The 51,688-nt window shown below is 40.5% G+C and carries 43 protein-coding genes and 2 pseudogenes; 18 read left to right on the top strand and 27 right to left on the bottom strand.

Annotated elements, in window-relative coordinates; translation table 11 throughout:
• Window positions 1-91, top strand: a pseudogene (locus FTU77_RS14155) (IS5/IS1182 family transposase); the annotation flags it as partial.
• Between the two features lie 80 nt (window positions 92-171).
• Here the strand turns inward: FTU77_RS14155 and FTU77_RS14150 are convergent.
• The 4 genes from FTU77_RS14150 to cxpE form a co-directional block, all read right to left on the bottom strand.
• Window positions 172-2,586: a CSLREA domain-containing protein gene (locus FTU77_RS14150; RefSeq protein WP_180056070.1), complete on the bottom strand. Its 2,415-nt coding sequence runs from the start codon at window positions 2,584-2,586 to the stop codon at window positions 172-174.
• A gap of 24 nt (window positions 2,587-2,610) precedes the next feature.
• Entirely contained in the window at window positions 2,611-4,422 is a 1,812-nt protein-coding gene (gene rbtA, locus FTU77_RS14145; protein WP_180048728.1) for a rhombotarget A, read from the bottom strand.
• Window positions 4,423-4,540: 118 nt separating this feature from the next.
• On the bottom strand, window positions 4,541-5,245 hold the full coding sequence (hda, locus tag FTU77_RS14140) for a DnaA regulatory inactivator Hda (RefSeq protein ID WP_078190380.1): 705 nt from the start codon (window positions 5,243-5,245) through the stop codon (window positions 4,541-4,543).
• A gap of 18 nt (window positions 5,246-5,263) precedes the next feature.
• The gene (gene cxpE / locus FTU77_RS14135; protein ID WP_180056067.1) at window positions 5,264-6,481 is read right to left on the bottom strand and encodes a chloramphenicol efflux transporter CxpE; all 1,218 of its coding nucleotides are present in this window, start codon (window positions 6,479-6,481) and stop codon (window positions 5,264-5,266) included.
• 134 nt (window positions 6,482-6,615) lie between these two features.
• Here cxpE and purM point away from each other — a divergent pair, with 134 nt between their 5' ends.
• Window positions 6,616-7,686 (top strand): phosphoribosylformylglycinamidine cyclo-ligase, encoded by a 1,071-nt coding sequence (gene purM / locus FTU77_RS14130; RefSeq protein ID WP_078190382.1) that lies wholly within the window; start codon window positions 6,616-6,618, stop codon window positions 7,684-7,686.
• Between the two features lie 9 nt (window positions 7,687-7,695).
• Window positions 7,696-8,325 carry a phosphoribosylglycinamide formyltransferase gene (gene purN, locus FTU77_RS14125; protein ID WP_180056066.1) on the top strand — a complete coding sequence of 210 codons (630 nt, stop codon included), beginning with the start codon at window positions 7,696-7,698 and terminating at the stop codon, window positions 8,323-8,325.
• Between the two features lie 73 nt (window positions 8,326-8,398).
• On the opposite strand, the gene FTU77_RS14120 is transcribed toward purN, so the two are convergent.
• Together FTU77_RS14120 and sppA are read right to left on the bottom strand one after the other, a co-directional pair.
• The gene (locus FTU77_RS14120; RefSeq protein ID WP_180056065.1) at window positions 8,399-9,208 is read right to left on the bottom strand and encodes an alpha/beta fold hydrolase; all 810 of its coding nucleotides are present in this window, start codon (window positions 9,206-9,208) and stop codon (window positions 8,399-8,401) included.
• A complete protein-coding gene (gene sppA, locus FTU77_RS14115) occupies window positions 9,205-10,230 on the bottom strand; it encodes a signal peptide peptidase SppA (RefSeq protein ID WP_180056064.1) in 1,026 nt (341 codons plus the stop codon). Before sppA ends, FTU77_RS14120 begins: the two co-directional genes overlap by 4 nt.
• A gap of 128 nt (window positions 10,231-10,358) precedes the next feature.
• Here sppA and FTU77_RS14110 point away from each other — a divergent pair, with 128 nt between their 5' ends.
• Window positions 10,359-11,327, top strand: coding sequence for a lysophospholipid acyltransferase family protein (locus FTU77_RS14110; protein ID WP_180056063.1), 969 nt, complete (start codon window positions 10,359-10,361; stop codon window positions 11,325-11,327).
• 32 nt (window positions 11,328-11,359) lie between these two features.
• On the opposite strand, the gene FTU77_RS14105 is transcribed toward FTU77_RS14110, so the two are convergent.
• From FTU77_RS14105 to FTU77_RS14095, 3 genes are all read right to left on the bottom strand, one after another.
• On the bottom strand, window positions 11,360-13,819 hold the full coding sequence (locus FTU77_RS14105) for a DNA internalization-related competence protein ComEC/Rec2 (RefSeq protein ID WP_180056062.1): 2,460 nt from the start codon (window positions 13,817-13,819) through the stop codon (window positions 11,360-11,362).
• Window positions 13,820-13,924: 105 nt separating this feature from the next.
• Window positions 13,925-14,608, bottom strand: a complete 684-nt coding sequence (gene lolD / locus FTU77_RS14100) for a lipoprotein-releasing ABC transporter ATP-binding protein LolD (protein ID WP_078192053.1) — start codon at window positions 14,606-14,608, stop codon at window positions 13,925-13,927.
• On the bottom strand, window positions 14,601-15,836 hold the full coding sequence (locus tag FTU77_RS14095) for a lipoprotein-releasing ABC transporter permease subunit (RefSeq protein ID WP_078190389.1): 1,236 nt from the start codon (window positions 15,834-15,836) through the stop codon (window positions 14,601-14,603). Before FTU77_RS14095 ends, lolD begins: the two co-directional genes overlap by 8 nt.
• Window positions 15,837-15,862: 26 nt before the next feature.
• Here FTU77_RS14095 and FTU77_RS14090 point away from each other — a divergent pair, with 26 nt between their 5' ends.
• The gene (locus tag FTU77_RS14090) at window positions 15,863-16,432 is read left to right on the top strand and encodes a PilZ domain-containing protein (RefSeq protein ID WP_078190390.1); all 570 of its coding nucleotides are present in this window, start codon (window positions 15,863-15,865) and stop codon (window positions 16,430-16,432) included.
• On the opposite strand, the gene FTU77_RS14085 is transcribed toward FTU77_RS14090, so the two are convergent.
• Window positions 16,429-17,340, bottom strand: coding sequence for a DMT family transporter (locus FTU77_RS14085; protein WP_180056061.1), 912 nt, complete (start codon window positions 17,338-17,340; stop codon window positions 16,429-16,431). The two genes, FTU77_RS14090 and FTU77_RS14085, sit on opposite strands and share 4 nt — an antisense overlap.
• Before the next feature lie 5 nt (window positions 17,341-17,345).
• Window positions 17,346-17,834 (bottom strand): YaiI/YqxD family protein, encoded by a 489-nt coding sequence (locus tag FTU77_RS14080; RefSeq protein WP_373685827.1) that lies wholly within the window; start codon window positions 17,832-17,834, stop codon window positions 17,346-17,348.
• 266 nt (window positions 17,835-18,100) lie between these two features.
• Here FTU77_RS14080 and FTU77_RS14075 point away from each other — a divergent pair, with 266 nt between their 5' ends.
• Window positions 18,101-19,033 carry a hypothetical protein gene (locus tag FTU77_RS14075; protein ID WP_180009976.1) on the top strand — a complete coding sequence of 311 codons (933 nt, stop codon included), beginning with the start codon at window positions 18,101-18,103 and terminating at the stop codon, window positions 19,031-19,033.
• Between the two features lie 607 nt (window positions 19,034-19,640).
• Here the strand turns inward: FTU77_RS14075 and serC are convergent.
• A complete protein-coding gene (gene serC, locus FTU77_RS14070; RefSeq protein ID WP_078192058.1) occupies window positions 19,641-20,720 on the bottom strand; it encodes a 3-phosphoserine/phosphohydroxythreonine transaminase in 1,080 nt (359 codons plus the stop codon).
• 347 nt (window positions 20,721-21,067) lie between these two features.
• Between serC and FTU77_RS14065 the strand changes: the two genes are divergently transcribed.
• From FTU77_RS14065 to FTU77_RS14050, 4 genes are read left to right on the top strand one after another with little or no spacing between them, the layout of a single operon-like run.
• On the top strand, window positions 21,068-22,555 hold the full coding sequence (locus FTU77_RS14065; protein WP_180003318.1) for a TolC family protein: 1,488 nt from the start codon (window positions 21,068-21,070) through the stop codon (window positions 22,553-22,555).
• A gap of 21 nt (window positions 22,556-22,576) precedes the next feature.
• Window positions 22,577-23,740, top strand: coding sequence for an HlyD family secretion protein (locus FTU77_RS14060; protein ID WP_180056060.1), 1,164 nt, complete (start codon window positions 22,577-22,579; stop codon window positions 23,738-23,740).
• Window positions 23,740-24,870, top strand: coding sequence for an ABC transporter permease (locus FTU77_RS14055; protein WP_180056059.1), 1,131 nt, complete (start codon window positions 23,740-23,742; stop codon window positions 24,868-24,870). The genes FTU77_RS14060 and FTU77_RS14055 overlap by 1 nt, the downstream gene beginning before the upstream one ends.
• Window positions 24,871-24,887: 17 nt before the next feature.
• Complete coding sequence (locus FTU77_RS14050) at window positions 24,888-25,985, top strand: ABC transporter permease (RefSeq protein ID WP_180056068.1); 1,098 nt, start codon at window positions 24,888-24,890, stop codon at window positions 25,983-25,985.
• A gap of 119 nt (window positions 25,986-26,104) precedes the next feature.
• Here the strand turns inward: FTU77_RS14050 and FTU77_RS14045 are convergent, their stop codons facing one another.
• Window positions 26,105-26,653 carry a hypothetical protein gene (locus FTU77_RS14045; RefSeq protein ID WP_180039639.1) on the bottom strand — a complete coding sequence of 183 codons (549 nt, stop codon included), beginning with the start codon at window positions 26,651-26,653 and terminating at the stop codon, window positions 26,105-26,107.
• A 459-nt stretch (window positions 26,654-27,112) separates the two neighbouring features.
• On the opposite strand from FTU77_RS14045, the gene gltP reads away from it, so the two are divergent.
• Window positions 27,113-28,408 (top strand): glutamate/aspartate:proton symporter GltP, encoded by a 1,296-nt coding sequence (gene gltP / locus FTU77_RS14040; RefSeq protein ID WP_180056058.1) that lies wholly within the window; start codon window positions 27,113-27,115, stop codon window positions 28,406-28,408.
• 65 nt (window positions 28,409-28,473) lie between these two features.
• Here the strand turns inward: gltP and FTU77_RS14035 are convergent, their stop codons facing one another.
• The 6 genes from FTU77_RS14035 to FTU77_RS14010 form a co-directional block, all read right to left on the bottom strand.
• Window positions 28,474-28,917: a DUF3887 domain-containing protein gene (locus tag FTU77_RS14035; protein WP_180056057.1), complete on the bottom strand. Its 444-nt coding sequence runs from the start codon at window positions 28,915-28,917 to the stop codon at window positions 28,474-28,476.
• A gap of 73 nt (window positions 28,918-28,990) precedes the next feature.
• Window positions 28,991-31,975 carry a DNA gyrase subunit A gene (gene gyrA, locus FTU77_RS14030; RefSeq protein WP_180049048.1) on the bottom strand — a complete coding sequence of 995 codons (2,985 nt, stop codon included), beginning with the start codon at window positions 31,973-31,975 and terminating at the stop codon, window positions 28,991-28,993.
• 290 nt (window positions 31,976-32,265) lie between these two features.
• Window positions 32,266-32,898, bottom strand: a complete 633-nt coding sequence (locus FTU77_RS14025; RefSeq protein WP_180056056.1) for a hypothetical protein — start codon at window positions 32,896-32,898, stop codon at window positions 32,266-32,268.
• A 450-nt stretch (window positions 32,899-33,348) separates the two neighbouring features.
• Window positions 33,349-34,281, bottom strand: coding sequence for an FAD-binding protein (locus FTU77_RS14020; RefSeq protein ID WP_111883923.1), 933 nt, complete (start codon window positions 34,279-34,281; stop codon window positions 33,349-33,351).
• Window positions 34,282-34,299: 18 nt separating this feature from the next.
• Window positions 34,300-35,052: an electron transfer flavoprotein subunit beta/FixA family protein gene (locus FTU77_RS14015; RefSeq protein WP_180003340.1), complete on the bottom strand. Its 753-nt coding sequence runs from the start codon at window positions 35,050-35,052 to the stop codon at window positions 34,300-34,302.
• A gap of 527 nt (window positions 35,053-35,579) precedes the next feature.
• Window positions 35,580-36,185: a LysE family translocator gene (locus FTU77_RS14010; RefSeq protein WP_180056055.1), complete on the bottom strand. Its 606-nt coding sequence runs from the start codon at window positions 36,183-36,185 to the stop codon at window positions 35,580-35,582.
• A gap of 113 nt (window positions 36,186-36,298) precedes the next feature.
• Here FTU77_RS14010 and FTU77_RS14005 point away from each other — a divergent pair, with 113 nt between their 5' ends.
• On the top strand, window positions 36,299-36,793 hold the full coding sequence (locus FTU77_RS14005) for an Lrp/AsnC family transcriptional regulator (RefSeq protein ID WP_180056054.1): 495 nt from the start codon (window positions 36,299-36,301) through the stop codon (window positions 36,791-36,793).
• Window positions 36,794-37,293: 500 nt separating this feature from the next.
• Here FTU77_RS14005 and FTU77_RS14000 read toward each other — a convergent pair whose 3' ends face one another.
• From FTU77_RS14000 to FTU77_RS13970, 7 genes are all read right to left on the bottom strand, one after another.
• Entirely contained in the window at window positions 37,294-37,665 is a 372-nt protein-coding gene (locus FTU77_RS14000) for a hypothetical protein (RefSeq protein WP_078190406.1), read from the bottom strand.
• Window positions 37,666-37,946: 281 nt separating this feature from the next.
• Complete coding sequence (locus tag FTU77_RS13995) at window positions 37,947-38,870, bottom strand: tyrosine recombinase XerC (protein WP_180056053.1); 924 nt, start codon at window positions 38,868-38,870, stop codon at window positions 37,947-37,949.
• Between the two features lie 71 nt (window positions 38,871-38,941).
• Window positions 38,942-39,775, bottom strand: a complete 834-nt coding sequence (locus FTU77_RS13990) for an enhanced serine sensitivity protein SseB C-terminal domain-containing protein (protein WP_180056052.1) — start codon at window positions 39,773-39,775, stop codon at window positions 38,942-38,944.
• Window positions 39,776-39,860: 85 nt separating this feature from the next.
• On the bottom strand, window positions 39,861-40,706 hold the full coding sequence (dapF, locus tag FTU77_RS13985) for a diaminopimelate epimerase (protein ID WP_180026692.1): 846 nt from the start codon (window positions 40,704-40,706) through the stop codon (window positions 39,861-39,863).
• A 13-nt stretch (window positions 40,707-40,719) separates the two neighbouring features.
• Window positions 40,720-41,964: a diaminopimelate decarboxylase gene (gene lysA / locus FTU77_RS13980; RefSeq protein WP_180056051.1), complete on the bottom strand. Its 1,245-nt coding sequence runs from the start codon at window positions 41,962-41,964 to the stop codon at window positions 40,720-40,722.
• 24 nt (window positions 41,965-41,988) lie between these two features.
• The gene (locus FTU77_RS13975; protein ID WP_373685428.1) at window positions 41,989-42,198 is read right to left on the bottom strand and encodes a lipoprotein; all 210 of its coding nucleotides are present in this window, start codon (window positions 42,196-42,198) and stop codon (window positions 41,989-41,991) included.
• Window positions 42,199-42,542: 344 nt separating this feature from the next.
• Entirely contained in the window at window positions 42,543-43,946 is a 1,404-nt protein-coding gene (locus FTU77_RS13970) for an amino acid permease (RefSeq protein WP_180056050.1), read from the bottom strand.
• 332 nt (window positions 43,947-44,278) lie between these two features.
• On the opposite strand from FTU77_RS13970, the gene FTU77_RS13965 reads away from it, so the two are divergent.
• A complete protein-coding gene (locus FTU77_RS13965; RefSeq protein ID WP_180003348.1) occupies window positions 44,279-45,634 on the top strand; it encodes a sodium:alanine symporter family protein in 1,356 nt (451 codons plus the stop codon).
• Window positions 45,635-45,880: 246 nt separating this feature from the next.
• On the opposite strand, the pseudogene FTU77_RS13960 reads toward FTU77_RS13965, so the two are convergent.
• Window positions 45,881-46,237, bottom strand: a pseudogene (locus tag FTU77_RS13960) (hypothetical protein); the annotation flags it as partial.
• Between the two features lie 185 nt (window positions 46,238-46,422).
• Here FTU77_RS13960 and radA point away from each other — a divergent pair.
• From radA to FTU77_RS13935, 5 genes are all read left to right on the top strand, one after another.
• Window positions 46,423-47,811, top strand: a complete 1,389-nt coding sequence (gene radA, locus FTU77_RS13955) for a DNA repair protein RadA (protein WP_180026689.1) — start codon at window positions 46,423-46,425, stop codon at window positions 47,809-47,811.
• A 125-nt stretch (window positions 47,812-47,936) separates the two neighbouring features.
• Window positions 47,937-48,938, top strand: coding sequence for a Tim44 domain-containing protein (locus FTU77_RS13950; RefSeq protein WP_180056049.1), 1,002 nt, complete (start codon window positions 47,937-47,939; stop codon window positions 48,936-48,938).
• A 201-nt stretch (window positions 48,939-49,139) separates the two neighbouring features.
• Window positions 49,140-49,487 (top strand): hypothetical protein, encoded by a 348-nt coding sequence (locus FTU77_RS13945; protein WP_168378275.1) that lies wholly within the window; start codon window positions 49,140-49,142, stop codon window positions 49,485-49,487.
• A 1-nt stretch (window position 49,488) separates the two neighbouring features.
• Window positions 49,489-51,240 (top strand): PepSY domain-containing protein, encoded by a 1,752-nt coding sequence (locus tag FTU77_RS13940; RefSeq protein ID WP_180056048.1) that lies wholly within the window; start codon window positions 49,489-49,491, stop codon window positions 51,238-51,240.
• On the top strand, window positions 51,237-51,578 hold the full coding sequence (locus tag FTU77_RS13935) for a DUF3325 domain-containing protein (RefSeq protein WP_180056047.1): 342 nt from the start codon (window positions 51,237-51,239) through the stop codon (window positions 51,576-51,578). Before FTU77_RS13940 ends, FTU77_RS13935 begins: the two co-directional genes overlap by 4 nt.
• The last annotated feature ends 110 nt before the right edge of the window (window positions 51,579-51,688 follow it).

Raw genomic sequence — 51,688 nt, 5'->3', positions numbered from 1 at the left:
TAGAGGAATTGCCACAAGATACGATAAGCTAAAACGTAACTATCAAAGCGCTGTTGCTTTAGCTTGTATATTTATATGGTTGCCTCTTTAGCTCAATTTATCGGCTGTAAATGTCAACACACCCTAGTTAAGCCATAAAAAAAAGCCTCTTATCGAGGCTTTTTTATTGTATTACTTGCTCAACCGACGTTGACGATACACACCTAAACCAATTAATGCCAACAGTCCAAATACTCCCATTGAGCCACCGCCGCTAGAAGAAGAGTTGGTGTTTTTCGCGGTATTCTTAAGGGTCAAAATTGCATTGCTTGATGCAATGCCATCACTATCGACAACACTATATTCAACAGGATAGTCAAACTGACTAAAGCCATTTTTTACAGAGAAGGTAATCTTGCCACCGTAGCAGGTTTCCTTTAAATAACTTGCTGGGCAACTGCCACTATACTCAGCTTCAAAGTTTAAACCTGCTGGGATTTTCGTAAAGCGAATGGGAATAATTTGGCCTTCTTCATTTTTATGCCATACCGATTTACCTGCTGGCATAGATGCAACTGGACCATCACCATCATCATTAGCATTTTCTAATAAATTATTGACGGTAACAGACAAATTATTTGACGGACTAATCGTATATTGCGCAGCTTTGGCCACTGGGGTCATATTTTTAAATGCCACACGGACCACACCAGAGGATTCCGCCTGACTCCCTGTCTTTTGTTTTAGCGTATATTTACAAAAACCGTATTCGGTAGGCGCTGTTGTTGCCCCACTGGTGCGATATATAACGATTTGTTTTATTCCAGCATCCCAATCACAGTGCAGGTCATGTGGTGGATTACCCACAATACTTGCTTCGCCTGTACTAGACACCGTAATTTCACTACCAATGCCGATTGGTGAAGTCGTCACGGTGTAGTTGTCTGCATTTAAGGCAATTTGTCGTGTTTCAGCACTTCCATTCACTGACTCTTCTTGAGGTAATGATGCCGGGAACGGATCAAAATAAACCGCACGATATTTAAGGTTATTTTTTAATGCACTGAATACCGCTTCGTACTTTGTTAAATCATCCTGATTGGCAACTTTGTATTCTGCATAATCTGGATCTTCGATATCCTTTTTCAAATCATCAATTGTTTTTTGATATTTCTCTTGAATAGCTGCTAAGGACTCGTTGGTAATCTCTGCCATATCTGCTGCAGTTAAATTCATTAATTCAACCGAACCAATCTCACAAGTATTTCGTTGTGCAGGTGATAGCTGCAAGGTACCATTCGTAATCCGCAAAATACCCCGTTGATCGGCTTTACTACATCCCTCTAAGCCAAGATTGATCAAGTCAAAACCACTGCCGATCGCTTTCGGGTAATACAAAGGTAAATACAAGTTATAAGCAGATTTTGTTTGTAGGGCGCTTAATAAAGTGCCCATAGCATAACTACTTACATCATGGTTTTGCAGAAAGCTTTCTGTATTATTCAGCACACTTTCGGGTAAATCACACTGCCCAGCTGCCAGTTCAAAAGCATTATTACTCGCAACAAACTTTTGACCATTATCAGGTACAGCATTATTCAGATAACGACAAGACTTACCACCAGTATTATAGGACAACACATTGAAATACCAAGCTTTTCCACCATTATTGTCATAATAATAAGTACTAGCCGCATTATTTTCGACTATTGTATTACTGGTTAAAACGAAGCTAGAAAAAGCACTTAAACGATCCGTTCCCTGAGAAATGGCACGGATAATACTACCCGCACTTGGATTTGCTTGGTTTTTTGCAATCGTATTTGCTGTCAATTCAACTTTGGCCTTTCCACAGAAGTCCATCACACTATTACTCGTCGATGAACCATTTTGAATAATACTGCTTTGCTGGAACACAATTTCAGGCTGGGTATCCCCCAAGTTCCCGATACAGTCCATAGCAACAACACTACCTTTAGGTGCAACGTTGCCCTGAACTAAACTGCTCACCAATAATGTTTTTTTCGATATATTATGCGCAACGGAGTAGATTGCACCGCCAGCAACTTTGGCTTGAGAGTTTTCAATTGCACCATTATTTAAGGTAAATGCTCCCCCTAAATACAAGGCACCACCTCGATCTTCTGCCATCCCGCCAGTAAGGCGAACATTATTGACGATAAAGTTGGCTTCTGAACGTGAAGTATTAAAAATACGCGATTTGCCTTGGGCATTAATCGTCGTTCTAATATCTTCATAGGCAGGAAATTTCTGCGTCAGTAAATTTTTTGAATCATAGTTAAAGCGACTTTTCCCCTCAATCACGATCTGATTGAGCGGAACTAACTCACCTTTAGTCAGAAGATATTCACCTGCTTCAAGTTGAATATAATCGGTCTGCCCATTATTTGGATTACCGACATTACATCCACCAAAAGATTTGTTTTTACGTGCAGTTTCAATCGCTTCACGTAAAGAACATTGATTGAGATTTTCACCATTTTCATCATCAAAGGTCGTAACTTTGATGATGTTACTTGTCGCTGCCATAGATGACATAGCCGCAAGGACCATGACCGCCAGCAATCCTTTTTTATAATTTTTCATGTGCTGTCCTTAATTCTATCCAGACTATTTTTTAAAGCGACGAAATCCAACTAAGCCAAGCAGCGCAAAAATACTCGCCCAGCCTAGAGCACCACCCGAAGTTTTAACGGTTTTACTTTCCATTTCATTGTTTGGTTCTTGGAAAATACGCACTTCTGCAGCTAAATAATTTTTTGCCGAAGTATTAAAACGGGTTGAAGACGTCACCACACGCAATTCAAAAATATCTGCGCCATGCCAATTTCCATTTGGCGTGTATTCAAAATCACCATTCAAATTCAGTGTAAATTTACCTTTTGATTCGGTGCTTTGTACAACTATTGGACAACCATCTTGCCATGGCTCACCTGTTGGATTTGCCATACCCATCACTTTTGTACATTCTTCTTTTGGAATTAAATCACTGTCACCTAAAGCATCTAAGATATTAAACTTCGCCACTTCACCTGTACGTATGTCTTTACCTAAGCGAGGCATGCTCACAGGAACCACAATTTCGATAGCCCCACGATCACACCAAACATCATCCAAATTACGATTTTTTCCACGCTGATCAGAAGACTCACAATACACATGATGCTCATTGCCATCTGCTGTGGTCTTCCCCTTATTTAATATCGGGCTTGAGAAAATCGTTTCGTAATCTAATAAAATACGAGGACGTAAATAACCAATAAATGCGTTATTTGCTGTGGTAAATGGACAGAAAAGTGCATTACGATCTTCTGTTAAGGTTTTACAGCTACCTTCATCTTCACCCGCAATTAAACTCGTCCCAGACCATACATCATTTAAATTTGCAGCAGGCCCAACAGGACAACTCGCAGCCACTAAGTTGTTATAAAAAACAGATTGGTCTGTTCCTGAGTTCACGACTTTACAATCTTGAGCGGTACCACTGAGCGCATTACCAATCACCACACTATTGGCTAAATAAGCATGCTCAGAGGTACTATTTAGTTCGATACCGCCACTGTTCTTCAGTACTGTAATATTATTGAGTGCTAAACCATCACGTAAGTTGACAGCAAAACCTTTGTTTTTGAAAAAAGTACTATTGGCAATGATATTTTGAGGGTTACTGAACACCAACTTGCTGATGTCTGCGAGCCCATTTTGATTGTAAACAATCGCTCGACCAGAAGTGCTTTCATTATTTTTGAACAAAGATGTATAGATTTCATAAGCCGGTGCTTCTGAGTAAATTGCACCACCATCTACCGCTTTGTTGTTTTGAAAAATCGTGGTTCGTATATATAGACGGCTTGCTACAGCTGCGCCATCTTCTGAAAATCCAACATTGTAGATTGCACCACCAAGTCGTGCATAGCCATCTTCAAACTTTACATTTTCAAGTGTAAGTTTTTCATTATTAAAAATGATGCCGCCTTTATCAGCACATTGATCTTGCTTACATCCTTTAAATGAAATTTCTTTAAAATTGATCGCAAGTAGTTCTTTTTCGCCATCATTAATATTAAAAATTTGATCCTTACCCGTCATTTCAATGACGGCATTATTAAGACCGAGTACGACATCTTCATTGACGTTACTGCCATACGCCGTTTTCAGATTCAGTTCTGCTTTAATATCAATTTTTTTAGTGAGTTTATAAACTTCATTTTTTTTCAGCGAAATTGAGGCATAGGCGTCTTTACCCCCGCAACCATTATATCCGGCTTCTGGCATACCATTATTGATATATTCTATGGCTTCACGAAGTGAACATTCCTTGTCATCCTTTACAACATCTTCAGTGGTTGTAACGATAATTTCTGCGCTAAATGCATGACCTGCCATGAGAAGCATGCCAATGCCTATGCTCTGTTTGAGCATATCCATCTCCTTAAATATTTTTTATCTTTTTATTCTTAAGTTGCACAATCCTTGCAACATTAAAATATTTTTATGTACTTTGTCACAGCTTGAGTAATTACTCAAGAATTTTTATTGCTTACCGATATTCATCAATTAGGGCAAAAATCTGTCTTAAATTGGCATGACTCAATTTGACTTTTTCACCTTTTAACATCTGAATAAGTTGTTCTAAAGAGCGAAGTAAAATAGACGCCTGATGCGGCCCATGTGCCAACAAATAATCCACAATTTGTTGATCCATATGGATGCCACGTCGCGCTAAAACAGAGTTAACGAGCGCTTGACGGTCTGCGTATAAACTACCATTCGGCACTTTCACACTAACAGCCTGAGTTAATCGAGACTGTAGGTCTGGCAGTTCAAGTTTGAGTTCAATGGGCGCCAGTCGAGATGAAAAGACCAATTGACCACCTTCTTCGTTATTATAGTTAATCAGGTGAAAAACGGCTTTTTGCCAATGTGGAACTCCACTGATGGCTTCAATATCATCTAAAGCCACCAAGTCATAGCGATCGAGCGAAGTAATCGCTTCAGTGGGCGCATCGAGCAGTTCAAGCAATGAAACTTGAATTGCTGATTTGCCAATTTCTAAATAAGAATCACATATTGCAGACAGTAAATGGCTTTTTCCTGTACCAGCTCCACCATAGATATAGAAACGATTCATTAATCCTGCATGTAATTGACGTACACCATCGATTACATGTCCCCAACTCGGCCCAGAAAAATCACTAATTCGGGCATCGAGCTGGGGTTCTATATCTAACTGCAATTGACGCATATCTATATTTTGGCCTTATCAATCTTTATGTTCTGATCGTTCAATGTTACTCGAAATTTCAGGATCTTGCAGCGAATTTGCAGACTGATTTTTGAGCTCTATATCGACAGCAATTTGATTGGTTTCTACGCTTAATGTGCCAATTTCAGCATCATTCACCACAAGTACATCATTTCGGTATAAATTACTTTTCTCATAATTTTCACGCGCATGACGTAATAACACCACAATAATCGCTGCAACGGGTAGTGCAATGAGCATTCCGAGGAGTCCTGCCAATTGCGCGCCTGCAAGCACCGCAAAAACTACGGCTACTGGAGACAAACCAATTTTGTCGCCTAATAAGAAAGGCTGTAAAATATAACCTTCTATTGCCTGCCCTACCATGAATACCACCAGTACTAAGGCCAAATGCACCCAATCCAAACCGAATTGGAACAGGCAAGCCACAATTGCCGAAATAATACCAACCGCAAAACCCAAATACGGAATAATACTGGCTAGACCCGCAATCATCCCGATGATGATGCCGACCTCAATACCCACCAATTGAAGTCCAACCGCATATACAACGCCCAATAAGAACATTACCAAGAATTGGCCTTTTACAAATGCACCTAAAACTTCATGACATTCGCCCACGATTGTGAGCGTGCTTTTTTCATATTTACGTGGAATAAGGCGACGCATGTTTTCTAACATTCGTTCCCAATCTAATAAGAAATAGAAAGCTATGATTGGAATTAAGACAATCGTGCCACCAATTTGTATGAAGTTCAGACCTGATTGAGCCACTTTTAACAACATGGCTTGAATACTGTCTGCACTATAATTGGTTTGAATATATTCCATGATCGCTGCTGACATTTGCTCTGTATCAATTTCCATCGGTACAAGATTAAATGTTTCAGATAACCATGGCAGGAAGGTGTAATTCACCCAGTGAATATTGCCTGGAATATTGTTTTTCGCATACATCAACTGTTCCCAGACCAGTGGTACGAGGAACCACATGGCAAGGAATATAGCAACACCAATTCCAACAAAGACCAAACTGATCGACAACCAGCGCGGCAAACCAATTTTATGTAATTTATCGACTAAAGGGCTAAATAAATATGCAATTAGAAATGCGCCGATAAAAGGAACAACTACAGGCTTTAATAAGTATAAAACCCATAGGATCAATGCTATCCCAGCAAGAATAAAAATTCGGCGCAAGGTGCGATCACCCATATAAAGTCACCTTTTTTCAATGTAATCGTTATAGAAAAGAAAATATTTTAATAAAGATAACATTTTAGTGCGAAATAGCATAAGAGTTTTGCATATTCAGGTTATAATCCCCGCGCGAATGCGGAGACTTCATTATGAGCAACTCAACTTCTACCCCAAACACTGGTTTAAGCTACAAAGATGCAGGTGTCGACATTGAAGCGGGCGACGCGTTAGTCGATCGTATCAAATCAGTCGCGAAACGTACTGCACGTCCTGAAGTAATGGGCGGTCTAGGCGGCTTCGGCGCTCTTTGTAAAATTCCTAAAGGTTATGAAGAACCTGTTCTCGTATCTGGCACAGATGGTGTTGGTACAAAATTACGTTTAGCATTGAATTTGAACCGTCATGACACAATTGGTCAAGACTTGGTTGCAATGTGCGTAAACGATCTTCTCGTATGTGGTGCTGAACCACTGTTCTTCCTTGACTACTATGCAACTGGCCACCTCAACGTTGACGTTGCAGCAAATGTTGTGACTGGTATCGGTGCGGGTTGTGAACTTGCAGGCTGTGCATTGGTTGGCGGTGAAACTGCTGAAATGCCAGGTATGTATGAAGGCGAAGACTACGACCTTGCAGGTTTCTGCGTGGGTGTAGTTGAGCAAAGCAAAATTATTGATGGCTCTAAAGTTAAAGCGGGTGACGTTTTAGTTGGTGTTGCATCTTCTGGCGCACACTCAAACGGTTACTCACTTCTTCGTAAAATTTTAGATGTGAAAAACGTTGACCTTACTCAAATCGTTGATGGTCGTCCACTTGCAGATACAGCAATGGAACCAACTCGTATTTATGTAAAACCAATTCTTCAGTTATTGAAAGAAGTTGATGTACACGCAATGGCACACATCACTGGTGGTGGTTTACCGGGTAACTTACCTCGCGTACTGCCAAATGGTGCTCAAGCGGTAGTCAATGAAGCATCTTGGGAATGGCCAGAATTGTTCAAACTACTTCAAAAAGAAGGTGGTGTTGAACAATTTGAAATGTACCGCACATTTAACTGTGGCGTAGGTATGGTTCTCGTGGTTGATGCAGCAGATGCTGACAAAACTGTTGAATTACTCAACAGCCTTGGCGAAAAAGCATTCACAATGGGTCACATTGCAGACAATGCTGAATCTGTTGAAGGTGCTGACGAAAAAATCCGTGTAGTTTTCGCATAAGCAACGTTCATGATTAAAATTGCTGTACTTGTTTCAGGCAGCGGATCTAACCTTCAAGCCCTGATCGATGCCAATCTATCAGGTCAAATCGTTGGGGTAATTTCCAATAAACCTGACGCTTTTGCACTGCAACGTGCAGAAAAAGCAAAGATTGCAACGGCAGTCATTGAACACAAACAATATCCAAGTCGTGAAGCTTTTGATGATGTAATGCATCAACAACTGCTCGACTGGGATGTTGATTTGGTCATTTTAGCAGGCTTTATGCGCATTTTAAGCGCTAAATTTGTCAAAGCATGGGAAGGGAAAATGATTAACATCCACCCTTCTCTGCTGCCAAATTATAAAGGAATGCATACTCATCAACGTGTGTTAAACACTGGTGATGTCTTCCATGGCTGTACAGTTCACTACGTGACTGCAGAGCTAGATGCTGGCCAAGCGCTTGCTCAAGGTGTGCTTAAAGTCAATGTGCATGATCATGCTGAAAGTCTAGCAGATCGCATTCACGTGCTTGAGCATGTGATTTACCCTCAAGTCGCAGAATGGATCTGTAATGGTACGATCCAACATACTGCTGATGGGGTGTTATATCGCAATCAACCGATGCAAGAACCTGTTCAATTCTGCAAGTTTTAAAATCAGTTTTATCTATTTTAAATAGAAATAAAAAACGCATCCTCGGATGCGTTTTTTATTTGAATACATTTAATCATTCATGTTTGGCATGAACAGCTAACATTTGTTTGATTAACTCAACCGTTTCTACTGGTTTTTCTAATGGAAACATATGACTGCCGCTAACCACTTTAAATGGAATCCCAAATTTTTTCTCAACCTTTTGTGGAAAGTGCCGAGCTAAAAATGGTCCCTGCTCTGCAATTAACTGCTGTACAGGTACTTGCGGTTGAGCATGAGGTAACCACCACAGTGAAGGATTGGTTCGAAAAATATGAACCTCATCATCACGTGAAATCGTCAATTCCACCCCACCACGCAGTTTATCGTCCATCAAGGCATGATCAATATAAGCTTGATAACAGTCTGGATCGAAATCTTTATAAAAACCTTTCGGCCTTAAAAGCTCTGCTGCTTGTTCACGGCTGTCCCAATGATCACGACGACGCTTCGATAAACCTGCTGGGGACATTTTATCCACGACCTTGAGTTTGAGGAGTTTTGCAATGTGCAAAGCAAAAGAATCTTTCCCCATGATCATAGGCGGATCAATCATTAACACTTGTTCAAACAATTCTGGGCGTTGTAAAGCAGCCTGAAATGTTAAAACCGAACCTAATGAGTGACCTAATCCAATCACCTTACGACCATTGGCCTGACGTACAATACTGTCAATGACTTGCTGTGTTAAGCTCTTCCAATGGTTATCGATTGGGTAACGCTTATCTGGCCCAAGTAACGGCACATAGATCACATCATATTCATCACTCAGTAAATCAAACAATTTTTGATAAACCCGTGATGGCACGCCATTGGCGTGCGCAAAGTGAATTAATGGCTTCATTGTAACTTCGTGGTATTTTCAGATTGGACTTGCTGAGAAATTGACGTTGCAAAACCTTGACCAAATGAACTTCCCATACGACCTAGTACAGAATCAAACGGACTATTTTCAATGGTGTAGTTCACGGCTTTTTCAGTTTTCAATTCACGTTTCAGGCTATTTAAACTACCTGTACGGTCAGCAATACCTAGCTTCACAGCCTGATCACCCGTCCAAAATAAACCTGAGAAAATAGCTGGATCATTTGATTTTAATTTCTTACCGCGACCTTCCTTCACTGCATTAATGAAATGCGCATGAACATTATCAAGTACACCTTGAACATGTGCTTTTTGTGCTGCATCTACAGGTTGAGTCATGGATAAAATCGCTTTGTTCTCACCCGAAGTCATGGTGCGATCTTCTACACCAAACTTTTGCATCAAACCACTAACGCCATAGTTCGGCATGATCACGCCAATCGAACCCACTAAACTTGAAGGGTTGACAATAATTTCATCTGCCGCAGACGCAATATAGTACGCACCTGAAGCGCCTGTATCACCAATAATGGCATACAGTTTTTTATCGGTATGGGCTTTTTTCAAGTACTGAATTTCTTGCCAAATTTCATCAGACTGAACAGGTGAACCACCCGGTGAATTAATATTTAAAACAACCGCTTTGCTTTGTTTATTTTCATAAGCTTTTTTCAAAGCTTTGATGGTATTTGCGCTGTTTACACTTTGCTTGTCCGCTGCAATGGTCCCAATGATATCAACCACGGCAATATGTGAACCCGCTGTTGCTGCAGGATCTGATGATGACATGCTGCAACTTTTTGCCATCGCAATGATAATAAATAGCAAATAAGCAAAGGTTAAAAATTTAAAAAATATACCCCATCTACGCGCTCTACGTTGTTCCTCAACGGAAGAAAGCACGGCTTTTTCTAATATTTTCCATTCATTTCCAGTTGGCTGCTGGATATTGTTTGAAGAACTTTGCTGTTTTTCTTCAGGTTTTGGTGGCCATTCGGACATAAAAAAAACCTAGTTAATCGTTAATTTGTAGTCATTATATACACGCTAATCGCTATAACTGTCTAATCAATTCATTTTCCCCTATAATTATTTTAAATTTTCTTTCATTTGTATCAGACTTAAATAAGATGACCGACCAAAATTCACAGGACACCACATATCACCTGTTAAAATTTATCAGCCGTCAACCTATTCAAATTTCAAGATTAATTGCAAAAGGTTTGGCTGGGTTAGTCAATGTTTTAAAAATCTCTAAAACCTACTCTACGATTCAACGCAATCTCAAAATTGCATTGCCTGAATTATCAGAGTCAGCTCGCATTCAACTCACCAAACAAGCGATTCGAAACGAACTTTGTTCTTATTTTGAATTTTTCAACATTTGGGGTGCAAGTACTGAAAAAAATATTCAACGAATTCATCACGTACATGGCGCTGAATATTTACATGATGCGCTAGACTTACAAAAAGGCGTTGTCCTCGTGGTACCGCATTTTGGCACATGGGAAATCATGAATGCGTGGATTGCACAGTACACCCAAATGACCATCATGTACAAGCCAGTGAAAAGCGAATCTGCCAACAACTTTGTCCGTGCTGCACGAAGCCGCGAGCAAGCAACACTGGTTCCGACCGATGAATCTGGTGTTCGTCAAATTTTCAAAGCATTAAAACAAGGTGGGACGACAGTGATTTTGCCAGACCATACGCCCAATGCAGGCGGTGAAATGATTCCTTATTTTGGCATCCCATTAAAAACCAGTAATTTAAGTGCCAAACTAATTCAAAAAACCAAAGCACGTGCGCTCTTACTGTACGCCATTCGTAATGATAATCATGGTTTTGATATGCATATCGAACCCATCGATGAGAGCATTTATGAAGGCAATGCAGATGATGGCTCGATGGTTATCTTTAAAGCAGTGGAAGATTTAATCCATCGTTACCCAGAGCATTATCACTGGAGCTATAAACGCTTTAAAGCCAATCCAAAATTGAGAAATCTATACAATATTAGTGATGAAGAGGCTGCTCAACGCATCCACGATATTCGTGAGGAATATCAACAACAGCAAACAATGACAGTGGCTGAATAACATCTTCACGCCTTGCCCTTGAGCGAGTTTCTCTATTCGGATTCTTTTGATAGGCTGCGATATAGATCAAGCCATTTATACTTTGTTCGCTCTTCGATCAACTCGATTTGCTGTTTATTTTGCTTGAAATGAATACTTCCACTTTGTGCGGTCTGTAAGAGTGGAATATCTAATTGTTTGAGTCGTGTTTGGGTCATCTTTGCAGGATGTCCATAACGATTAAATCGCCCCGCAGAAGCAATCGCCAACTTGGGCTTAAAATGGTTTAAAAACGCATAGGATGAACTATGCTGACTACCATGATGTCCAAGTACCAAAATATCGACTTTTAGGTCTGGATAATCACGTAATATTTGATATTCAGTCTCCCAACCCGCATCCCCCATCAATAGAAAATGTCTTGGTCCATTGACGCCTTTGACCGTCACATACAGTACACAAGAGCTTTCATTGGCATTCCATTGGGCATTTGTCAGATCTTCAGGCTTTGGCGAGAGTATTTCAAAATAGACTTGCTGATCCCAATTCCACTGCTGACCACGCTGACATAAACGCTGTGGAACTTGGTTCGTGGTTTGTACTCGCTCATTACTTGAAAGCTGCCCGATATCAAGCTGTTGCTCCAATGAGAAAAAACCACCGCTATGGTCTTGATCTAAATGAGTCAATAACACCCGATCTAGTCGATGGACACCATTCACACTCAAAAATGGCCGGATGATATTCTGCCCGACACTAAATTGACTTTCATCATAGTTTCCACCGAAGTCCACCATCATATGATGATCTACAGAACGGATATAGATCGCCTGCCCTTGTCCCACATCTAAAATTGAAAGTTGAAAATTTGCTGAATTTTTCCATGGGATAAACAGAGCAAAAAAGGCAATGACCGCCCAATATTTTGGCAAGATTCCTTCAGGTAAAAATAAGATCACAATGGCCAATATCAACAGTACGATCTGAGTGGACGTCAATGCGACATCTTGCATTTGTGGTGCAAAGAGTCGATCTAAGCCATAGAGAAATACATGTAACACTTCTAGACAAAGATCATTGAATAAAAAGACCAAATGCGCCAAAGGTGTAGAAATATATGAAAGTGCCCCTCCGATGATATCTAAAGGAACCACCACTGCCCCTAACCACGGGATGGCGAATAAATTACTTAAGGGACTAATCCATGTGACTTGCTTGAAAAAAATCACCATCAATGGAAATAAGGCGACAAAGATTTTCCATTGTGATTCCACCATCAACCACATTGAATGCTTTAACTTTTGCCAAAAACTGACTTCTGTTTGAGCCAGTATATGCTTCCTTAAGGTTTGATATATCCGCAGTAAAATAAAGCATGCGCCATAAGACAACCAAAATGCCGCGGATAAAATACTAAAGGGATCCACGAGCAATAAAATGGCGGCACTAAAAACCAGCAGTTGAAAAGGCTGAATGGTTTGCCGTAACAAAAGCATGCTACTGGCGACAAGGCAGATCGTCAGCGTTCGTAGCGCCGGTATTTCAAAACCGGTAAATGCACAATATACAAGGACACAGAAGATAAAGGGCACGACCAAAACATACTGTTTGGGCCATTTGAGATAGATTTTGGGACAATATTTTCGAATAGCTAACTGTATCGCCCAACAGAGCATACTGGCAAATACCAACACATGCGGACCAGAGATTGCCAATAAATGACTCATGCCAAAACGTTGAAATAATTCACTAGTGCCTTCAGTGAGTAAACTTTTATCGCCTGTAAGCAGTGCTAACAACAAGCCATGATTCCGCAGCGGTTGTTGATATATAAACGCTCTTAAATATAAACGTTGTTGTTCGACTTTTATTTTGAACTGATGTAACACACCTTGATGCCGTTGATACTGTTGACCATAGCCCATCGCAGTCATATGTTGAGGTGGTATAAGTTCGACCGACTTCACCTTTAAACTGGCATGTATATTTTGCTGTATGCTCCACCGTTCTTGGTCAAAGACACCTTCGGTCACATAACTCTGGGTAGGTCGTAACTCACCATACATACGATAGTACTGTCCAGGGACCAACTGGATCGTCTGCTCATGACTTTGCAAAATTGAATTGGGTAAATACGCCATAAAATATTGAATCTGCTGATTCAGATTGAGCACTTCAATTTTTTGCTGAATTGCTTGGTCTTTGAGTTGGCTGATCTGTGGAATATACGCAATAAACTCGCCTTGTCTGCTCTGATGTTCAACCAATGCCAAACGCTGATCGAGTTGAGTATTGGCGAAACTAAAGCCGAGAATTGCACCCATGCATAGATTTGTACTGAGCTGTAAGATTTTCGAAAAAATACTTTTTAGTTTTGGTGAAATACCAAGCTGTAAACCTAGCCAAATCAGGACAATAAAAAGCAACTGAACTGTCGAGAGTTGTGGATTCCAAAACCTGAAACCCATAAAAGAAATGCCTAAAATCCAGCCAATACAAAAGCTTTGCAACATGAGTCATCATTATTTTTATTATGTGCTGGCAATAATAAAGCCCACCGAGGTGAGCTTCAATCAAACAATCTTAATCCACTAATTTTTGCGAAATCAATTTAGCGCTTAGTCATCAACCCATAAACCATCTTGCATATGCAAAATCGCATCAGCAGATTGAGCTAAATATTCATCATGGGTCACGATTAACATGGCCATGTTAAATTCTTTACGCAACTCAGATAGCAACTCAAAAATCTTCACTGCGGTTTTTCGGTCTAAGTTCCCTGTTGGCTCATCAGCCATCATCAACTTAGGTCTTGCTACCAATGCACGGGCCAAAGCCACACGTTGACGTTCACCGCCTGAAAGTTCGCCGGGTTTGTGCGTCATGCGGTGGGAAAGTCCAACACGTTCCAACAGGTATTCAGCTTGCTGCTTGACTTCTTTGAAGTTACTCGACTTCCGTAACATTAATGGCATCGCCACATTTTCAAAGGCGGTAAATTCAGGTAGCAAGTGATGGAATTGATACACAAAACCTAAATGCTCATTACGAATATAACCACGCTCTGCTTCACCTAAAGTGTCAAAGCGTTGACCATTAATCAACACTTGACCCGATGTTGGACGATCCAAGCCACCCAATACATGCAACAACGTACTTTTACCAGAGCCACTTGACCCCACAATCGAAACAAACTCACCCGCTTTAACTTGTAATGAAAGTCCACGAATCACATCGACTGTAGACTTCCCATCGGTAAAAGATTTGGTAATGTTTTGGGCATCTAAAACTAAATTACTCATAGCGTAGTGCCTCTGCAGGTTGAACTTTAGCTGCACGTAAAGCTGGATAAATAGTCGCGATAAAGCTAAGACCCAATGATAAGGACACAATCACCACAACATCTTGCCATCTTAAATAAGACGGTAAATAGTTGATGAAGTAAGCATCAAACATATTTAAGCCCAGTGTAGTATTTAACCAACCAACTAAATTACTAATACTGGATGCAGCGATAATTCCTAAGATCGCCCCAGACACCGTACCAATCACCCCAATCACTGTACCTTGCACCATGAAGATCCGCGTAATTGTAGCTGGTGAAGCGCCTAGAGTACGCAAAATTGCAATATCAGATTTTTTATCAGTGACCACCATCACCAATGAAGACACGATATTAAATGCTGCAACCAATACGATCAGGAACAGCAATAAACTTACCATTGCCTTTTCCATTTGAATCGCACTAAATAGGTTGCCGTGTGTATAAGTCCAATCTGAAGCATAGAAGTTTGCTGGTAGATCACGCACAATTTCTTGAGAGACTTGTGGTGCTGCAAAAATATCATCCAACTTCATACGGATGCCTTGTGCACCATCTGGCAGTCTTAATAAAGTCGACGCATCGTTCAGGGCCACATAGCCCATCATCGAATCAACTTCCGCACCAATACTGAAAATACCCACAATTTTAAATCGTTTAAAACGCGGAACAACGCCAGCCGGCGAAGGAGTTGCTTCAGGAAGCACTAAGGTCACACTGTCATTCAAGCCTAAACCTAAGGCATCTGTCATTTGCTTGCCAAGGACAATACCAAACTCACCTTTTTTCAGGTTATCGATACTGCCTTCCACCATATGGTCTTGGATAATTGATACCTTTTTTTCATACTGCGGTTCAATCCCACTGACCATAATGCCAGACACTTGACCTTGTGCCGTCAACATTCCCTGTAATTGGGTGAATGGTGCGACCCCTTGAACATGCTCATGCTGCTCAATTTTTTTTGCAAGTTCAGGCCAATTTGTTAAAATTTGTGTTGAAGAAACAGTGGCTTGAGGTATCATTCCTAAGACACGAGTTTTCAGCTCACGATCGAAACCATTCATCACAGATAAAACTGTAATAAGGACTGCCACACCAAGCGTGAGGCCGATCATGGATACCAGAGCAATAAAAGAAATAAAGTGGTTACTGCGCCGAGCGCGAGTGTATCTCAACCCTATATACAGCGAGATTGGTTTAAACATAACCATCTAGTCCGAGGTAATATATTATGGAAAATTTACAGCATCAAAGCGTTCAAACTGAACGCCGTGTAATGTCGCGTATCGATGCTGCTTTGCGCATCAACTATCAGATTATCTCTGATGATGTTGCACTGAATGATCCTTACGATCCTAATTTTGTATTGCCGCGCTATTTTCTACTACTTGCTGAATTAGATCAATTTGATCATGCACTCAACTACGAATTAGAACAATTAGCTGAGAAAGATCAACAAATTGCTCGAATCTTATCCTTATTTAACCAAAAGTTAAACCTTATTACGGGTTCTTTATACGACGCAATTGTACAAAGCATGTTACCAGTGCCTGAGCATGTGAATTTCTCAGAGACTGGTTTGAGCTTTTTTAGCGAACGCGCGATTAAAGAAGGTACTTATATCCATGTGACCTTAAGCCACCCTGAAAATTTCTTCCATATTGCGGCAACAGCACAAGTGGTTTATAGCCGTGAAGAAGAAAGCAACTTATATCGTACGGGTGCCTATTTTATCACGCTGCTGCCTCAAGACCGGGTTAAATTGGCTGAATGCATCGCCCTGACTCAGCAGAAGCTTTAATTCGAAGCTTGTGTTTTTCGGGCAAGCTCACGACTTGCCTGTAAGTCCTTATAGAAATACACAAATAAACCTGTCAACAGTACAATCGCCCCTAAGAACACCATCAAAGTCAATTTTTCATCATTTAACAGTGCCCCAAACAACATCGCGAGCATCGGTGTGAGAACTGTTGTTAAAGATAAAGTTGTCGCCTTAATGTTTTGTACCAGTTTGAAATAACAAAACATTGCAATCAATGAAGCCATAATCACTGCATAAAATAAGCCAATGAGCGCTTTAGTCGAAGGCATCTGTGTCGGTGCATACTGCCAAATAAACGGTAGCATCGCGGCAGAAAATAGTGCTGAGATAAGAATCGAACCTGTGGCTTGAGACATGGGCTGTAATGGCGCATTGACTTTTTTCACCCAATAAATCGACATACAGTAGACGAATACGCTCATTAACATTAAGACGATACCAACAGGCTGTACGTGCTGATCACTGCCGCCTAAGCAAATAATGGCTAAACCACAGACGGCAATCAACATCCCAATCCATTGCAAGCGATGCAGATAGGTATGAAAGAAGAAACGACCGATCAGACCCGTCATAATTGGTGCCAAACCAAACATCAGGGCAATAATGCCTGAGCTGAGATAGGCTGTTGCCATATAGGTAAAAATTTGCGAACCAATAAAACTAAATGCCCCGGCCAAATAACTGTGCAGCGAGGTTTTATCCATCGGCAGTTTATGTTTAAAAATAAACAATAATGCAACAGCCAAGGGTAATGCGATAAAAAAGCGTAATGTCAGTGCCCAAAACGCATTGATATCACTGACACTCCAAACGATGGCAAGTGGCGTGGTTGACCAAATAAAGACCAACAACGCATAGGTCGTCGCTAGGTTTGTTTTAGATGCCATGGTTTTTACTTCTGTGCCGTTTTGCGTTTTTGCTTTTGAATAGTTTGATCTAAGCTGCTGGAAAATTCACGCTTATCTCGTTCAGAAATCGGTGCTGGACCACCGGTTTGCACACCTGCGCCCCGTAAAGTATCCATAAAGTCGCGTAAGTGTAGGCGAGCTTTGACATTTGCTGTGGTATAAATCTCACCGCGTGGATGTATCGCTATACCGCCCCGCTCAATCACTTCAGCAGCAAGTGGAATATCCTGTGTCATCACGATGTCGTGCTCTTTCATGCGCTGAATAATTTCTTTATCCGCTGCATCTGCCCCACTCATGACTTGAATCGAGTTAATTCGCACCGAAGGCGTTATCCCAACATTTTGATTGGCGACAAAAGTGACTTCTAACTGGTAACGATCAGAAGCCCGAATAATCACATCACGTAAAATGCGTGGTAACGCATCTGCATCCACCCATAATTTAAATGGCAGCACTGAATTTCCATTCACTTTTAAACATGACTCATAGTAACAAATCTACATGACATTTTGGGGATCTGCATCCGCTGAATGGATCTACATTTCTCTAATCATGAGAATCGAAAAGCTGCAAAATGACTCCAACTTGGGCTTATTTTCCAATGCTTTTACATTTAAATCCTACTGAAAACATTTTTTATGCATGATTTCATGATAAATATGACGTCGGTGACTTGAAAATTTCAAATAACCCTCGATTTATGAATTATGAAACCAACCCAATATCAATTGTGCATATGAAAAAACAAAATAGCCCTGAAATTATCACTATTGAAGATCAAACTTTTGGTAGTCATGTTGAACATTGGAATTTGCTCACCGGCAACCCGACAACGGATGTACCAGTTTGGCTGGGTCAGGCATTGGATGCACCCATTATGCCGATGGGCTTATGCGCACAAGAATCTGATATGGATCAAAGTACCTGGCTGATTCAAGGTCCATCTCAAGCATCCATTCAACTGTGCCAAGTGATTGCGGTAGAAAATAATAAACCTAAAGCCGTTAAAACTGCATTTCCAAGTTTTGATAGCCCATATAAAACCAAAGCCACCATTGAACGTATTATTACCTGTAAATCCAATACACAAGCTGTGCTTTGCCTCGACTTAGGCGCAAATACCAGTGTGTATGCTTTTGATAGTTTATATAGCGTCAATCACGACCAATATGAAAAAGATGCAAGCTACAGTGTGCAACTCAATGCTTGGGCCTATGAACTCGAAGCTGTCGCAGAACATGAACAGCTTGTCGTTGATGATCCTGCATCGATTAAACATCATCGTGCTTTAAACGATATCTTGGCAGCAAATAATGGTGTTGCCCCTGCAGATTTACACGAACAAATTAAAGCATGGCAACCAAAGTCTGAAGATGACAAAGCGCCAGTGACCGTCGATTTTTCTAAAATGGTTGCATACCTATATGGTGAAAATCTTGGCCAAGAAGACGAAGCATGGTTCCAAGGGCATATTGTTGGCAAAACCGCCATGCAATTTAAAGAGCAAGACTACACGCTGTATGATGTGACCTTAATCCACGAAGAAAACCAAGAAGCGGTGATTGTTCGTGTTGCAACACGAAATCCGGCGCATAAAGATTTCAATGTTGGGCAATATATTCGTGGCAACCTGTGGATACAAGCCAATATTTACGCGAAATCTGCCTAATTTGAATTCAAAAAACCTATTTCAAATAAAAAAAACCGCCTCAGTGCGGTTTTTTTTATTTCTCGCTAATCATGTGTATTCGCTGAATATTTAAATGATTGAATATTTCTTATCCACAAGCCAGTCAATATATTCTATTTTTAAATTCAAATTAAAATAACTTATCCACAATATTAAATTCAAAATAATGCTGCTAAATAAATCCATCTGCAAAGGATAAAATATAAAAATCTGATATAAATAAATAAGATAGGAAATTTATGAAACTAAATTTAGCAATTCAGTTGCTTATTTTTAAATAAACTAAATAGTTTAGTAAGTTTATGGCAGATAGTACTTTATTTAATCAAATAATTATGTTAAAAATGCGTTTAAGAAATAGTAATTAACGATAAATAGATCGGAAAGAATATCTATGAAAGTCGTGCAAGAAGAAAACTTATCGCAAGTTGACCATCACATGGAATCTCGATATCAAATCGAGCCAATGTCCTGCTTATTTTTTATGTTAGGTATGCTGATTTGTGCATACGTGTTACATACTTTTATTTTTTAATCTATTCAATAAAAAAAACCGGCATTTGCCGGTTTTTTTATGCCTTTAGGATTATGCGTTGCGTTTTGCAAAGTCATCCATAAAGTTAACCAGTGCTTGAACGCCTTCTAGCGGAACAGCATTATAAATACTTGCACGCATACCACCCACTGAACGGTGACCAGCTAAATTCAGCAAGTGGTTTTCTTCAGCTTCTTTCAAGAATTGTTTTTCCAATTCTGGATTCGCCAAAGTAAATGGTACGTTCATGATTGAACGGAATTCTTTTGCAATTGGATTTGCATAGAAATCGCTTGAATCAATATAACCATAAAGTAATTCAGCTTTTGCCATATTCGCTTTATAAATTGCGTCTACACCGCCCTGCTCAAGTAACCATTCAAAAACGAGGCCAGATAAGTACCATGCATAAGTTGAAGGTGTATTCACCATTGAACCATTTTTCGCTTGAGCTGAATATTTCAAGATACTTGGAATATCTGCTTTCGCTTGATCCAATAAATCATCACGAATAATCACCAAAGTTAAACCAGCAGGACCAATATTTTTCTGAGCACCTGCATAGATTAAACCGAACTTAGATACGTCTAATGGTGCAGATAAAATGCTCGATGAAAAATCGGCAACCAATGGTTTGTCCGTTTCAGGAATGTTGGCAAACTGAAGACCACCAATAGTTTCATTATCTGCATAATGCACATAAGCCGCATCATCAGATAAGTTCCAGGTGCTTTGATCAGTAATCGCAAGTTTACCGTCAATGGTGGTACCCGCTTCAACAACATTAATGTCGCCATAACGCTGTGCTTCTTTCAACGCTTTTTCAGACCAAATACCAGTGTGGATATAGTCTGCTTTGCTGTTTTTACCCAATAGGTTTAATGGGATCGCAGAGAATTGAAGTGATGCGCCACCTTGAAGGAATAACACTTTATAGTTGTCTGGAATATTCATCAGCTTACGAAGATCAGCTTCTGCTTTCTCTGCCACAGCGACATAGTCTTTACTACGGTGGCTCATTTCCATGATCGAAAGGCCTTTGCCTTGCCAGTCAAGCATTTCAGCTTGAGCTTTTTCTAAAACGGCAGTGGGTAATGCAGCAGGACCAGCACAGAAGTTGTACGCGCGCATGAGTTTTCCTTTCAAAGTGAAACACAATAAAATGATGGCATTTAACCATATCTGACGCGTGCTTGCAGTAGTTAAAGCTGAAAATATTCCAATGCTGTCTGACATTTAAAGTCAAAATTTCAATAAAGATCAAAATTAATTCTTCTTAATTCAAATTATTAGATTTACTGATATTTTTTATCCCTTGAATTGATGCTAATTTAAGGTCTTGATGTGCGAAAATGACGTGCGCTGCGAAGATAAAATTTATTTACACATGTATATGAAACAATACAACAACTTAGTGAATTTACCCAACTTCATCACAATGACTATAATGAACCCATCCTAGCTGTGAGTGTGTTTTTATGCCTCTACCTCGAACAGATTATTCTATAAAAATTAAACATACATTTCGTTCAGGTTTACTGCTTGGCCTTGGTTGTTTCAGTGGCTTTTTTAGCCCTACGGTACTTGCGCAAAGTATCAGTTATAGCCAAGCAGAACAAAGTCTACTCACTAGTTCTTTTAGCACTCAGGCCAACCAAGCGCTACAACAATCTGCCGAACTTCAAGCTCAGGCCATTAAAGGCCTTGGTTTACCTCGTGTGGATTTAAACGTCCGTGCCTATGCCTTTCATAATGAACTCGATATTCCTCTCGGCGCCTTAAAAAACAACTTAGAACAAACGCTGAGTAATGGCATTAATAATAAAATTGATGAAAGCTTACCGAGTGATTTGGCAGACCCATTAAAAGACAGTCTGCAACAGCCAATCCGTGATGGTGTCGGATTAATTCCAGATTCTTCCCAAGTGGTCTTAGATGATCAAGTGATCCGCCCTACCGTTTCCGTAATGATGCCGCTGTATACCGGTGGGTTAACGTCTAGCGCCAAGGAAATTGCCAATATTCAAGCCAAACGCAGCGCGATAAGCAGTGAACAACAACAAGATGTGCAACGTTTTGAATTAATCCAAGCCTACTTCAATGCTCAATTACAAAAAAAATTAGTCGAAAGCAGCCGCTTCAATTTAAATGCGATGCAACAACACTATGCCAATGCGCTCAAAATGGAACAACAGGGTTTTATTAGCAAAGGCCAGCGTATGCAATTTGAAGTGGCGAAGAATAATGCACTCAGAACTTTTCAAAATACTGAAGCGAATCTCCGCTCTAGCTTATTTAAGTTAAACAACTTAATGCAAAGCAGCCAAATTACTGATCTTACAACGCCATTATTTATCAATCAGCAACACAATCAAAATATAACCGCCTTACTAAAAAGTTATCAGGATCAGTCTAGTTTGGTGCGTAAAATGCAATTGGACAGTCAATTGGCTGGTGCTAATGTGAAAGCCCAAAGCGCAGCAAAAAAACCCAACGTCTTTGCATTTGGTGAATATAGTCTCGACGATAAACAAAACTGGATTGTTGGTGTTGCCGCTCGCTACAACTTATTTTCAGGTATTGATAAAAACAAATCCGTACAAGCTGCTGAACTTCAACGCTATGCATCTGAGTTAATGACTGAGCGTACCAAACAAGAAATTGAAAGCCTGATTTATAGCTCATTTAATGAAGTCACCAGCGCTCAACAAAGTCACCTGTTGTTGCAGCAAAACCTAAAAGCTGCTCAAGAAAATTTAAGAATTCAACAGCTTTCATTTAAAGAAGATATGGGAACAGCCACACAAGTCATTGATGCACAAAATGCATTGAACGGGCTACAAAGTGAAATGGCGCTAAATGCTTATAAATACGTGATGTCACTCGCAACACTGCTACAAAGTCACGGGAGCATTGACCAGTTCCAAAGCTATATCAATCAATCACACACCGACTATATTCGCTAAGTTTAGCCGAGGGGAAACAATATGAATCAGGAACCAACTGATCACCAAGAAGATGCCTCTGCGAATGCTGAAACATCCCAATCCAATGTCTCGAGTTCAAACGTTTCGTCTACAGCAAATACTGCTGACGATACTCAAGAAAAAGTGGCGACTAATACCGATGCAGAGACGAAAAAAAGCTCAGTGCAAAGTCGCAATAAATCTGCTTTGATCAAGCTCGTGATTGGCATTGTCTTAGTTCTGCTTCTGGCATTGATCGCATTTGGTCTATGGAAAAGTTATCAGCCTAAACAGGTTGAATTACAAGGTCGAGTAGAGGCAGAAACCATCCACATTAGTACCAAAGTACCCAGTCGTATCGAAGAAATATATGTGCATGACGGTGAAAAAGTACAAGCAGGTCAAGCACTGGTTCGTTTAACCAGCCCCGAAGTCGATGCAAAGAAACAACAGGCTTTAGCTGCTCTCCAATCTGCGCAAGCACTGCAATCCACAGCTGAACGTGGCTCTCAACAAGAAAATATTGATAGTTTATATGCCAATTGGCAAAGTCTAAAAGCACAGCAACAATTGGCGCAAACCACCTACCAACGTGGTCAAAACCTCTATAAAGAAGGTGTGATTTCACGACAACGCCGTGATGAAATGCAAGCTGCCGCAGTGTCTGCTGCGCAAATGACAGAAGCGTCTTATCAACAATATGCGCGTGCAAAACGTGGCAGTACACCGCAACAACAAAGCTCGGCAGATGCCCAAGTCAAGATTGCGCAAGCCGCGTTGGCCGAAGCAAATGCACTTGAGGCTGAAACCAAATTGTTTGCACCGTCCAATGGCACCATTTCAAAAACCTATGGCAAAGTTTCAGAATTAGTTGCGATGGGTGTGCCCGTTGTAAGCCTGATTCAAGATGATAGCTTATGGATTAGCTTAAATGTCCGTGAAGACCAGTATGCTCAAGTGTATCAACTCAAGACCATGCAAGGATTTATACCGGCGCTAAACAAATCTGCCGAGTTTAAAATTGATCACATCGAAGCCGAAGGTGAATTTGCAACGATTAAAACCACGCGGCAAACGGGCGGCTATGACATTCGTAGTTTTAAAGTCCAACTGAAACCCGCTCAGCCGATTGCTGACTTAAAAGTGGGTATGAGCGTTTTGTTTAAAATTGAAGAGCGTAAATAATGTTTAGGGGCATTCTGCGTGAGTTTCGCTATTTGATGCAGCATAAATGGGACTTGTGTATGGTCACACTTGCCCCTGCCCTTGTGATTTTGCTCTTTACCAATATGTTTGCTCAAGGCAAACCAGATCATTTACCCATCGCGATCATAGACCAAGATCAAAGCAGTTTAAGCCGTAACATTACTCATTTTGCGCAGCTGAACCATACCTTAAAAGTAGCCACCATTACACCCAGTATGGATGATGCTGAAAAGCTTTTAAATCAGACTCAAATTTGGGGCTATATTCATATTCCTGCTGGTGCAGAGCAACGACTGGTTCAAGCAAAAGATGCAGAAGTCAGCATTGCCTATAACCAAAGCTATTTTAGTGTCGGCAATAGTATTTCATCAGCCATGCTGCTAAGTACATTGCAAGCCATGGCCGATTTTAGTGGTCATCAGTATTTAGAAAATACAATTCCCTACCTCGATGCACCGACACCCAATGTCAAAATTTCACCTTTATATAATCCAGGTTTAAATTATGAGTTCTATTTAGAGCCGTACATGATTCCTGCGATTCTGCATTTATTACTGTGTTGCTGTGTCGCATTTTCGGTTGGTCAAGAAATCAAATATGGCACTGTAAATCAATGGGTGAATCCAAGTTCTATCTTTCAAGCTTTAATCGCTAAAAATCTCAGTTATGTTTTCATTTTTACCGCTTGGACATGGGCGTGGATGTTGTGGCTAATCGCGTTTCGAGGTTGGTTTGTTCAGGGTTCATTATTGCTCATTTTGCTCGGGCAATTGTTTTTTTATACAGCCTATGCCTTTATCAGCTCTACCGTAGTTTTGGCGACACGTGATCTCACCAAGTCCTTTGGTTTTATTGCGGTATATGGTGGCTCATCACTGAGTTTTGCAGGAGTGACATTGCCGCTGAATAACGCGCCGATGTTTACAAAATTCTGGGCCAATATTATTCCCTATACGCCTTATGCCAAATTACAAACAGAACAATGGGTCATTGGTAGCCCAATCTCTATTTCAATCACACCGCTTGTCACTCTGATCATTTACTGTCTGTTCTATTTGGTTCTTGCCAGCTTCTTTTTACGGAAAGTACTGAAGGAGCAAATCATATGAATAAAATCTTGTTATTTATAACAACTTTGCTCAGATACTATATTCAAAGCTTTAAAGATATTGTGAAGCACAGTTCGATTTTTACCACTTTGGTGCTTTCTGTTTTTCTTTATAGTTTTTTTTATCCCATTGCTTATCAAGCGGAACACGCAGAATCGCTCCCCATTATTGTGGTGGATGAGGAACAAAGCATACTCACCAATACGATTATTGGTGCTGTAGCCAATAGTCCCAATGTAGAAATTCGAGCTGTGACTGGTAATTTTGCGGAAGCTGAAAATATGCTCCGAAGTCAGCAAGCTGACGGGATTTTACTGTTGCCGAGTAATCTTTCAAATAGCATTCGCCGTGGTGAAACCGGTGGAATTGGTTTATATCTCAGTGCTGCAAACTTTCTAAAGACTCAAAAAATTGGCTTAGGTTTAGCCAGTTCTATGGAAAATGCCCTCGTCGAATATGCAGAAAAATTCCAGAACATATCTGATTTTAGCCCCGCTTTGTCGATTCATAAGATTCCATTATTTAATCCACTTTCAGGCTATGGCAGCTATATTTTCCCAGCGGTTGCTCCCTTAATTATTCATCAGACGATTTTATTGGGTCTGTGCATGCTTATTGCGACCTATCGACAAAACACCACATGGCGTCCAAGCTATACACAATTAGCTGGCATTTTCTTGTGTATTTTGACCATTGGAACTTTGGGGTGCTTCTATTTATTTGGTTTTACCTTTTGGCTGAATGACTATCCACGGGGTGGAAATTTTTGGGGCATGTTCATTGCTGTGCCCATCTTCCTCAGTTGTATTATTGCGATGACGCTCTATCTCGCCACCTTTCTTGACCTGCCAGAACGTGCAGGACATGTCATCGTTTTTAGTTCTATTCCGCTATTTCTACTTTCGGGAACGGCATGGCCGCATGCAGCTATGCCTGAATGGATGCAAATACTCGCTCAAGCATTACCTTCGACCCAAGGCATTCAAATGTTCCTTCAACTCAATCAGATGGGTGTACCTACAGCAATTGTCATCCCTAAATTGCTTTACCTCACAAGTATTGGACTGATTTTTTTATGTCTTGCTGTCTGGCGTTTAAAGTTTGCCAAAAGATAAAACTGTTTGTGCTGTAAGACATGTCTGGTCTCAAGCGAAATGCGTTCAAACCTATTCATCATAGACTCGAACGCTTTGTATCTAATCATGTCTCAAATTTAAATTCTTGCTGTCATCTATTAGCTGTATGCATTTGGCGTGACAGTCGATGCTTCATCCACTTGAATATCAAAATCATCTGCATCTGAGGTGATCTCAGTAACCAAATCATCTGATTCTTTTTCTGCAGCGTTTTCGAGCCAGAATCCTTTCACTTTATCGTTCCCATCATGACCTGCAAAGACCACACTCATATACAGTTCTTTTTGCGGATAATCATATTTATACACAATTGTTGTGGTCTTACCTTCTCCCAGCCGAGTATTTGCCATTCGCTGAATTACTTCCGCCTCAGCACTAGGTTGACCTGCAGGAATCAGCTTTTTCATACGTGAAAACAGCTCTGGATCTGCTAGCATCGCATCACGAACATTTTCTTCAACCAATACCAAAAAGCTGTCTTGATGGGGTTGGTGTAGTGCTGCGAATAATTTTTCTGACTTGATACGCTGTGAGCTTGTCTCACTTGGTAGGCTTGATTCGAATTTTGCAATCAAGAAATCGCCGATTTTTTCACAAGCCGTTATAGGTAAGATTAAAGCAATGATGACGACTAATTTTTTCAACACCGTACAAGCCCTCTGGTTATTATTAAAATATATAAAGTTAAAATTTAGTTCGGATAATCTGTGTGATTTATAGAATTTTCACTGATTTATCTGCCTCACAAGTATAAAGCAAACTTCTATATAAAAATGAAAAATACAGGCTCACAATTAGTTTTTCGATCTTTCTAGGCAAATCAGAGATTTTGTGAAGTGTTCATTAATAACTCAATTTTATTCGTTCTATAAATTAAACTTAATAATCAAATCGCTTATACAACTAAAAATGATAATTTATCGATCAAACAGTTTGGTTTTGATCAAAATCGTTGGCTGTATTCTCATATAAACTGCAAAATATTATCGTATTTATCTCCCAAATTATTCAGAACTTTTTGTCATGGCGGATTCAGTCTGTCTGCAACATTTGTTCGTGGATGACTGTGGGCTTTTTTCTCCCAAATCTGACATAAGAGCTGATGTATGAAAAAGATTAAGGTGAGCCTTGCCTGGCAAATCGTGATTGCTCTCATTCTAGGTATACTTGTTGGTGCTTTCCTACACTATTCTCCTGAATATCGTGATGCTTTAGTTAATAACTTTTTGACTCCTTTGGGCTCAATTTTTATTAACCTCATTAAGATGATCGTTATTCCGCTTGTTGTGTCGATGCTTATTTTAGGTATTGCCAATACAAGTCACGGTAGTAACTTAGGTAAACTAGGTTTCAAAACGATTATTTATTTTGAAATCATTACCACCGTTGCTATTTTAGTCGGTTTAGTTGCAGCCAACGTATTCCAACCTGGTGCCGGCATTAATATGTCTGCATTGACGCAAGTCGATATTTCAAAGTATCAAGAAACAACACATGAAGTCAGTGAACATTCTCATGGTTTGATTCAAACAATACTTTCACTTATTCCATCTAACTTTTTTGCAGCTTTGACGAGTGGTCAAATGCTCCCAATCATCTTTTTCTCTGTGATGTTTGGTGTAGGTTTAGGTGCGCTTGATCAGGAAGTAAAACAACCTTTAATTAAAGTGTTGACCGCTGTTTCTGAAACGATGTTTAAAGTTACGCACATGATCATGATGTTTGCACCTATTGGTGTATTCGGCTTGATTGCAGCGACTGTTGCGAATTTCGGCTTCAGCTCTCTTGTGCCACTGCTTAAGCTCGCAGTTTTAGTTTATGGTGCAATATTCTTCTTTATTTTTATAGTATTAGGTGCCGTTGCCAAGTTCTGTGGCTTCAGTGTTTGGGCCATTATCAAGATCTTAAAAGATGAATTGATTCTCGCGTATTCAACTGCAAGTTCTGAAACTGTCCTCCCCCGTATTATGGAAAAAATGGAAGCTTACGGTGCTCCGAAACCGATTACCAGTTTCGTGATTCCAATTGGCTATTCATTTAACCTCGATGGTTCGACCCTATATCAAAGTATTGCGGCTATCTTTATTGCTCAGCTTTACGGGATCGATCTGACAATCACCCAACAAGTGATTCTGGTCCTAACCTTGATGATTACCTCTAAAGGGATTGCAGGTGTACCTGGCGTTTCTTTCGTGGTCTTGCTAGCGACTCTCGGCAGTGTCGGTATTCCACTTGAAGGTCTGGCATTCATTGCGGGTATTGACCGTATTTTAGATATGGCACGTACTGTACTAAATGTGATTGGTAACGCGCTTGCGGTACTGGTGATCAGTAAATGGGAAGGCCAATTTGATACTGAAAAACAAAAAAATTATGCTGCTAATCTAAAAGATGCCGCTTAATTTTATGTCATAAAAAAGGACGCTTCGGCGTCCTTTTTTACAGCTTTGTTTTATTTTTCCAAACTTTATTTATTTTTTTCACCAAACACTGAAATATTAAAATCTCGAATTTTGTTACTTCCTTCGGGTTTATCAAAACTTACATCGTACTGTACAAGGTTTTTATTGGTATAACCGTACTCATAAGTGACCGTATATAAAGACGGCTTTTCAGTCGATTTTTCAATGTGCTTTGCCACTATATTTTTGCGTGAGTAATCTTGTTTCGGAATACCTCGTGCAAATTTACGCAGCTCTTTTTCATTCTGTTCAAACTTCGCTTTGAGTTCTGGTTCAAAGTAAGTGTACAGCTTTTCAAAATTGCCTTCACGTAATTGATCATAGGCAGCTTGGGCTACTTCAGTCTGTTCAACACTTGGGTCTGGTATTGCATTTAATGCTTTTTGGCCAATTTGGTCACAGCCGCCAAGCCCAATAAGTGAAGCCATTGCAAAATATTTTAATTTCATATTGTACTCATCAATCTAAAATTATCTGTCTATAAAAAAGGACGCCGTAGCGCCCTCTTTTCTAAATCTTCAATTAGTCTTCTTCAGGCTCATTGAGATCTGATTCATTGTCATTTTGATCAATAATCGTTGAGTCATCGACAAGCTGCTCAGTTTCGATTGCTTCCACTTCTTCAAAAGTTTCGTCTTCTTCAACTGCTTCGATCGCAACAACACCGACCAAGATTTCGCTTTCACCTAAACGGATCAAACGAACACCTTGAGCATTACGACCTGTTTGTGCCACTTCAGACGCACGTGTACGAACCAACGTACCACCATCTGAAATTAACATTAGCTCTTTAGACGCATCAATCGCTACCGCACCAACAAGTTCACCGTTACGTTCAGATGTTTTAATTGCAATAACACCTTTACCGCCACGTTTCTTAGTTGGGAAGTCATCTACTGGTGTACGTTTACCATAACCATTAGCTGAAGCACAAAGTACTTCACCAGTTTCCGGAACAACTACCAATGACACTATACGGCTAATGAGAGCTGAATCAGAGGTATCTTCATCATCAGACTCTACATCCGCATCTTCAGCGTCTTCAGCTTGAGCTGCTGCACCAATGGTCACGCGCATACCACGAACACCTTTGGCAGAACGACCCATTGAACGCACGTCAGTTTCTGCAAAACGAATGGCTTTACCTTCGTTTGAGAACAACATGATTTGTTGTTCGCCGTCGGTAATGGCAACACCGATTAAGGTGTCATCACCATTGAGTTCAATCGCGCGTAGACCGTTTGAACGAACATTCGAGAATTGTTCTAACTCAACACGTTTAATCGTACCGTATTCTGTTGCCATAAATACGTAGAAGTTTTTACGAACGGCTTCCGCTTGCTGTGCAAAGTCATTGATGATTTCATCATCAAGATCAGTCGTAGACAACTCTAGACCCAATTGTTTCAACTGAATACGAAGTGCGTCAGATAAATCATCTGCACCATCTTCAGTCTCAGCAAGTGCAGCTTCTAAGCCCGCAAAATGACTATTAATCACTTCATTGGTTTGTAACTGTGCACTATTGGCTTTTACAAATACTTTAAAGTCAGCCAAACGTTCTTTAAATTTCTTCGGCGCATCGACCACTGGTAAAATAGCGGTGATGGTTTCGTTTTCATCTAATGGCAATAAGTTCACCATCGGACGACCTTTCGCACCACGAGATGCTTGAGGCACTTCATAGACTTTCAGACGATAAACTTTACCTACATTGGTAAAGCAAAGCACTGTTGCGTGGTTTGAAGTCACGATCAAATGTTGGATGTAATCGTCTTCTTTCATTGAAGTTGCAGACTTACCACGTCCACCACGACGCTGTGCAGCGTAGTCTGACAATGGTTGAGTTTTTGCATAACCTGATTTAGAAACAGTCAGTACCATTTGCTCTTCAGGGATTAAATCTTCACGAGAGAAGTCGATACGTGATTCCACGATATCGGTACGACGTGCATCGCCATATTGTTGAAGGATTAAAGCCAATTCTTCTTTAATTACGTTCATCAATAAGTTGAAATCGTTCAAAATTGCCGTGTATTCAGCAATTTGACCAAGAATTTCTGTATATTCAGCTTGTAACTTGTCTTGTTCTAGACCGGTTAAGCGATGTAAACGAAGTTCTAAGATCGCACCTACTTGGGTTGGAGACAGACGATAAATATCACCTGTTAAACCAAATGGACGTGCTGGATCTTCGCCTTCAATTTCATCTGGACGGACAGATACCGCGCCTGCTTTTTCAAGCAAGGCAACAACACCACCGCCTGCCCACTCGCCCGCTTGTAAACGTTCGCGCGCTTCGCTTGGGTTTGCAGATGTTTTGATGGTTTCAATGATCGCATCGATATTTGCGAGTGCAACCGTCAAACCTTCTAAGATATGTCCACGTTCACGTGCTTTACGCAGTTCGAACATGGTACGACGTGTAACCACTTCCTGACGGTGACGGATAAACGCTGCAATAATATCTTTCAAGTTCATTAACTTAGGCTGACCATTATCGAGGCAGACCATGTTAATGCTGAATGAATTTTCTAATTGGGTATTTTGGAATAGGTTATTTACAATCACCTCAGCGTTTTCACCACGCTTCAAGTCAATTGCAATACGCATCCCTTCTTTATCTGATTCATCACGAAGTTCAGAAATACCTTCAAGTTTTTTCTCTTTAACCAACTCAGCAATACGTTCAATGGTTTTTGCTTTGTTAACTTGATAAGGAATTTCCGTGAAGACAATCGTGCTACGGCCCGATTTTTGATCTTCTTCAATGTGATATTTACCACGGATATGCAAACGGCCTTTACCAGTACGGTATGCATCGACAATGCCTGATTTACCATAAATGATACCGCCTGTAGGGAAATCTGGACCAGAAATGTGCTCCATTAACCCTTCAATGCTGATGTGCGGATCGTTAGCATAAGCAAGACATGCATTAATGACTTCTGTCATGTTATGCGGAGCCATATTGGTTGCCATACCTACAGCAATACCAGCTACACCGTTAATCAACAAGTTAGGCACACGTGTTGGCATGACTTGTGGAATACGTTCAGAACCGTCGTAGTTGTCTTCCCACTCTACGGTATCTTTCTCAAGATCCGCTAAAAGTTCGTGGGTTAATTTACGCATACGAACTTCGGTATAACGCATTGCTGCTGCACTGTCACCATCGACAGAACCGAAGTTACCCTGACCATCAACCAATTGATAGCGTAAACTGAAATCTTGAGCCATACGAACAATGGTTTCGTATACAGCTAAGTCACCATGTGGGTGATATTTACCGATGACGTCACCGACTACACGGGCAGACTTTTTGTAAGCTTTGTTGTAGTCATTGCCCAATTCGTGCATTGCAAAAAGCACACGACGGTGAACAGGTTTGAGACCATCTCGGACATCTGGCAACGCACGTGACACAATCACGCTCATTGCATAATCGAGATATGAGCTCTTCAGTTCATCCTCAATGGCAATCGGTCTAATTTCCGATACGCTCATGCATACTCCTTGTTATACAAGCAGAATTCTGCCCGCATTTATATATCGTAAATCTGTAAAAATTAGTTCAAAAAATACTGAACCAATATCAAAAATCAAGTCGGACAGTATAGCATAAAAACCCTGATTTTTGTGCCAATCATCTTGCACTAGAACCATGATTTTTTGTATTTATTTTAAGCATTTTGATTTTATTTGCTGTGAAAAAAACCTCTACGAATAGAGGTTGTTTAATGTTCAAAATATTTCTTTTCGAAGCTTCAAATTTAGACCCATAAATGTGATAAAAATCACTCTTTATGATATTGCATGACCTCTAATTCTTGAGGCACATGATCATGCTGCAACCATGGGTATGCTGTTAAAAACAAACCAAAAATAAGCGGAAATTCATAAACTTCTTCGATGAAATCTTTATAAGCCAAATCGTACAAAAATAAAAAACTAAGACTTCGACTATGCTCAACTGCATCAGAAATAAATAAGCCCAATATCACCAAGCCGAATGGCCAAATTGGCAAAGCCAAGGTTTTTAAGTTACGTGCGATTTCTTGGCGTAAATAAGGCGAAAACAGCATAAAAACCACAGGTGCAATCATGAATACCGAAATTAAACGAAAATACGGTTTAGGCACATCAGGAAAATAGTCACGCCCCCAACTAATACTACGACCAAATAGCAACAACCACCATGCAACAGCCCACAACCAAAATTGTTTCTTTCCATCTTGCATTTCAAGTGGTCGAATATAGAAAAAAGTATATATCGCAAAAAACAGCAATAACAATGCTTGAACCGATTCAACTGCTGTAACGGTCATTCCATCAAATAAAGAAAAAGAGACACTTTGTAAAACAGGAAAAAGTAAACAGCAGATCATCAGCACCAATACACTGACTGGTAACTGAAAATCAAATTTCAAAGGGAGACTCCGCCTAAAGGGCAAGTTCAATAAAAAAGCAATGTTAACAAAAAATATATAATCCTTTAAGCTTGCTTTAAGTTTAAGATTCAAACTTGAAGGATAAATTTTATTATTTTATTTTAAATCTATGTATTTTTTATAATTTATTAATTTCCATCCTATTACCAAGCGATTGCGCCTGCTTACTTACCATTTAAGTTTTAACATACAAATAGCTTACGCTACAGTAGTGTCTAATACCAATAATAAGAAACATCACATGAATGTTAAACTACTAAACTAAGAATCCCTACCCTCATAAGCATGAAACATCTAAGTGCAATTTATATATGTACATTTACGTATAATTAATCGATTAAACATAACCAAGAAGACCTACTAATTCTTCAAACAATAAAAACGCCCCTAAACCATAAGCTTAGGAGCGTTTTGAACTGCGTTCAGAAATTAGATTTTAGATACTAATTCTGGAACTACAGTGTTCAAGTCACCCACTAACCAGTAGTCAGCTACTGAGTTAATTGGCGCTTCTTCGTCTTTGTTGATCGCAACGATCACTTTAGATTCCTTCATACCTGCCAAGTGCTGAATCGCACCTGAGATACCTACAGCGATGTACAAGTCAGGAGCAACGATTTTACCTGTTTGACCCACTTGCATATCGTTTGGTACGAAACCAGCATCAACAGCAGCACGAGATGCGCCTTGCGCAGCACCAAGCTTGTCCGCTAATGGATCAAGTACAGTGTGATAGTTTTCACCTGAACCAACACCACGACCGCCTGAAACAACTATACGCGCAGCTGTTAATTCTGGACGTTCAGATTTCACGATTTCTTCAGAAACGAACTTAGAAATACCAGCATCACCAGTAGATGCAACAGCTTCAACTGCAGCAGAGCCGCCTTCGCTTGCAACAGCATCAAATGCAGTACCACGAACAGTCGCAACTACAACAGACTCGCCAGACTCTACAGTTGCAATCGCGTTGCCTGCATAGATTGGACGTTTGAAAGTTTTAGGACCTTCAACAGCAATGATGTCAGTGATCATGCTTACGTCAAGTAGCGCAGCAGCACGTGGAAGTACGTTTTTACCTGTTGTTGTTGAAGCAGCAAGGATGTGAGTGTAACCCGCACCGATAGAAGCAACTAATTTAGCAACGTTTTCAGCCAATTGATTAGCATAAGCAGCGTCGTCAGCAAGTAATACTTTGCTTACACCCGCAACTTTAGCTGCTTGGTCTGCAACTGCTTGAGCGCCTGAACCAGCTACTAATACAGTGATATCACCACCGATTTTTTGCGCTGCAGCAACAACGTTAAGAGTTGCACCATTTAGTGCTTTGTTGTCGTGCTCAGCGATAACTAAAATACTCATGATTTTTATCCTTCTGTATTAGATCACTTTCGCTTCGTTTTTCAATTTATCTACAAGCTCGTCTACAGACTTCACTTGTATGCCCGCTTTACGTTCTGCAGGAGCTTCAACTTTAACAGTTTTAAGCTTAGTCGCAGGTGAAACGCCATAATCAGCAGGTGACTTAGTATCAAGCGGTTTTTTACGCGCTTTCATGATGTTTGGAAGAGCAGCATAACGTGGCTCATTCAAACGTAAGTCAGTTGTGATGATTGCAGGAAGTGCAAGTTCAACAGTTTGTAAACCACCGTCGATTTCACGAGTCACTTGTACTTTATCGCCTTCAACTTTAACTTCTGAAGCGAAAGTACCTTGGCCAGCACCTAAAAGCGCACCAAGCATCTGACCAACTTGGTTAGAGTCGTCATCAATTGCTTGTTTACCAAGAAGGATCAATTGAGGTTGTTCAGCGTCTACAACACCTTTTAGGATTTTTGCAACTTCAAGTGCACCTAACTGGCTGTCGTCAGCCTCAACAAGGATACCGCGGTCTGCACCAAGCGCCATAGAAGAACGGATTTGTTCTTGAGCTTCTTTAGGACCAATAGAAACAACAACGATTTCTGAAACAGTTCCTTTTTCTTTTAAACGAACCGCTTCTTCCACTGCGATTTCACAGAATGGGTTAATTGACATTTTAACGTTCGTTAAGTCAACACCACTGTTGTCCGGCTTAACGCGAACTTTAACGTTGGCATCAACCACACGTTTTACAGCAACAAGAGCCTTCATGTAATCCTCGGCTGTTTTAGCAAATGTAAATGTTGAGAAAAGTTATATTAACTCTTCACTTTAAATTTTTTAGGTGCCCTATCTTGCAATGTGTACGGCATTTCGGTCAAGTCACAATTATCGAAAGACCTGTAAAAAAGCGTAATTTCCTTGAACTTATCGTTCACATTTTTTAGAGAATGGTTCAGTTATCCAAAAAAACGCATTATTCAGTTATTTTTTAAGCATTGATTTTTATTATTTTTTTACTTGATTTAGCTCATCAAAAGATCTGATTTAATATCAATTTTCGATCAATCTTTCTGAAATAGAGCTTTCCCTCTACACATTCGGCAACATATCTAAACTTGTCATTTAAGATAGAAGCATAATGAATTTAGCGCTAATTTCACTTTTCCGAAGCTAATTGGTGGGTTTTTCTCTCTTTCTTATTCTTAATATGTGTCGATATTCACCACATATAAAAAAACCTCCGCCTTCACGAAGGTTTTAGTTAAGGCAATTATTTCTATTTACATTTGCTGTTTTTAATTGGCAATTAACCATGTCGCAGCAAGAGCCAATAAACCGCCTGATGTACCATCAACCCACTTTTGTTTGCGTTCATCAATTTCAGTTTTTTGTGTAATACGTGCAAAGACCACACTTAAACTACAATACACCACAAAAATCAGCCCAATAAAAATGAAGGACAAAATCAAACCTTGACTCACGGTATTCGCTGATTTATCGATAAATTGCGGCAAAATTGCAAAATAAATCAACATACCTTTCGGGTTCAGCAAAGCCGTAAAAAAGCCTTTTTTAATCGTGTTTGACGCTGACTTTTTCTCAATACTTAATTTTTTACTGCTAAATACTGAACGTAGCAAATGCGTCGCCAAATATAAAAGATAAGCAATCCCCAACCAGCGGATTGTTTCAAACAGTAGTGGAAATGACACGATAATCGCAGCAATACCCAATGCCACCAAAATCGAGTGAACCAAATAACCTGAACACACACCTACTGTAGCCATCATGCCTGCTTTTGCATCCTTACCCATCACTTGTGACAGGATAAAAAGCATATCGGGTCCTGGTGTGAAAATAAGGGGAATTACCGTTAAGGCAAATAAAGCAAATACAGACATTTCAATTTTCCCTTTCTATGTCCTGAAAGTGAAATTAGTATGTTTGAATCGCTTTAAAATAGGATATCAAATATTCTATAATAGATATTATTTTTAGAATTATATTCTATTTTATGAAGACACCTTCTAAGTCAATTCTAGTTAAACTGGATCGTATTGATAAAAATATCATTCGCGCACTTCAAAATAATGGTCGTATGCAAAATAATGACTTAGCCAAGGAAATTGGACTCTCTCCTTCTTCTTGTTTACGTCGGGTCAAATTACTCGAAGAAGCAGGTGTGATTCAGAATTACACCACCGTGGTCGATCCACAAAAGATTGGCTTTCAATTAATTTTGTTCTCTCGTATTTGGTTAACTGGGCAAGATGCTGAAACCATCGATACTTTTATCGAAGCCATGAAAGAACTTCCTCAAGTCATGGAGTGCTATATTATTTTGGGTGAGTGCGATGCAATGCTCAAAGTTGTGGTGCCTGACCTAGAAAGTTACCGTAAATTTCAGTCTACTCACTTAACCAAGAAAAATGGCATCACTAGTGTAAAGACTGATTTACCTAGCCAAATCATCAAACAAAGCTTCCAGTTACCGTTAGAAGATTTATAAACAGAAATTGGTCTGCCAACGAGCAACTCAAGCATTAGAAACGACGAGGCTGATACTACAAGCTTGGCAATATAGTAACGCAGTTATTCACAGCCTCGAATGCAAATACCTAGCTATGCGGTATTTACTTATATTTTAAGCAAAGAAAAATAATGATTTGCGGCAAATGAACGAACACAATCTAAGGAACCTTTGAGATTAATTTCTTAAACAAGAATACGACTGATTGGATTTACAGGCTCTCGCTATCAAAACTGAGCGAATTGATTACTGAACAGCAAAATGGGTTTACATTTAGAGATTTTGTTTAGCATCATAAGTTTTGCAAAGACGTCCACTAGCTTATCTCAAATGTTTATTTGAAAGCTTAAAACCAAACGAGGTAGACACTTTAACGCTCTGCTCATAAACATCACAACATGTCATGGTGCGGGTGATATAAGGGCTAAACATCCAAATCCAATGAAGATAGCCCATGAGTTGTTTATTTGACCAATGGTTTAGGCTGGCTGATTTTCCAAAAAGTCACGATGGATGTGGCTTAGGTCAATAAGTTCATATTGTGCCAAATCAAAAATACGCCAAATGGTGAGGGCATCTTCTTTGCTGTCAAATTTTACAGTTGCTTTATTGCTAAGCTGCCACTGTTTATCCGAAATCCAAATAAAATATTGGCCCGTCGCAGCATTAAACGCCTGAACTTTACCATCGGCATTAATCCCTTGAAGCTGTGAACCTTCTGGTAATACAGCTTCTATTTCAGGCAAACCAATTTCAACGAAGTGCTTGATTTGGCGTAAGCCGTATCCTGCAAAAATTTCTTTTTGCTGACCATTTAACTGGTCATATTTTTCTTGAATATCTGAAATCATGGTATGGCCTATATATTTTTTTAACGGTACAGCAATTTAGTAAATAGCGAATTTCACTTCGGCACTTACGTCAATTCAATAATGGACAATTTTTATACCCGATAATTTGAATTTTTATAATGCGACAATAGTTCAAAATGTCGGTCAATTTTACCAATATTTTTTCACATCCTTATTTAACTTTCATGAAGCAGACCACTTTAGGATACAAAATGTGAAATCTAGCCTGTAAATTTAAGCAAAATTTAGACCACTGAGTACCAAAGTCGTTTTTGCAATTGTTACGAATCTTTATGCTGTGCCCTTGGATGGGCCTGATCATACACTTGTGCCAATCGATCAAAATCCACATGGGTATAAATTTGTGTAGTGGTTAAATTACTATGCCCCAACATTTCTTGTACAGCACGCAAGTCACCGCTATTGGACAACATATGGCTAGCGAAGCAATGTCGTAATAAATGCGGATGTAAATCGACATTTACACCTGCACGTCGAGCTTGAAATTTAACTCGATTTTCTATTTGTCTTACCCCTAGTGGATTGCCTTTTTGAGTGATAAAAACTTGGGCTTCTGGGACAAAATCACCATGCCATGCAGGATATAATTGCAACCAATGCATCACAGCCTCTTTGGCTTTAGAACCGAAAGGTACAATGCGCGTTTTATTCCCTTTACCCGTAATACGTAACAGTTGGCGATTAAAATCAATATCTCGAATGGTTAAGCCCTGCACTTCAGCCAAACGTAAACCACTTGAATATAGCAGCTCCAAAATCGCTTTATCACGTATCCAAAGCTGCCGTTGAGTTTCACTTTCTGGCTCAGGCTGTTCCATGATTTGTTTAATGGTTTCAATATCGACCAATCCAGGTAAAGGACGTGATTGGCGTTTGAGCTGAAAATCATCTGCGGGATTAAAACTGAGATAATCCCCTTGTTCTGCCCATTTCATAAATTGGCGAATCGAAGATAACATGCGCTGCAAACTACTTGGACTGAGCTGAAACTGTTCCACTTTATGAGCAACAAATTCACGCAGATCTGACTTTTCAACATCATGCAGTGGCAAGTTGCGTATTGTACAAAATTGGAGAAAATCACTGACATCACGCTCATACGCTTGCAAGGTATGTTTAGACTGATTTTGAATTTCACGTTCCTTCAACCACATAGCCAGTAGTTGACTCTGATCCATCGTCATCCGTCTTCTCCCATTTCAACATGTGCTTTAGCGTTGTGGTACGTTCTCTAAAGCGATCTTACATATCTGTTTTATGAAAAGAGTCTAGCAAAGAACCCCTTAGGCTTACCATCAACACGTTGGTAAAAAGCTTGCGTTTCATTAAGCAAATACCCTTCTACACCATCCACACTGTGTGGATTGACATGGATCAAATCCACTGGGCATTGCTCTTTTAAACTATCCTGTGTGATACGACCAATTTTACTGTGCAAATCTTGAATTTGTTGTTCAGATAATCCTGCTTCTAAATCTAGTCCGATCAGCAAAGTCGGTGAATCATCTCGAGCTTGATTCAGCATTTGCGCTAAATAGGCAGCTTTTACCACACGCTCTGTGCCGAAAAAAATGCTTAATTGATCAATCATAAACTGCGGATATTCCGCCGGCTGACCAATTAAAACTTCCGTATCTTCAGTAACTTCATAGTTTTCTGAGGGCTGAATATACTGCCCGTTCAGCAAATATTGAATTTCTTCTGGTACAAAGTCCTTCGTCGCATCAGGTGATTGTGGATTCAATACAAGCCTTGCCCCCATGGTCATTTCAAATAATGCCTTGGTTGGTAGCCGGATATACGACTCCTCTTCAGATATTGCCAACCGCATTTTTTCCAAGGACGTAAAAAATGGGATGACGCAATCATATGTTTCATCTTCCCATGATTTCAATTGAATACTGTCGCCTTCATCCAAGATCAAATCTTCGGCAATACGTGAATCACGTCCCCCTGTTGTTCCCACACAATACACATTGGCCGCTAATAACTGAGCTAAAAATTCGGGTCGATACGCGGGTTCATGTAAGGCTTTATGAAAAAGTTGTTCTAAGATTTCTTCTTTTATTTCTTCGTTTATTTGTTCCATGTTGATTCCAATCCAATTGAATTATAATTTTTTATTCACTTTTTATTTTATGAAAAAAAGCCCTGATTCATTCAGGGCTTTGATTTTAACCTTGGAAGTAACTTAAATCTAAGCGTCCTTCGTAAACTGTTGCAGTTGGTCCAGTCATCCAAACCACACCACCTTCTTGCCACTCAATTTGCAGCTTACCACCTGCCAACTCTATTTCGACCGAATTGGCTAATAAACCACGACGCATACCTGATACTGCCGCTGCACAAGCACCTGTACCACAGGCCATAGTTTCACCGACACCACGTTCAAATACACGTAAGCGTGCATGTTTCTCGTCCACAATTTGCATAAAACCTGCATTTACACGCTGTGGAAAACGCTCATGCGATTCGACTTGTGGACCAATTTTAGCAACGTCTGCGGTAATAACGTCAGGAACGATCGTTACTGCATGCGGATTACCCATACTCACCACATCAATGGTGAGTTGTTCATTATTCGCCAATGCAATGTCGTATAAGTTTTCAGGCTCTTCCGCAATAAATGGAATTTCATGCGGCAAAAAGCGTGGATAACCCATATTGACGCGCACCCAACCATTTACACCTAATTCAGGCTCTACGATACCTGACTTGGTTTGTACTTTGATTTTGGTTTTGCTGGTCAACTTACGTTCATGCACAAAGCGCGCAAAACAACGTACGCCATTTCCGCATTGTTCAACTTCCGAACCATCTGCATTAAAAATACGATATTTAAAATCGACATTGGGTAAATCAGGTGGTTCTACAATCAAAAGCTGATCAAAACCAATACCAAAATGACGGTCGGCCAAACGCTGAATCGTCACTGTATCTAAATAAGCTCGTTGGCTAATCAGATCGACCACCATAAAGTCATTGCCAAGGCCATGCATTTTGGTAAATTCTAATAACATCTCGAATTTCTCCTTAAGGCAATAAACGTTCACGTTCCCATAATGATTCGATGGTTTCACGCTCACGAATCAAATGAGACTGATCACCGTCAACCATTACTTCAGCAGCACGTCCGCGGCTGTTGTAGTTTGAACTCATGACAAAACCATAAGCACCCGCACCCAATACTGCAAGCACGTCATTTTCTTGAATCGCCAACTGACGTTGCTTACCGAGGAAATCGCCAGTTTCGCAAATCGCGCCAACAACATCCCAGTCTTTCTTTTCTGTATCAGTACGAGGCGTTACTTCCTGAATATCCATCCATGCTTCATATAAAGCGGGACGGATTAAGTCGTTCATTGCGGCATCAATAATGGCAAAATTACGATGATTGGTCGGTTTGAGTAAATCAACTTTGGTTAACAACACACCTGCATTTGCAGAAATACTACGCCCCGGCTCCATATATACCTTAAGGCCTAATTTTTCTAAAGCCGGACGCATTGCCTGAGCATATTCTTCAACAGTTGGCGGAACTTCGTCTTTGTAAGTCACGCCTAAACCACCACCAATATCGATGTGTTTTAGATGAATACCCATCTCTTTCAGTTGATTGATCATTACAATGACACGATCAAGTGCATCAACAAAAGGCTGAGTTTCAGTCAACTGTGAACCGATATGACAATCAATCCCGATAATCTCAAGATTAGGCAACGACGCTGCATATGCATAGGTGTCAAAAACGCTGTCTGAAGGAATACCGAATTTATTTTCTTTTAAACCCGTAGAGATATAAGGATGGGTTTTGGCATCCACATCTGGATTTACACGCAATGAAATCGGTGCTTTCTTACCCATTGCCGCAGCAACTTTTTGGATTCGATCTAGCTCTGCATGTGATTCAACGTTAAAACATGCAATACCCACGTCCAACGCTTTTTGAATATCAGCTTCAGTTTTACCCAAACCAGAGAATACAATTTTAGAAGCTTCACCACCGGCTTTTAATACACGTGCGAGTTCACCACCCGTCACGATATCAAAACCAGCACCCTGCTTGGCAAGTACGTTTAACACCGCAAGATTAGAGTTTGACTTTACCGCAAAACAAATTTGATGGTCGATAAAGCTAAATGCACGATCCATATCTGAATAATGCTTTTCAAAAGTAGCTTTTGAATAAACATAAAGCGGTGTGCCATATTGCTGTGCAAGCTGTTGTAAAGAACATTGCTCTGCATGCAATACCCCATTCGTACGGGTGAAACTCATGAAAGTATCCTTTCTATAAAAGCATTAAGGTGTAGGGTTAGAATTTGAAGATTCCGATTCAGTTGCAACAGGAGCCGCTTGTTTTTCCTGCTTTTGCTGTGCAGGCGTATCTAGATAAATCAGATATTTTGCGCGCTTATCTGCATTTGCATCTGAAGGTAAATGCAATGCACCAGACTGACCACAAGCGGTCAGCAGCACAGCACTTGCTAATACAATAATTTTATAATTCATAAAACGATACATAAACGTACCTAATGAAAAGATTTTTCCGAGTATAACGTGATCAACCCGCGGATAAAAGAAAAGCCCTGTAATTCCAAGTGAGCTTTTTGCCATTCTGCACTAAATTTAAGCAAAATTTGATGGTGCTGTTTTCAATCCTTATTTGTCTTTATTTCTAGCTCGATCAGGCTATTGATTTCACTGAAATAGCATATCAATTTGAATGCTGTTTAATACAAATCGAAACGCTAATAAACAGTCTGTTTTAACTTAAAATAAGTCCATATCCAAATAAAAAAAGCTGCTCCTCAGGAGCAGCTTTTTATGTTTTTACATCAGTTCAAAAATGTAAATTAATGGTGCTTTTTCTTATAAAAACCGAAATAGCCAATAATCAAAATGATGAACCAAATTGGGCTCACTATGAGCGCTTTCATGGTATCTGCTTCTAGCGACAAAACATAAATCATGCCGATGAAGAAGATAATCACGAGCCAACAGGTATATAAACCACCCGGTAATTTAAAGGTTGATTTCGCATGCAGCTCAGGACGAGTTTTATAGTAAACGATATAGCTCCAGATAATCATGAGCCATACGCAGATAAATAAAATCGTCGAAAGTGTAGTTGCTAATGTGAAGGCTTCAACCGTGTTCGGTACGAAATACTGTAAAGCTGCGCCCAATAGCAAACAAACTGCAGAGAAATACAATGCATTTGCAGGAACTGCACGTGAGTTTAGACGACCAAACGCTTTTGGACCTTGCTCTTCGCGAGATAAACCAAACAACATACGTGAAGTCGAGAACACACCACTATTCATAGATGACATGACCGATGACAACACCACCAAGTTCATAATAATCGCAGCAGCTGCAATACCGGCTTGGCTAAACAAGTTCACGAATGGTGAAATGCTCGGATCAATGGTATTCCAAGGTGTTACTGACATCACAATCACAAGTGCAAGCACATAGAAAATAATGATACGAATCGGAATCGAGTTCACAGCTTTAGGCAAGTTGTGCTCTGGATCTTTGGTTTCTGCAGCCGTAGTACCGACGAGTTCCACACCGACAAAGGCAAAAATGGCGATCTGGAAACCTGCTAAGAAGCCGGTTAGACCTGTTGGAAATAGACCACCATGTGACCATAAATGCGTGAATGATGCGATTTCACCTGTCGAAGAAGTAAATCCAGTAAAGATCATCCAAAGACCGACACCAATGAGCACCACGATTGCAATAATCTTAATCAGTGCAAACCAGAACTCTAACTCACCAAAAAGTTTAACCGTAACAAGGTTTAAACCCATGATAAACACAATGGCGGCAACACTGATCATCACCCCTTCTTCGGGCGAGAACGGGTTACCTCCATTAAAGAACTGCAGGTAATAAATAATGGCCGATAAATCTGCAATCCCTATAGTAATCCAGCACAGCCAATAGGTCCAACCCACAAAATAACCTGCCCACGGGCCGATTAAATCGGTTGCAAAATCGATAAAAGATTTATATTCAAGATTTGATAGTAATAACTCGCCTAATGCACGCATGACGAGGAAAACCATAAAACCAATAATCATATAGATAATAAGGATGGACGGACCAGCTAAACTGATGGTCTTTCCTGACCCCATAAATAAACCTGTACCAATCGCACCACCAATCGCAATCAATTGCAGGTGTCGGTTGGACAAGCTTCGTTTCAAATCGCCGCTATCAGCGTGCGATCCATGAATTTCATTTGACATTATTTAATTCAACTTCGCGTTCCAATTGCGACAAATTAACGTAAAAATTTCAGAAAATACAAAATTATTTTTCATCATCTATATTTTCGGATTAAGTGACAAAGTTAATTTATTTTTCTTATATATAAAAATCTTAGCGCCAGTTCACATTTTAAAGCGACCAATAAAACAACAATTTACTTGTAATAACTTAAATTTTATGCAAAAAATATTTTACCAACGATAAAAAATTATGCCAAAAATCATGGAAGTTTCTAACAATGGCATATCAATTGCTACAGATATCAATAATGTAGCATTCACTCACTCTGGGCCGATAAGAAGAAGATACTATGCAAGAAATTCAAAATATCATGGAAACACTCAGTGGATGGGTCTGGGGCCCATACATGTTGGTCCTCATTGTTGGAACAGGTGTATTCCTCACCTTCCGTTTACTATTCTGGCAATTCCGCATGTTGCCTTTAGCATTTAAACAAGTGTTTGGAAGGCATGAACATGCCAAATCACATGAAGGCGATATTTCACATTTTGCCTCACTTATGACTGCTTTATCTGCAACCATCGGTACAGGTAATATCGCAGGCGTTGCAACAGCCTGCGTCCTTGGTGGCCCCGGTGCAGTATTTTGGATGTGGATGACAGCCCTCTTTGGTATGGCAACCAAATATGGTGAAGGCGTACTCGCAGTCAAATATCGCGTAAAAAATGAAAATGGCGAAATGAGCGGCGGTCCAATGTACTACATTGAACGTGGACTGAAGTGGAAATGGCTCGCTGTCATTTTTGCCCTCTTTGGTACTTTAGCCTCTTTCGGCATTGGCAGTTCAGTACAGTCCAATACGGTTGCCCTCGCTGTTGAAAATAGTCTCGGACTTGAAACGTGGATTACAGGTATTGTTATTACTATTCTGTCTGCTTTAGTAATTCTCGGCGGAATTAAATCCATCTCTAAAGCATCCTCTTATATCGTACCTATTATGGCTGTCGGTTATGTATTGGGTGGACTAATCATCATTTTAAATAATCTTGAATTGGTCATTCCTTCTCTCAAATTAATCTTTACCTATGCATTTACTGGCGAAGCTGCGGCAGGTGGTGCGATTGGTGCGGCTATTCGTTATGGTGTTGCCCGTGGTGTTTTCTCTAACGAAGCAGGTATGGGTTCTGCACCTATTGCCGCGGCTGCTGCGAAAACGGATCACCCTGCACGTCAAGGTTTAGTTTCAATGACAGGTACATTTATCGATACGATTATCGTGTGTTCTATCACCGGGATTGTTTTGGTCATGGGCTTTATTATGGCAGGCAACAGTTTTGGCGACCAAACTGGTGCAGTTTTAACTATCAGCGTATTTGATAAATTATTACCGGGTTTTGGCGGCTTGATCGTCACCTTCGGGATTATTTTCTTTGCATACTCAACCATTTTAGGTTGGAGCTACTATGGTGAAAAATGCTGTACCTACTTACTCGGTGAAAAGTTTGTCTTGATTTACCGTTTGATTTACATCGCTTCAGTCTTTGTAGGCTGTGTGGCGACTCTTGATCTTGTGTGGTTATTTGCCGATACCTTTAACGGTTTGATGGCTGTACCAAACTTAATTGCGCTGTTGTTACTTTCTGGTGTTATTGCCAAAGAATCGAAGGACTTTATTGCACGTCGTAAATCAGGTGAACTGTACTAATCCTTTCACGCTGCTAAACAAAAAGCCACGTGAATTCACGTGGCTTTTTTATTCGGACTGAAAATCGATATTTACTTATTGAATCGTACTGATTTGACCATCATCAAATTTGTCGTTTTTCGTGTTGCTTTCATTGGCCGCTTCATCTTTTGGATCTAATTCAGCATCTTCAATAAAGCCTTCACCAAATTGGTCACCAAACTCATTTTCAGCATATTCAGAATCTACAGCACTGGCTTCCATCAGATCTGCTTCGATTTCTAGGGCAATTTCCAAAGATAAAGAAAAGAACAATACCCCCTGAATTTTCATGTTCCCTTGTTCATCTTCAAGGTATTCACTGAGGGTTTTATATGCAGGGCTGCTTTCATCAAAAGGCACGTCAAGGTATAAATCACCTGTATAACTATCGATTAAAGACTCACCTTCTAGCCCCATACAAGGGAAATAGTCTATATTTTGCAGGTCAAACCAGTGCATAACATCATTACGCACCGTATTTTTTTCAGGATGTTGATGATCATATTCTTCAAAATGCACAAATAACACATCACGATTTTTTTCACGTGCGATGGCATCGATATGTCGTAATAGTTCAGTCATGTGGTGACCCATTTCAAAAAATATAATGCGCTATTATAAAGTGCTTACTATGTAAAAGTGCAGCTCTTGAAAATAAAACGACATCAATTGACCTTAATCAGTCATTTCATGCGATAAAAACTTGGTTTTTCGATGTATTCACCGCTATGCTGTGACTCAATTTGAGTTTGTGCACAGTAAATATTATGGCGAAAGCAAAAAGTGTCTATCGATGTGAACAATGTGGTGCTGATCATCCCAAATGGGCCGGTCAATGTACCGAATGTGGTGAATGGAATTCATTAGTCGAAGTCAGTATTGCACCCGCTGTTACACACCGTGCGCAGCCTAAAATGGGCGGTGGCTATGCAGGTCAAGCCGCTGCTGTGACTACCTTAAATCAAGTTTCCGTTTCGCATGAAACTCGAATGGCAACAGGTATTGGTGAATTTGACCGTGTGCTCGGTGGTGGACTGGTCACAGGTTCAGTTGTGCTGATTGGTGGTGACCCCGGCATTGGTAAATCCACTATTTTGCTACAAACCGCAACCTATATGGCGGCGAGTAAAAGTTCTGCCTTATATGTCACTGGTGAAGAATCCTTGTCTCAAGTGGCTCTACGTGCCCAGCGCCTAGACTTGCCGACCGATCAACTCAAAGTCATGGCCGAAACCTGTGTCGAGCGTATTTGTGAAGTTTTGGCACATGAACGCCCTGCCGTTGCCATTTTAGATTCGATCCAAACCCTATACACCGAGACACTCCAGTCTGCGCCGGGCGGTGTTTCCCAAATTCGCGAATCGGCTGCACTCCTGACTCGCTTTGCCAAAAATAGTGGCACAGCACTGTTTATTGTCGGTCACGTAACGAAAGAAGGTTCTTTGGCAGGCCCTCGTGTGCTAGAGCACATGGTCGATTGTGTTTTGTATTTTGAAGGTCAGTCTGACTCGCGCTTCCGTATGATTCGTGCGGTGAAAAACCGTTTTGGTGCGGTCAACGAGCTTGGTGTATTTGGCATGACTGATAAAGGTCTGCGCGAGGTATCAAACCCTTCCGCCATTTTCCTGAGTCGTTATGATGAAGCCATTCCGGGTTCCATTGTCATGATTAGCCGTGAAGGTACACGTCCACTTTTAGTTGAAGTTCAGGCTTTGGTAGATGATGCGCACGGACAACCTAGGCGCGTGGCCTTAGGTTTAGAACAAAACCGTTTAAACATGCTTTTAGCCGTTATGCACCGTCATGGTGGTGTACAAACTGCAGGACAAGATGTCTATGTCAATGTCGTCGGTGGTTTAAAAATCACTGAAACCGGTTCTGACCTTGCGGTACTTTTAGCCTGCGCCTCTAGCTTAAGAGCTAAAGCCCTGCCACAGCATTTGGCAGTATTTGGTGAAGTCGGCCTTTCAGGCGAAATCCGCCCTGTACCCAATGGACAAGAACGACTCAAAGAAGCCATTAAGCATGGGTTTAAAACCATTATTTTGCCGCGTGGTAATGCACCGCAAAAACCCATTTCAGGTGTAGAAATTATTTCTGTCGCACGTTTACATGAGGCATTGAGTCAGGCAATTACGCTGACCGATGAATCTTAGTCACGCTGAATCGTTTATTTTTTGAATGAATTTTCAATTTTTTACCGATGTTCTATTGAAATTCAATACAAATGGCGGCATAACTAGATGGCTATTTTAACTTTATATAGATATAGGAAAATTTGATGGAAGTTCGACAGCGTGGTTTGATGACTGCTCTTTTAACAGCAGCCCTTTTGGTAACGCCGATTGCAGAAGCGAAACGTGCCGGTGGTGGTAAAAGCCATGGTATGAGCCGTCAAGCTGCTCCAACTCAGTCTTATCAGCAACCTCGTCAATCTGCTCCTGTTCAACAGCCTGCAACTGCTGGCGCTCCAGCAAAATCTGGCTCGAATGTGGGCGGAATGGTTGCTGCAGGTGTGGCTGGTGCTGCAATTGGTGCAGTCGCTGCAAATGCGATGGCCGATGACAATAACGGTCAAGCAGCTTCTGAAGCGCAAGCTCAACAGCAGGAAGAGAAAGGTGGTATTCCAGGCTGGATCTGGATTTTACTTGCCGCAGCTGTTGCCTTCTTCATTTTCCGTAAGATGGGCGCAAAAAAAAAACTAGCCGCTAACAACCCATATGCGCCAAACAGCGGTGCAAACAATGCACCGTTTGGCCAGCAAAATGCCGCACCTCGTGCAGGTAATGACAATACGAATATTTTTGGTAATTCTGTAGGCGGTAATTCAGCAGCTTCAAATGCTCCATTTGGTGCAGCTGCTGCAACGAATGCGCCTTTTGGTGCTGCCTATACCAACAGCGGCAATCAATTGCCTGATGGTACAGAGCCAGCAACATTTTTACGTGTTGCACGTCAGCGTTTTAACCACATTCAATCGATGAATACTGCAAGCAACATTGCTGAAATTCAGCGTTACTTAACACCTGACCTTTACCAGTCTATGTATAACGACATTATGGCGAATAAAGATGAAGACGTTGCTGAGTTTTCTAACTTAAATGCTATGGTGGTCGATTCTGCTAACGAAAATGGTCAATACGTTGTAAGTGTTCGTTTTACAGGTACTGTAAGTGAAGACTTAAATAGCCTGCCACAGCCATTTGCTGAAGTATGGCATTTTGTTAAACCTGTGGGTTCTGATCAAGACTGGTTAGTTGCAGGCATTCAACAAGAGCAATAATGTAGAGAATTAAGCATTCTTGCATTCTAAAATAGCGACTCCGGTCGCTATTTTTTCGCCTTTAATTCTCCTCATTTAAATCCATTTCTACTCAGCATGCTGAAAAATCAATAATTTTGTGAATATATTATTCTAATTATTAATAATAATTGTTATCATTTAGATTAACTTTAATACAATTTCCAAGCGCTTAAGTATTTTATGAATAGCTCACCACCTGAGGCACTCGTGACCCCCCTCACATCTGCGCTGCCTAAAACGCGTAAAGACACCCCTTCTCTATTGACCTATCGCTTGATGATTTTCTATCGCTTTGCCCTCGCTTTAGTGGGCGGATATGTTGTCGCGATGCTATCTGCCATCGTAATCGCAGATGTGTTTAGCGAAGACCGCGGAAGTGCAGCCATGAGTGCAACTTTAATTGCATTTATCCTGTGGAGCTGTGCATTTATTTGGGTCTTTATGGTGAATAAAACCCTCAAAGCAACTTTAGGCATTGTGATCCCTGCGGTGTGTTTGTATGCCGTTTATATGATGATGGGAAGCTAAAATGCGTGTTGATGCAAAAGTTGAGGGACCACGCCAGTCCATGTCTTGGCTGCATACATGGGCTAGCCTCATCTTAGGTTGGTTGCTGTATGCAATTTTCCTGACCGGAACCCTGAGCTTTTTTAAAAATGAAATCAATGTTTGGATGACACCTGAGCTGCATCAATCCGTTCCAGCCAGTTCACAAGTCCAACAAACTCAAGTCGCACTGAATTATTTACAGCAAAATCATCCAAATGCAGGTGCTTGGAATATTTTACTGCCGAATACGCGTCAAAATGCCACATTAATTACCGTTCGTGAACAAGGTGAAGACCCTCGCGCACGCCGTGGTGGTAAACAAATCTACATTGATAGTGCTACAGGTGAAGTGCTTGAGCCGCGCGATACGCGTGGTGGTAATTTTCTCTATCGTTTCCATTTCGAACTTTATGGTATGCCACGTATGTGGACGCGATGGTTTGTCGGGATAGCGACACTGTTGATGTTAGTTGCCATCATTAGTGGTGTGATTACTCATAAAAAAATCTTTAAAGATTTCTTTACCTTCCGTTCAGGTAAAGGACAACGTTCTTGGCTCGATGCACATAATGCAACCGCAGTATTTGCGCTTCCCTTCCACATCATGATCACCTTTAGTGGCCTGTTGCTGCTGTTATTTACAATTATGCCTTGGGGGATTGAGCGTATTTATGAAAACCGTGGACAATTTTTACAAGAACAAAATCGTGCCCTAGTTCAAGAAAATAAACCTGAAGGACGTGAATCTGCCCAAGGACGCGAAGAACGTAGCGAACGCCCACAGCAAGCCCGTGCCAATTCTGCACAAAACCAAGGCGAAAATCGTGCTGAGGGCCGTGGTGAAGGTCGAGGAGATCGTCGCTCTAAACGTGAAGAGCAACCTATCGTTGCTGCGCCGTTGACCAACTTAGCGCCAATCGTGACTGCGGTTCAGGCTGAATGGAAAACCAATCCGATTAGTACCGTTAGCATCATTGCACCAAATACAGACCAAGCTAAAATTGAGCTACGTGCCTTACATGGTGAAAGTGTCGCGTATCGAAATGTCTATGCAAGCAAACAATTTGATGGCGTAACTGGTAAAGACTTAACTGACGAAAGCGCTAAGTTAAAGCACCCTTCTGTACCTATGGGTATTTACAATGTAGTGACTACGCTGCATGAAGCACGCGGTGTAGACTTAGCACTACGTTGGCTGTTATTCATTTCTGGGATTGTAGGCACCCTGATGGTCGCTACAGGTCTCATTCTATGGTGTGTAAAACGTGCGCCTCAACAGCAGAAACAAGGCTTTAAATCATTTGGCTACCGCACGGTTGAAGTGACCAATATTGCAGCGATTATTGGTTTACCCATTGCCTGCGCAGCATTTTTCTATGCCAACCGTTTTATTCCCGCACAGCTTGAAAACCGTTCGGAATTAGAAATTCGTAGTTTCTTTATTGTTTGGCTACTGACGCTCGTTTATGCGATTTTCCGTACGCACCGTCAAGCGTGGCTAGAACTTTTAGCTTTTGCCACAGCAATTTTTGCCTTACTGCCGATTGTAAACTTCATGACTGGTGGTCAACCGCTTTGGAATACCATGGCAAATGGTCAATGGATGATTGCATCCTTTGATCTTGCAATGTGGCTCTTGGCTATCTTGTTTGCCTATTCATTTTACAAAGTGAAAAAGCATAAAGGGCTGCCTGTTAAAAAAGCGCGTGGCAAGAAGGAGGTTGAAGCATGATGTTCTTTCTCCTGATTTGGGCACTGAGTAGCTTAGGTTTTTTTGCCTTGGCAAGCAGCATGTCTAAACATCAAAAGCAGTTTTACAGCAAAGAGTTAAGTGTGGGCCAAACACGGTTAGCCACGCTGATCGGCTGGGCGCTATTGATCATCGCCTTGATAATTTGCCTCTCTCTTGGAACGCCGAGCAATAACATCAGTTACTGGTTTGGCGCGCTGACCATTGCGGCTTTATTTGTCGGGCTATGTATTAGTTATATCGCTGAATATTTTTGGAAAATTATTGGTGCATTGGTTGTCGTATTTGTATTGTCAGCAGTGTTGTCAACGGCATTCTAAAATTGACCCCTTTTACCTTACAAATGGCAAAGTAAAATTGACCCCTTTGATCTCGTATTAAGTTTCAACCTGGGGCTGAATCCCAATTCTTTTTTTATCCTTCAAACGAT

It is taken from the genome of Acinetobacter sp. YH12142, assembly GCF_013418435.1.
Lineage (GTDB): Bacteria > Pseudomonadota > Gammaproteobacteria > Pseudomonadales > Moraxellaceae > Acinetobacter > Acinetobacter amyesii.
Note: the sequence above shows the minus strand (reverse complement) of the source record. Positions and strands in the feature narration are given on the sequence as shown.

Bases quoted from the DNA above. Each gene is read 5' to 3' on its own strand.
- FTU77_RS14035 (WP_180056057.1), bottom strand. From the start codon at position 28,917: ATGAAATTAAAATATTTTGCAATGGCTTCACTTATTGGGCTTGGCGGC.
- FTU77_RS14085 (WP_180056061.1), bottom strand. From the start codon at position 17,340: ATGGCATCTAAAACAAACCTAGCGACGACCTATGCGTTGTTGGTCTTT.
- lysA (WP_180056051.1), bottom strand. From the start codon at position 41,964: ATGAGTTTCACCCGTACGAATGGGGTATTGCATGCAGAGCAATGTTCT.
- FTU77_RS14005 (WP_180056054.1), top strand. From the start codon at position 36,299: ATGAAGACACCTTCTAAGTCAATTCTAGTTAAACTGGATCGTATTGAT.
- FTU77_RS13970 (WP_180056050.1), bottom strand. From the start codon at position 43,946: ATGTCAAATGAAATTCATGGATCGCACGCTGATAGCGGCGATTTGAAA.
- FTU77_RS14020 (WP_111883923.1), bottom strand. From the start codon at position 34,281: ATGAGTATTTTAGTTATCGCTGAGCACGACAACAAAGCACTAAATGGT.
- FTU77_RS14095 (WP_078190389.1), bottom strand. From the start codon at position 15,836: ATGTTTAAACCAATCTCGCTGTATATAGGGTTGAGATACACTCGCGCT.
- FTU77_RS13975 (WP_373685428.1), bottom strand. From the start codon at position 42,198: ATGAATTATAAAATTATTGTATTAGCAAGTGCTGTGCTGCTGACCGCT.
- FTU77_RS13990 (WP_180056052.1), bottom strand. From the start codon at position 39,775: ATGGAACAAATAAACGAAGAAATAAAAGAAGAAATCTTAGAACAACTT.
- FTU77_RS13945 (WP_168378275.1), top strand. From the start codon at position 49,140: ATGAATAGCTCACCACCTGAGGCACTCGTGACCCCCCTCACATCTGCG.
- rbtA (WP_180048728.1), bottom strand. From the start codon at position 4,422: ATGCTCAAACAGAGCATAGGCATTGGCATGCTTCTCATGGCAGGTCAT.
- FTU77_RS14150 (WP_180056070.1), bottom strand. From the start codon at position 2,586: ATGAAAAATTATAAAAAAGGATTGCTGGCGGTCATGGTCCTTGCGGCT.
- lolD (WP_078192053.1), bottom strand. From the start codon at position 14,608: ATGAGTAATTTAGTTTTAGATGCCCAAAACATTACCAAATCTTTTACC.
- FTU77_RS13935 (WP_180056047.1), top strand. From the start codon at position 51,237: ATGATGTTCTTTCTCCTGATTTGGGCACTGAGTAGCTTAGGTTTTTTT.
- FTU77_RS13950 (WP_180056049.1), top strand. From the start codon at position 47,937: ATGGAAGTTCGACAGCGTGGTTTGATGACTGCTCTTTTAACAGCAGCC.
- FTU77_RS14060 (WP_180056060.1), top strand. From the start codon at position 22,577: ATGAATCAGGAACCAACTGATCACCAAGAAGATGCCTCTGCGAATGCT.
- FTU77_RS14075 (WP_180009976.1), top strand. From the start codon at position 18,101: ATGAAAAAACAAAATAGCCCTGAAATTATCACTATTGAAGATCAAACT.
- FTU77_RS14010 (WP_180056055.1), bottom strand. From the start codon at position 36,185: ATGTCTGTATTTGCTTTATTTGCCTTAACGGTAATTCCCCTTATTTTC.
- purN (WP_180056066.1), top strand. From the start codon at position 7,696: ATGATTAAAATTGCTGTACTTGTTTCAGGCAGCGGATCTAACCTTCAA.
- gltP (WP_180056058.1), top strand. From the start codon at position 27,113: ATGAAAAAGATTAAGGTGAGCCTTGCCTGGCAAATCGTGATTGCTCTC.
- FTU77_RS14090 (WP_078190390.1), top strand. From the start codon at position 15,863: ATGGAAAATTTACAGCATCAAAGCGTTCAAACTGAACGCCGTGTAATG.
- dapF (WP_180026692.1), bottom strand. From the start codon at position 40,706: ATGTTATTAGAATTTACCAAAATGCATGGCCTTGGCAATGACTTTATG.
- hda (WP_078190380.1), bottom strand. From the start codon at position 5,245: ATGCGTCAATTGCAGTTAGATATAGAACCCCAGCTCGATGCCCGAATT.
- FTU77_RS14055 (WP_180056059.1), top strand. From the start codon at position 23,740: ATGTTTAGGGGCATTCTGCGTGAGTTTCGCTATTTGATGCAGCATAAA.
- FTU77_RS14065 (WP_180003318.1), top strand. From the start codon at position 21,068: ATGCCTCTACCTCGAACAGATTATTCTATAAAAATTAAACATACATTT.
- gyrA (WP_180049048.1), bottom strand. From the start codon at position 31,975: ATGAGCGTATCGGAAATTAGACCGATTGCCATTGAGGATGAACTGAAG.
- FTU77_RS13995 (WP_180056053.1), bottom strand. From the start codon at position 38,870: ATGACGATGGATCAGAGTCAACTACTGGCTATGTGGTTGAAGGAACGT.
- FTU77_RS14120 (WP_180056065.1), bottom strand. From the start codon at position 9,208: ATGAAGCCATTAATTCACTTTGCGCACGCCAATGGCGTGCCATCACGG.
- serC (WP_078192058.1), bottom strand. From the start codon at position 20,720: ATGCGCGCGTACAACTTCTGTGCTGGTCCTGCTGCATTACCCACTGCC.
- FTU77_RS14110 (WP_180056063.1), top strand. From the start codon at position 10,359: ATGACCGACCAAAATTCACAGGACACCACATATCACCTGTTAAAATTT.
- cxpE (WP_180056067.1), bottom strand. From the start codon at position 6,481: ATGGGTGATCGCACCTTGCGCCGAATTTTTATTCTTGCTGGGATAGCA.
- purM (WP_078190382.1), top strand. From the start codon at position 6,616: ATGAGCAACTCAACTTCTACCCCAAACACTGGTTTAAGCTACAAAGAT.
- FTU77_RS13940 (WP_180056048.1), top strand. From the start codon at position 49,489: ATGCGTGTTGATGCAAAAGTTGAGGGACCACGCCAGTCCATGTCTTGG.
- radA (WP_180026689.1), top strand. From the start codon at position 46,423: ATGGCGAAAGCAAAAAGTGTCTATCGATGTGAACAATGTGGTGCTGAT.
- sppA (WP_180056064.1), bottom strand. From the start codon at position 10,230: ATGTCCGAATGGCCACCAAAACCTGAAGAAAAACAGCAAAGTTCTTCA.
- FTU77_RS14105 (WP_180056062.1), bottom strand. From the start codon at position 13,819: ATGTTGCAAAGCTTTTGTATTGGCTGGATTTTAGGCATTTCTTTTATG.
- FTU77_RS14000 (WP_078190406.1), bottom strand. From the start codon at position 37,665: ATGATTTCAGATATTCAAGAAAAATATGACCAGTTAAATGGTCAGCAA.
- FTU77_RS13965 (WP_180003348.1), top strand. From the start codon at position 44,279: ATGCAAGAAATTCAAAATATCATGGAAACACTCAGTGGATGGGTCTGG.
- FTU77_RS14015 (WP_180003340.1), bottom strand. From the start codon at position 35,052: ATGAAGGCTCTTGTTGCTGTAAAACGTGTGGTTGATGCCAACGTTAAA.